The sequence below is a fragment of the Phyllobacterium sp. 1468 genome, from assembly GCF_031455525.1.
Classification (GTDB): Bacteria; Pseudomonadota; Alphaproteobacteria; order Rhizobiales; family Rhizobiaceae; genus Phyllobacterium.
In genome coordinates this window covers 221,118-278,453 of the sequence record NZ_JAVDSX010000002.1, presented here as the reverse complement: position 1 = coordinate 278,453, position 57,336 = coordinate 221,118, and the positions used below count along the sequence as shown (strand labels likewise).

The 57,336-nt window shown below is 54.6% G+C and carries 53 protein-coding genes, 1 tRNA gene and 1 pseudogene (2 of these 55 running past the window's edge); 24 read left to right on the top strand and 31 right to left on the bottom strand.

Features of this window, described 5'->3' with window-relative positions:
- The 5 genes from J2X72_RS06820 to J2X72_RS06800 form a co-directional block, all read left to right on the top strand.
- Positions 1–637: the 3' portion of an FAD binding domain-containing protein gene (locus J2X72_RS06820; protein ID WP_310070012.1), read on the top strand. The gene continues 218 nt to the left of window position 1, outside the view; 637 of the gene's 855 nt are visible here — the last part of the coding sequence; its start codon lies beyond the left edge, outside the window; the stop codon is at positions 635–637.
- Positions 630–1,094, top strand: coding sequence for a 2Fe-2S iron-sulfur cluster-binding protein (locus tag J2X72_RS06815; protein ID WP_310070011.1), 465 nt, complete (start codon positions 630–632; stop codon positions 1,092–1,094). Before J2X72_RS06820 ends, J2X72_RS06815 begins: the two co-directional genes overlap by 8 nt.
- Before the next feature lie 7 nt (positions 1,095–1,101).
- The gene (locus J2X72_RS06810) at positions 1,102–1,896 is read left to right on the top strand and encodes a cyclase family protein (RefSeq protein WP_310070008.1); all 795 of its coding nucleotides are present in this window, start codon (positions 1,102–1,104) and stop codon (positions 1,894–1,896) included.
- Positions 1,897–1,921: 25 nt separating this feature from the next.
- Entirely contained in the window at positions 1,922–3,229 is a 1,308-nt protein-coding gene (locus J2X72_RS06805; protein ID WP_310070004.1) for an MFS transporter, read from the top strand.
- A 132-nt stretch (positions 3,230–3,361) separates the two neighbouring features.
- Positions 3,362–4,018 carry a TetR family transcriptional regulator gene (locus J2X72_RS06800; RefSeq protein WP_310070000.1) on the top strand — a complete coding sequence of 219 codons (657 nt, stop codon included), beginning with the start codon at positions 3,362–3,364 and terminating at the stop codon, positions 4,016–4,018.
- A gap of 112 nt (positions 4,019–4,130) precedes the next feature.
- Here the strand turns inward: J2X72_RS06800 and J2X72_RS06795 are convergent, their stop codons facing one another.
- A complete protein-coding gene (locus J2X72_RS06795) occupies positions 4,131–5,036 on the bottom strand; it encodes a LysR family transcriptional regulator (protein ID WP_310069997.1) in 906 nt (301 codons plus the stop codon).
- A 117-nt stretch (positions 5,037–5,153) separates the two neighbouring features.
- Between J2X72_RS06795 and J2X72_RS06790 the strand changes: the two are divergent.
- Together J2X72_RS06790 and J2X72_RS06785 are read left to right on the top strand one after the other, a co-directional pair.
- Positions 5,154–5,575: pseudogene (locus tag J2X72_RS06790) on the top strand (DoxX family protein).
- A 45-nt stretch (positions 5,576–5,620) separates the two neighbouring features.
- A complete protein-coding gene (locus tag J2X72_RS06785; protein ID WP_310069994.1) occupies positions 5,621–6,493 on the top strand; it encodes an NmrA family NAD(P)-binding protein in 873 nt (290 codons plus the stop codon).
- A 39-nt stretch (positions 6,494–6,532) separates the two neighbouring features.
- Here the strand turns inward: J2X72_RS06785 and J2X72_RS06780 are convergent, their stop codons facing one another.
- Complete coding sequence (locus J2X72_RS06780; RefSeq protein ID WP_310069991.1) at positions 6,533–7,549, bottom strand: fumarylacetoacetate hydrolase family protein; 1,017 nt, start codon at positions 7,547–7,549, stop codon at positions 6,533–6,535.
- Between the two features lie 245 nt (positions 7,550–7,794).
- On the opposite strand from J2X72_RS06780, the gene J2X72_RS06775 reads away from it, so the two are divergent.
- The 5 genes from J2X72_RS06775 to J2X72_RS06755 all read left to right on the top strand — a co-directional run bounded on the left by J2X72_RS06775 (position 7,795) and on the right by J2X72_RS06755 (position 12,130).
- Complete coding sequence (locus J2X72_RS06775) at positions 7,795–8,358, top strand: TetR/AcrR family transcriptional regulator (protein WP_310069989.1); 564 nt, start codon at positions 7,795–7,797, stop codon at positions 8,356–8,358.
- A gap of 242 nt (positions 8,359–8,600) precedes the next feature.
- Positions 8,601–9,278, top strand: a complete 678-nt coding sequence (locus J2X72_RS06770) for a glutathione S-transferase N-terminal domain-containing protein (RefSeq protein ID WP_310069985.1) — start codon at positions 8,601–8,603, stop codon at positions 9,276–9,278.
- A gap of 129 nt (positions 9,279–9,407) precedes the next feature.
- Positions 9,408–10,097, top strand: a complete 690-nt coding sequence (locus tag J2X72_RS06765) for an SDR family NAD(P)-dependent oxidoreductase (RefSeq protein ID WP_310069982.1) — start codon at positions 9,408–9,410, stop codon at positions 10,095–10,097.
- A gap of 182 nt (positions 10,098–10,279) precedes the next feature.
- Positions 10,280–11,269 (top strand): zinc-binding dehydrogenase, encoded by a 990-nt coding sequence (locus tag J2X72_RS06760; protein ID WP_310069979.1) that lies wholly within the window; start codon positions 10,280–10,282, stop codon positions 11,267–11,269.
- 324 nt (positions 11,270–11,593) lie between these two features.
- Entirely contained in the window at positions 11,594–12,130 is a 537-nt protein-coding gene (locus J2X72_RS06755) for a hypothetical protein (protein WP_310069978.1), read from the top strand.
- A gap of 464 nt (positions 12,131–12,594) precedes the next feature.
- Here the strand turns inward: J2X72_RS06755 and J2X72_RS06750 are convergent, their stop codons facing one another.
- The 9 genes from J2X72_RS06750 to J2X72_RS06710 form a co-directional block, all read right to left on the bottom strand.
- Positions 12,595–13,980 carry a c-type cytochrome gene (locus J2X72_RS06750; protein ID WP_310069975.1) on the bottom strand — a complete coding sequence of 462 codons (1,386 nt, stop codon included), beginning with the start codon at positions 13,978–13,980 and terminating at the stop codon, positions 12,595–12,597.
- Positions 13,977–16,217: a xanthine dehydrogenase family protein molybdopterin-binding subunit gene (locus J2X72_RS06745; RefSeq protein WP_310069972.1), complete on the bottom strand. Its 2,241-nt coding sequence runs from the start codon at positions 16,215–16,217 to the stop codon at positions 13,977–13,979. The genes J2X72_RS06750 and J2X72_RS06745 overlap by 4 nt, the downstream gene beginning before the upstream one ends.
- Positions 16,214–16,666, bottom strand: coding sequence for a 2Fe-2S iron-sulfur cluster-binding protein (locus J2X72_RS06740; protein WP_310069970.1), 453 nt, complete (start codon positions 16,664–16,666; stop codon positions 16,214–16,216). Before J2X72_RS06740 ends, J2X72_RS06745 begins: the two co-directional genes overlap by 4 nt.
- A gap of 204 nt (positions 16,667–16,870) precedes the next feature.
- Positions 16,871–17,587: an alpha/beta hydrolase gene (locus J2X72_RS06735; RefSeq protein WP_310069966.1), complete on the bottom strand. Its 717-nt coding sequence runs from the start codon at positions 17,585–17,587 to the stop codon at positions 16,871–16,873.
- 59 nt (positions 17,588–17,646) lie between these two features.
- Positions 17,647–18,471, bottom strand: coding sequence for an enoyl-CoA hydratase/isomerase family protein (locus J2X72_RS06730; RefSeq protein ID WP_310069964.1), 825 nt, complete (start codon positions 18,469–18,471; stop codon positions 17,647–17,649).
- Between the two features lie 34 nt (positions 18,472–18,505).
- Complete coding sequence (locus J2X72_RS06725) at positions 18,506–18,928, bottom strand: OsmC family peroxiredoxin (RefSeq protein WP_310069961.1); 423 nt, start codon at positions 18,926–18,928, stop codon at positions 18,506–18,508.
- 101 nt (positions 18,929–19,029) lie between these two features.
- A complete protein-coding gene (locus J2X72_RS06720; protein ID WP_310069958.1) occupies positions 19,030–19,818 on the bottom strand; it encodes an SDR family oxidoreductase in 789 nt (262 codons plus the stop codon).
- A gap of 105 nt (positions 19,819–19,923) precedes the next feature.
- A complete protein-coding gene (locus J2X72_RS06715) occupies positions 19,924–20,550 on the bottom strand; it encodes an isochorismatase family cysteine hydrolase (RefSeq protein ID WP_310069955.1) in 627 nt (208 codons plus the stop codon).
- A 157-nt stretch (positions 20,551–20,707) separates the two neighbouring features.
- Positions 20,708–21,178, bottom strand: a complete 471-nt coding sequence (locus J2X72_RS06710) for an SRPBCC family protein (protein WP_310069952.1) — start codon at positions 21,176–21,178, stop codon at positions 20,708–20,710.
- Between the two features lie 269 nt (positions 21,179–21,447).
- Between J2X72_RS06710 and J2X72_RS06705 the strand changes: the two genes are divergently transcribed.
- Both J2X72_RS06705 and J2X72_RS06700 read left to right on the top strand, forming a co-directional pair.
- Entirely contained in the window at positions 21,448–22,134 is a 687-nt protein-coding gene (locus J2X72_RS06705; RefSeq protein WP_310069950.1) for a type 1 glutamine amidotransferase domain-containing protein, read from the top strand.
- Positions 22,135–22,335: 201 nt separating this feature from the next.
- Positions 22,336–23,610: an adenylate/guanylate cyclase domain-containing protein gene (locus tag J2X72_RS06700; protein WP_405044659.1), complete on the top strand. Its 1,275-nt coding sequence runs from the start codon at positions 22,336–22,338 to the stop codon at positions 23,608–23,610.
- Positions 23,611–23,685: 75 nt separating this feature from the next.
- Here J2X72_RS06700 and J2X72_RS06695 read toward each other — a convergent pair whose 3' ends face one another.
- Entirely contained in the window at positions 23,686–24,066 is a 381-nt protein-coding gene (locus J2X72_RS06695) for a tautomerase family protein (protein WP_310071002.1), read from the bottom strand.
- Positions 24,067–24,249: 183 nt separating this feature from the next.
- On the opposite strand from J2X72_RS06695, the gene J2X72_RS06690 reads away from it, so the two are divergent.
- On the top strand, positions 24,250–25,284 hold the full coding sequence (locus J2X72_RS06690) for an aldo/keto reductase (RefSeq protein WP_310069943.1): 1,035 nt from the start codon (positions 24,250–24,252) through the stop codon (positions 25,282–25,284).
- On the opposite strand, the gene J2X72_RS06685 is transcribed toward J2X72_RS06690, so the two are convergent.
- Complete coding sequence (locus J2X72_RS06685; RefSeq protein ID WP_310069942.1) at positions 25,281–25,916, bottom strand: TetR/AcrR family transcriptional regulator; 636 nt, start codon at positions 25,914–25,916, stop codon at positions 25,281–25,283. The two genes, J2X72_RS06690 and J2X72_RS06685, sit on opposite strands and share 4 nt — an antisense overlap.
- 156 nt (positions 25,917–26,072) lie before the next feature.
- Between J2X72_RS06685 and J2X72_RS06680 the strand changes: the two genes are divergently transcribed.
- The 4 genes from J2X72_RS06680 (at position 26,073) to J2X72_RS06665 (ending at position 31,045) form a co-directional block, all read left to right on the top strand.
- Positions 26,073–27,374, top strand: coding sequence for an MFS transporter (locus tag J2X72_RS06680; RefSeq protein WP_310069939.1), 1,302 nt, complete (start codon positions 26,073–26,075; stop codon positions 27,372–27,374).
- A gap of 64 nt (positions 27,375–27,438) precedes the next feature.
- A complete protein-coding gene (locus tag J2X72_RS06675; protein WP_310069935.1) occupies positions 27,439–28,743 on the top strand; it encodes an MFS transporter in 1,305 nt (434 codons plus the stop codon).
- Between the two features lie 174 nt (positions 28,744–28,917).
- Positions 28,918–29,358, top strand: a complete 441-nt coding sequence (locus J2X72_RS06670; RefSeq protein ID WP_310069933.1) for a hypothetical protein — start codon at positions 28,918–28,920, stop codon at positions 29,356–29,358.
- A gap of 274 nt (positions 29,359–29,632) precedes the next feature.
- Positions 29,633–31,045: an MFS transporter gene (locus J2X72_RS06665; RefSeq protein WP_310069931.1), complete on the top strand. Its 1,413-nt coding sequence runs from the start codon at positions 29,633–29,635 to the stop codon at positions 31,043–31,045.
- A 299-nt stretch (positions 31,046–31,344) separates the two neighbouring features.
- On the opposite strand, the gene J2X72_RS06660 is transcribed toward J2X72_RS06665, so the two are convergent.
- From J2X72_RS06660 to J2X72_RS06650, 3 genes are all read right to left on the bottom strand, one after another.
- Positions 31,345–32,115 (bottom strand): SH3 domain-containing protein, encoded by a 771-nt coding sequence (locus J2X72_RS06660; RefSeq protein WP_310069929.1) that lies wholly within the window; start codon positions 32,113–32,115, stop codon positions 31,345–31,347.
- Between the two features lie 145 nt (positions 32,116–32,260).
- A complete protein-coding gene (locus tag J2X72_RS06655) occupies positions 32,261–32,527 on the bottom strand; it encodes a hypothetical protein (RefSeq protein ID WP_310069926.1) in 267 nt (88 codons plus the stop codon).
- 207 nt (positions 32,528–32,734) lie between these two features.
- Positions 32,735–33,253: a hypothetical protein gene (locus J2X72_RS06650; protein WP_310069923.1), complete on the bottom strand. Its 519-nt coding sequence runs from the start codon at positions 33,251–33,253 to the stop codon at positions 32,735–32,737.
- A 97-nt stretch (positions 33,254–33,350) separates the two neighbouring features.
- Here J2X72_RS06650 and J2X72_RS06645 point away from each other — a divergent pair, with 97 nt between their 5' ends.
- On the top strand, positions 33,351–33,587 hold the full coding sequence (locus tag J2X72_RS06645; protein ID WP_310069921.1) for a hypothetical protein: 237 nt from the start codon (positions 33,351–33,353) through the stop codon (positions 33,585–33,587).
- Between the two features lie 83 nt (positions 33,588–33,670).
- The gene (locus J2X72_RS06640) at positions 33,671–33,991 is read left to right on the top strand and encodes a hypothetical protein (RefSeq protein ID WP_310069918.1); all 321 of its coding nucleotides are present in this window, start codon (positions 33,671–33,673) and stop codon (positions 33,989–33,991) included.
- Positions 33,992–34,287: 296 nt separating this feature from the next.
- Here J2X72_RS06640 and J2X72_RS06635 read toward each other — a convergent pair whose 3' ends face one another.
- Positions 34,288–36,075, bottom strand: a complete 1,788-nt coding sequence (locus J2X72_RS06635) for an AAA family ATPase (RefSeq protein WP_310069915.1) — start codon at positions 36,073–36,075, stop codon at positions 34,288–34,290.
- A 190-nt stretch (positions 36,076–36,265) separates the two neighbouring features.
- A complete protein-coding gene (locus J2X72_RS06630) occupies positions 36,266–36,865 on the bottom strand; it encodes a hypothetical protein (RefSeq protein ID WP_310069911.1) in 600 nt (199 codons plus the stop codon).
- Between the two features lie 284 nt (positions 36,866–37,149).
- Between J2X72_RS06630 and J2X72_RS06625 the strand changes: the two genes are divergently transcribed.
- Positions 37,150–39,459, top strand: a complete 2,310-nt coding sequence (locus J2X72_RS06625; protein ID WP_310069908.1) for a P-loop NTPase fold protein — start codon at positions 37,150–37,152, stop codon at positions 39,457–39,459.
- A gap of 76 nt (positions 39,460–39,535) precedes the next feature.
- Here the strand turns inward: J2X72_RS06625 and J2X72_RS06620 are convergent, their stop codons facing one another.
- The 6 genes from J2X72_RS06620 to J2X72_RS06600 all read right to left on the bottom strand — a co-directional run bounded on the left by J2X72_RS06620 (position 39,536) and on the right by J2X72_RS06600 (position 49,640).
- Positions 39,536–40,369 (bottom strand): hypothetical protein, encoded by an 834-nt coding sequence (locus J2X72_RS06620; protein WP_310069905.1) that lies wholly within the window; start codon positions 40,367–40,369, stop codon positions 39,536–39,538.
- A gap of 128 nt (positions 40,370–40,497) precedes the next feature.
- A complete protein-coding gene (locus J2X72_RS06615; RefSeq protein WP_310069902.1) occupies positions 40,498–42,405 on the bottom strand; it encodes a hypothetical protein in 1,908 nt (635 codons plus the stop codon).
- Positions 42,402–43,646 carry a metallophosphoesterase gene (locus J2X72_RS06610; RefSeq protein WP_310069899.1) on the bottom strand — a complete coding sequence of 415 codons (1,245 nt, stop codon included), beginning with the start codon at positions 43,644–43,646 and terminating at the stop codon, positions 42,402–42,404. Before J2X72_RS06610 ends, J2X72_RS06615 begins: the two co-directional genes overlap by 4 nt.
- Entirely contained in the window at positions 43,636–44,496 is an 861-nt protein-coding gene (locus J2X72_RS25050) for a DNA adenine methylase (protein WP_405044658.1), read from the bottom strand. The genes J2X72_RS06610 and J2X72_RS25050 overlap by 11 nt, the downstream gene beginning before the upstream one ends.
- 229 nt (positions 44,497–44,725) lie before the next feature.
- Positions 44,726–48,529, bottom strand: a complete 3,804-nt coding sequence (locus J2X72_RS06605; protein WP_310069896.1) for a vitamin B12-dependent ribonucleotide reductase — start codon at positions 48,527–48,529, stop codon at positions 44,726–44,728.
- A gap of 616 nt (positions 48,530–49,145) precedes the next feature.
- Positions 49,146–49,640 (bottom strand): NUDIX hydrolase, encoded by a 495-nt coding sequence (locus J2X72_RS06600; protein WP_210001323.1) that lies wholly within the window; start codon positions 49,638–49,640, stop codon positions 49,146–49,148.
- A 220-nt stretch (positions 49,641–49,860) separates the two neighbouring features.
- Between J2X72_RS06600 and J2X72_RS06595 the strand changes: the two genes are divergently transcribed.
- On the top strand, positions 49,861–50,904 hold the full coding sequence (locus J2X72_RS06595) for a magnesium and cobalt transport protein CorA (RefSeq protein WP_210001325.1): 1,044 nt from the start codon (positions 49,861–49,863) through the stop codon (positions 50,902–50,904).
- A gap of 4 nt (positions 50,905–50,908) precedes the next feature.
- On the opposite strand, the gene gpt is transcribed toward J2X72_RS06595, so the two are convergent.
- The 4 genes from gpt to J2X72_RS06575 form a co-directional block, all read right to left on the bottom strand.
- Entirely contained in the window at positions 50,909–51,406 is a 498-nt protein-coding gene (gene gpt / locus J2X72_RS06590; RefSeq protein WP_310069891.1) for a xanthine phosphoribosyltransferase, read from the bottom strand.
- A gap of 146 nt (positions 51,407–51,552) precedes the next feature.
- Complete coding sequence (locus tag J2X72_RS06585) at positions 51,553–52,395, bottom strand: universal stress protein (protein ID WP_210001330.1); 843 nt, start codon at positions 52,393–52,395, stop codon at positions 51,553–51,555.
- Positions 52,396–52,504: 109 nt separating this feature from the next.
- Entirely contained in the window at positions 52,505–53,254 is a 750-nt protein-coding gene (locus tag J2X72_RS06580; protein ID WP_310069888.1) for a competence/damage-inducible protein A, read from the bottom strand.
- A gap of 111 nt (positions 53,255–53,365) precedes the next feature.
- Positions 53,366–53,451 (bottom strand) — tRNA-Leu (locus J2X72_RS06575).
- A 201-nt stretch (positions 53,452–53,652) separates the two neighbouring features.
- Between J2X72_RS06575 and J2X72_RS06570 the strand changes: the two genes are divergently transcribed.
- Positions 53,653–55,149 carry a glycosyltransferase family 39 protein gene (locus J2X72_RS06570; protein WP_310069885.1) on the top strand — a complete coding sequence of 499 codons (1,497 nt, stop codon included), beginning with the start codon at positions 53,653–53,655 and terminating at the stop codon, positions 55,147–55,149.
- Between the two features lie 20 nt (positions 55,150–55,169).
- Here the strand turns inward: J2X72_RS06570 and J2X72_RS06565 are convergent, their stop codons facing one another.
- The 3 genes from J2X72_RS06565 to J2X72_RS06555 all read right to left on the bottom strand — a co-directional run.
- Positions 55,170–56,672 (bottom strand): tripartite tricarboxylate transporter permease, encoded by a 1,503-nt coding sequence (locus J2X72_RS06565; RefSeq protein WP_210001338.1) that lies wholly within the window; start codon positions 56,670–56,672, stop codon positions 55,170–55,172.
- 9 nt (positions 56,673–56,681) lie between these two features.
- Positions 56,682–57,143, bottom strand: coding sequence for a tripartite tricarboxylate transporter TctB family protein (locus J2X72_RS06560; RefSeq protein WP_210001340.1), 462 nt, complete (start codon positions 57,141–57,143; stop codon positions 56,682–56,684).
- 68 nt (positions 57,144–57,211) lie between these two features.
- Positions 57,212–57,336 carry the 3' end of a tripartite tricarboxylate transporter substrate binding protein BugD gene (locus J2X72_RS06555; protein WP_210001342.1) on the bottom strand. It continues 853 nt past the right edge of the window, so the window shows 125 of its 978 coding nt (coding positions 854–978); its start codon lies beyond the right edge, outside the window; the stop codon is at positions 57,212–57,214.

Sequence of the window (57,336 nt, the reverse complement as noted above, 5' to 3'; positions counted from 1 at the left end):
GCGCACGACATATGATCACATTCTCGCGTCGCCTTTGACGCAGCGCGCCGCGCCAATTCTGGTGTCGATGGCGTCGGGAATTACAGGCGGCAGAAGCATCACCGGGCAGGGCACTCTGGTCGGATCGGCATGCTATGCCAATCCTGCGTCCGATATCCCGGCTTGCCTTGCCGCACTAGACGCACGCGTTTTGCTCGCGAGCGACAGCGGAACACGCGAACTGCCGATACGGGAATTTCTCTTGGGTGGCTTTCGGACAGCCCGCAGGACAGATGAGATTGCAACGGCGCTTGCTATCCCCAAACCCCGCGGCCAATCAGCTTGGGCCTACCGCAAAGTGAAGCTGAGCGAGAGCTCTTGGCCGATTATCACCGTTGCCTGCCTCGTCGCGGAGGGTTCGGAGGGTTCCGCCGATGTTACGATCTGCATCGGGGGCCTCGCAGCGACACCTCTGGTGGGGAAATGCATGGTTGAAACGGAGGGTACGGGGTCGCTGGAGACCATGCTGCGACACGTTACGGAAAAGATTGCCGCGCCTTGGACGGACGAGCTTGCCGACGCCGAATATCGCGCTCTCGCCGCCCCACCCGTCGCGCGCAGGGTCCTGCGGGAAGCCCTGGTGAAATACAATGCGTGAAAACACCCTCACTCTTATCGTCAACGGATCGGAGCGGGAGGTTCCCCGCGACGCCCAGCTTCTGCTCGTCGATGTCCTTCGCGAAGACCTTGGCCTCAAAGCCACTCATATCGGATGCCTCAGCGGCGACTGCGGCGCGTGTTCAGTAATGATCGATGGGGAGGTTCGAAAGTCATGTCTGAACCTCGCCGTCGCAACGGAAGGCCGTGCCGTCGTCACACTCGAAGGCCAAGGCAGCGTGATTATGAGGGCGCTTCAGGCGGCCTTCATCTCGGCGAACGCGTTCCAATGCGGTTTCTGCACCGCCGGAATGTTGATGGCGGCCGCCGATCTTCTCAAAAGAAATCCGGAACCCGGAACGGAAGAAATCCGACAGGCGATCAGCGGAAACCTATGCCGCTGCACTGGCTACGAACCGATCGTTAACGCCATCCAGGAAGTAGCCCAAAGGAAATGACACCCCAATGATGATTGAAACGGTTTTTATCGCTGGCCAAGAACTGCGAGTGTTGGACCTGAGCGACAGGCTTGATAATGCAACAGCAGAGTTCGAGCCGACGCCACATCAAATCCGCTACCTTACGCCTGACAAGTCGCCGGAAGTCATTAAGGAAAAGCGAGGCATCCCGGTAGATGTCTGGCCGAATGGGCTGGGGTGGTCGTCGGAGATTACCACTATGCCAACCCACTCAGGTACGCACGTGGACGCGCCCTCGCATTACGGTCCGCGCATCGACGGGAAACCCGCCCGCACGATCGACCAGGTTCCTCTGCGATGGTGCATGAGCGACGGCGTCGTCCTCAATTTCTCACAGGCCGCGCCGGGCTACGGGATCACGGCCGCAGACGTGGAGAAGAAGCTCCAAGAAATCACCTACACGCTCAAGCCCTTCGATATCGTGCTCATCCGAACCGATGTTTCGAAGCGCTTCAAGGAAGCAGGGTACGAGAACCTGCACCCCGGATTAACCCGGGCGGCGACCGAGTATCTGGTCGACCGCGGAGTCAAGCTCATCGGCATCGATGCATGGGGCCTCGATCGCCCTTTCGATGCCATGCTCGCGGACACGAACCACTCGGAATCTCGGTTCTGGGAAGCGCATCTTCTCGGGCGCGAAAAAGAATATTGCCAGATCGAAAAGCTCTGCAACCTGGCCGACCTCCCTGAATCCAGCGGTTTCACCGTACTCGCACTTCCGGTGAAACTCGCCGATGCGAGCGCAGGCTGGTCGCGGGTGGTCGCCCTCGTGCAAGTCTAGACAAGCTATCTTAGGAGGAGATGAAATGGCAATTCAACATACACCTCAGACAACGACTGCTCGCAAGACGGCGGTCGCCAGTCTCATAGGAACGTGCATCGAGTGGTATGACTTCTACATTTATGGGACGGCTTCGGCACTTGTTTTCAGCACCTTGTTCTTCCCATCCTATGACCCAACGGTCGGCACGATGCTATCGTTCGCCACCTTTGCGATCGGCGCACTGATGCGTCCCCTCGGGGGGCTTATCTGCGGTCACTATGGTGACAAGGTCGGGCGCAAGTCGATGCTCGTCGCCACTCTCCTTGGAATGGGCGTCGTGACGTTCTTAATTGGGCTGCTACCGACATATAGCCAGATCGGCATCCTTGCGCCGATTCTTCTCATTATCCTACGGATGCTTCAGGGGGTGGCGTTCGGTGGCGAATGGGGCGGAGCCGTTCTAATGGCTGTCGAGCACGCTCCCAAGGAAAGGAAGGGTTTCTTCGGCAGCTTCCCGCACATGGGATCGCCGATTGCGCTATTTCTGTCGACCGGAACATTCTCCCTACTGGCGCTCCTCCCTAAGGACGACTTCATGTCGTGGGGCTGGCGCATCCCGTTCCTGCTCAGTGCACTTCTCGTTATCGTCGGTATGGTGCTTCGTCTCCAGTTGTTCGAGTCACCGGACTTCCAGAAGGTGCTCGACAGTCAAAAGGTCGTCGAGCGTCCTGTTGTCGAAGTGTTCCGCCATCATTGGAGGCAAATTCTGGTCGGGGTCTGCGTAGCTATCGGCCCGATTGTTGCTTTCTACGTACAGACACTGTTTGTCGTGTCCTACGCGATGCAGTCCGTGGGAATAGCGCGCGATGTCGTCCTCAACGCGATCTTGATCGGTTCGGCTGTTGAACTGGTTCTCCTCGGCGCGTTCGCTTGGCTCTCTGACATCATCGGCCGAAAGCCAGTGGCCCTTTTCGGAGCTGGGTTTACGGCGATCACCGCGTACCCGTTCTTCCTTTTGGTGGACGGGGGCACCCTTGGTAGCGTGACCGCCGCTGTCTGCATGGCGATGGTGGGGATCAGCGCCATCTACGCGGTACTTCCCGCGTATCTTTCCGATCTTTTCGAGCCCCACGTTCGCTACAGCGGCATTTCCGCTTCGTTCACGTTGGCGTCCGGTATCCTTGGGGGCTTCACGCCCGCGATCGCTACGGGCCTATTCGCCTGGGCTGACTCATCGGTCCCAGTCACCATCTATCTCGCGATCATAAGCCTCATAAGCTTCTTCGCGGTACTCGGGGCCCGCCGTCGGGGCATTGCTCCACAGGCGGCACAACTGCGCAGCGTGAACTGAAGTACTTAACGCCAGGATAGGGACCAGTCGTTCTCGGTCCCTATCCGTTGACGGCGTGCTTTTATTGCAAACACCGAGCGGCTTCTATATTAAAGCGCGCAACGGGCGATAGCCCTCAGGCCAAGAGTCGAGATGGACAACCAGCGGCAGTTCACAACGGGGTCGGAAGTTTCCGAAAGAATACTGGAGACGGCGGAATCCCTCTTTGCGCGCAAGGGGTTCGCGGTATCCCTTCGGGAGATCACGGCGGCTGCCGATGTCAACGTCGCTGCGGTCAACTATTACTTCGGCTCCAAGACGCAGCTCACGGAAGCGGTGTTTGATCGTCTCTCATTACGAGTTAACTCCGAACGCCTCGCGGCGCTCGAAGAGCTCATCTCTTCGGCAAAAAACGGCACACGGAAAGTCGAAGTGAGAGACATTGTTAAGGTGTTTGTCCGACCGTATATCTATCCGGCCGAGAAGGGCCAGTTGTTGGCGAGGCTGATCCTCCAGCACCGTATCGAACGATCCGCCCTTACCAGCACGATAATCCAGCGCCACTTCGACCCCATGGCGGCAAAGTTCATCGAGGCGCTTAGTCATGCAGCCGGAGCGCCGCAGCCGAAGTCCTTCTATTGGCGCTACGTGTTCATGGTTGGGGCGATCGTATTGACGGTCACCGACGTGGGACCAAACAGCCGCCTGGAACGTCTTTCGGATGGCAGCATGGATGCGGGTCTCGACGCCATGGAAAAGGAAATCGTCGATTTTCTAGTAGGCGGGATGACCGCGACGAGTTCTGGATGAACGCGACGTTGTCGGATATTTCTTAAACACACGCCAGGTTCTGCCAGGTCGAAGAGCCTTTCCGTGTGGATAACCACAAGGTGGGCCCACCACGCATTAACAAAGCATTTCGCTATTCCAGATACGGGGTCAGCACATCTTCGATCCATTTCATGAATACGCGGACTCGGCGCGACAGATTGCTCCGATGTGCTACAACGAGGGAAACGGCGATCGCCCGGCGACGAAAATCGGGCATGATCTCCACTAGCGCTCCACTCTCAAAATATTGGCCAATCCCCAAGAGTGGGGCTTGAATCAAGCCAAGGCCGGCGAGGGCAGCGGCGTCGTAGGTCTGTGCGCTGTTGACGTGCAGCGCACCTGGCAACTGAAGCGTCGCGTAGCTGCCGCCGTCCGGATATTCCCATCCATAGGGTCTTGCGCCCAGCATCGTCGAAAAATGAATTGTCCGATGTTCCTGACGCTGGAGATCTTCTAGCGATCGAGGGACGCCAAAGCGCGCCAGATAGGCGGGACTGGCAGCGTTGACCATGCGCAACAAGCCCAGCGGGCGGGCAATCAGCGTCTCATCCCCTATGGGTCCAAGCCGCAATACACAGTCGAACCCCTCTTGAACCAGATCGACTTGTCGATCAGTACTTGACATTTCGAGTTCCAACTCGGGGTGAGCTGCCATGAAGTCCGGCAAGGCCGGCACGATCGTTGTGCGCGCCACCTCGGTCGGAAGATCGACCCGTAAACGTCCGCGAAGTGCCACGCGATCGCCAGCAAACATTGAGTGTAGGTCATCGACTTCAGCAAGCAGATCGCGGGCACGGGCATGAAATGCGCGTCCGTCCTCCGTCAACTGCACGCTGCGCGTCGTCCGATGCAGGAGCCTGACGCCGACATCTTCTTCCAGCTTCCGGACCGCCGTTGAGGCTCTCCCCTTTTGGATGCCCAGGCTGTCGGCAGCGCGGGTGAAGCTCCCCATTTCCGCTACGGTTATGAAAATGAGGATGGGTTGGAGGTTCTGCATTTTCGTACCTCTGTATTGTTCACTCTGAATAGAACAGTGAGTTCCCATTCCTAGTGTTTATCGCACCTGAGAGACCCAGTAATCTTCGAATTAGAAATTCCAATCGGAGAATGACAAGTGTCCGAAACTATGAACCAGCGTCAGGTGCCTGAAACTACGATCTTGCATCGCTCCCTGTGGGCCGGCCGGATAATGAGCGCGCTTGTCATTATCGCTCTGGTGGCAGATGGGACTATTCAGCTTTTCGCGCCGGCACAGATCGCGAGCATGTTGCAGGAAACCGGGTTCGCGATGGACCTGACCCGTATCGTGGGTCCGATCATACTCGCGTGCGCCATCCTATACGCCATCCCGGCCACCGCCGTCCTCGGCGCGATCCTGGTGACGGGCTTTCTGGGAGGCGCGATCTGCGCCCATGTCCGCATCGGTGAGTTGGGATCACCGCCGGAAATCATTTCCCTGCTTCTGGGCGCGATGACTTGGGCGGCCTTTATCTGCGTGACCCTCGAATCCGGGCCATTCTACCGCTCATCCATTGAACCAAGTGGGGCAGTGCTCTGTCCCTCAACATCAGGAGAAAACGCATGTTTTTAGTAATGGGAATCACGGGAAAAGTGGGCGGCGCGACGGCAAGACATTTGCTAGCGCGAGGCAAGAAGGTGCGCGCGCTGGTCCGCGACCGCGAGAAGGCGTTGAGCTGGGCGAACCAGGGCGTGGAACTGGTTGACGGCGATTGGAATGATTCGGCAGCCATCGAGCGGGCGCTCAAAGGCGTCGAAGGCGCGTTCGTCATGTTGCCCCCGATCTGGGCTCCGTCGCCCGATTACAAAGAAGCCAAGGGCGTGATTGCAAACTATGTCGAGGCGCTCACCAGGGCAGCGCCGCCGCGAGTGGTTGCGCTTTCGTCAATGGGCGCGAACAGAACCAGCGGGCACGGGATGATCACGGCCTTGTCGCTTCTGGAGCAAGGTCTTCGCGACCTGATATCGCCAACGGCATTTGTGCGCGCAGGCGGGTTCTTCGAAAATTTTCTTTTCGGCCTGCAGGTCGCGCAGGGCGGAACGCTACCCGCCTTCTACAATCCGACAAACCGGAAATCGACCATGGTCGCGACGGACGACATCGGCGCGCAGATCGCAACCCTTTTGACCGGGCCAGCGTGGTCAGGGCAGCGCATCGTCGAGATTGGTTCGATGGTCGCTGCGGATGAAGTCGCGGCGCAATTGGGCGAAGTCCTGAATCTCGACGTGAAAGCCTTTGCAATCCCGCGTGCAGGGTGGGCGGAAGCGTTACAGCAATTCGGCATCCCGAAAGGCCGCAGCGGACCTGCCGAAGAAATGTACGAGGCCGTGAATGCGGGATGGATGGACCTCGGCGTCGAGGGTACGGAGCATGTACCGGGTACGACGTCGGCACGCGACGTCTTCGCGGCGGCCCAGAAGGCCGTGACGGCGTGAACCGACGTTCAAATCAAAGAAGATCGGGATACACAGTCTTCAGTGAGAAGATCGGACAACCACCCTTTGTTCGATGGCACCGAAGATTGAGAGATGGCCACTATTTACCATCTCGATGCGGACGATATCGCCGTCTTTGAGATATGGGGTTTTTGCCGAGCCCTCAAGTATAGTCTCGACCATCCTGATTTCCGAGATACAGGAGTACCCGGCACCACCATTGGCGATGGATTTCCCCGGCCCACCTTGGCTGTCGCGGTTGGAGACGGTACCCGAGCCGATTATTGTTCCGGCAGCGAGCGCACGGGTCTTGGCCGCGTGCACAATAAGGTCGGGGAAATCGAAAGTCATTTCCAGGCCAGCATTTGGCGCTCCAAATGGAGCACCATTCACGAAGCTGAGCAATGGAAGATGCAGACGGCCACCATCCCAATGATCGCCCAACTCGTCCACGGTTACCGCTATCGGTGAGAAAGAGGAAGCCGGCTTTGATTGAAAAAATCCGAAACCTTTGGCGATTTCGTCCGGAATAAGGTTTCGCAGTGATACGTCGTTGACGAGCATCACCAATTTTATTGCGCTCATCGCTTCGTCGCGCCCCGCGCCCGCTTCGACATCGCCAACGATAACTGCTACTTCGCCCTCGAAATCTATGCCCCATGCTTCATTGGCAGCTTGAATGTCCCCACGCGGTGACAAAAATCCGTCGGAACCGCCCTGGTACATCAAGGGATTGGTCCAGAAGCTGTCCGGCATTTCTGCTCCCCGCGCCTTGCGGACAAGATCGACATGGTTGACGTAGGCCGAGCCGTCTGCCCACTGATATGCGCGGGGCAGCGGGCTCGCGCATGCTTTTTCATCGAAGGAGAAGCGATTCCCGTCGCCAGCATTCAGTCGATCTGCTCTTTCACGCAGCAAGGGCTCCGCGTTTCGCCAATCATCAAAAGCGGACTGTAGGGTAGGTCTGATGTCAGATGCATCTGACGCAAACAAATTATCGGTGCTAACAACGATCAAGCGACCGTCGCGGCCGAAATTTAGACTGGCAACTTTCAAGATATGCTCCTCCTTGTGGTGCTATCGGCAGGAAGCGTGTACTCCTACCTCAGTAGATCAAACATATGTTTCAAACATGTGTTTGAAGTCAAGGCGTTTTGTTAAATGCGCGTAGTTGCTTCCTCCTGTTTGACAGGGCTGGACCCTCGACCACACTGACAATATCGGCTATCTGTTTGATATGCCTAACCTCATAGGTCGGCATCTGTCGGAAGTGAAAACAGAGCAGAGAACAGGAGGCTGGATTGCGCTACCCTGCGTCTGAGACCGCCGAGAAACACGAGCGGATACTGGACCAAGCCTCGCGCCTCTTTCGGGAAAGGGGGCTTAGCGACGTTTCAGTAAATGAGCTCATGAAGGCGGCCCAGCTAACCCACGGCGCGTTCTACAACCATTTCGAGTCTAAGCAGCACCTTGTCACCGAATGCGTCGAGCACGTGCAGGCATCGGCACTGGGACGGATAACCAGCGTCGACCCCTCGAAGGAAGGCTGGGCCGCCTTCTCTTCGATGTATCTCAGTGCGGGAGCACGGGACAACCCGGGTGGGGCCTGCCTCATTTCGTCCCTAGCTCCCGAGATCGCCCGGGACGACACGGCCCGCCCAGCTATGACGAGATATGTCCGTAGCGTTATAGACAAGATCGCCACACACTTCCCCTGGCCCAGAAGCAGCGACCCTCGTCGCAAGGCAATCAGGATGACAGCTTCGCTGGTAGGCGCGATGGTCCTTGCCCGCGCGGTCGATGACGAGATCCTCTCGAGGGAAATCCTCGAAGAAGTCATAGCTCAGGTATCGAGCGATATTTGATAGGGAATCGCACAGGCCACCCGGCGATCCAATCGGCAACGAATCCGATTTCCTTACGCGCAATTTTGTAATTTTTCCGCCATCGTTTTTCGAATTAGGCGAAGCCATCATTTTTTAAGACTTGTAGCTTCAAAAAATGAAGTTATAAAGCTTAACCATCATTCGCGTGCTGTATTGGTGAACCCGGGCCAACGCCGACCGGATCTCTCAACTCAAAATCATGATAAGAAAGATACGATAGAATGTTAAACCTCTACTTCCACGCTACCCCGAACTCGATGAAGGCAGCACTGCTAATTCAAGAACTCGAGCTGCCCGTCGATGTGACACCCATTGACATCTTCAAAGGGGAGCAACACACGTCCGAATTCCGCAAGATCAACCCCAACGCCAAGGTTCCGGCGATTGTTGACGACGGCGTCACCGTTTTCGATTCCCACGCCATCCTGCTTTACCTCGCCGAGAAACATGGCAAATTCCTCCCGACCGATCGGGCGGCAAGAGCAGCGGCTCTCTCGTGGCTTGAATTCGTCGCTTCCGGCCTTTCGCCATTTTCGGGCCAGGCAGTTCACTTTTTGCACTTCGCTCCAGACAACCTCGAGTACGCTACGAATAGGTATTTCAAGGAAGTCGAGCGGCACTACCGCGTTTTGGATGACCGTCTCGGTAAAGCGAAGTTCCTTGCTGGCGACGAATATACCATCGCCGATATGGCCTTGTGGGGTTGGGCTTCGCTCGCAGGCTTCATCTTCGGTGAAAAGGGGCTAACCGACTATCCGAACGTTAAGCGCTTCATGGACGAGATGGCAGCCCGTCCGGCAGTCGCACGTGCGCTCAAGATGAAGGAGCAGCAGGAATTCAAGGCCGAGGTCGATGAGGAAACTCGCCGTGCTCTGTTTCCGCAGAACATAGGGGGCTGAATCGGGGGTCGGATGTGGTGATCACTGACAATGTTTCAGCTAATCTCAGCCGCGGTTCATACTCGCTACCGCCGCGTTTCTGCTTGTCTTCTCGCACCGTGACCAAATCTCAATGAATGGAGATCGAAGATGACCGACTACCGCACCGCATTGATTATCGGAGCAGGACCCGGGATCAGCGCTTCGCTGACCAGAGCTCTCACCGCTTCGGGCGTACGCGTGGCCATGGCGGCGCGCGACACATTCAAGCTATCGGATCTTGCCGCCGAAACTGGCGCACGGGCCTTCTCGATCGTCGATGCCGCGGATCAGTTCTCTATCGAGCAGCTGTTCGAGGAAGTGGACCAGGGAATGGGAACTCCCGATGTAGTAGTCTACAACGCAAGCGCCCGGGCTCATGGACCGATTGCGGAACTCGACCCGAATGAGGTGCAGCGGGCAATCAGCATCACCGCTTTCGGCGGTTTCCTTGCCGTACACCACGCAGCCAAGCGAATGGTTCCCAATGGCCGGGGGGCGATCCTTCTCACGGGAGCCTCGGCAAGCATCAAGGGCTTTCCTCACTCGGCGGCCTTCGCCATGGGCAAGTTTGCGCTGAGGGGGCTCGCACAGAGCGCGGCCCGCGAGCTTGGGCCCAAGGGAATCCATGTCGCCCATTTCATCATTGACGGTAGCGTCAGGAAGGCGGGGAGTTCTGATCCGGCAGACGGGAAGCTGACTCCGGACGCCATCTCACAAAGCTACATGGATGTTCTGAAGCAGCCGCGTGACGCGTGGTCTCATGAGGTCGACCTACGGCCGTGGGCAGAGAAGTTCTAATATTTCAAATAGATGACGACATGCTTTCGCACTGACCAGCGTATCGGGTTCGGAGATTTCGCCGGATAATTGCATGCAGGCCCTGCACGACCTGGCCGTCATTCACATTAAAACATTATGATCATCATGTTTCACTCCAAACCTTACAACTCTCATGTTTGAACTGAAGAAGGAGCATTGCATTGAAAACTGTACGCTTTCACAAGACAGGTGGACCGGAAGTTTTAACATATGAAGACGTGCCCGATCCCCGCCCGCGGCCAGGTCAGGTCCTGATCAAGGTCGAAGCCGTTGGAGTCAATTTCGCAGACGTCCTGAGACGCCGCGGAGATCCTTATCCGATGCCTTCACCGACGCCGTTCACGCTTGGCGGCGAAATTGCTGGTACCGTCGCTGAACTCGGCGAAGGAGTCAGCGGAATTTCTGTTGGATCCTTTGTTTACGTAACATGCCGCGAAGGTGGTTATGCGCAGTACTTGGTGGCCCCGGCCTCGACCGTGGTACCGCTTCCAGCGGGAATCGGGCCGAAAGAGGCGACAACGCTCGTTATTCAGGGGCTTACGGCCGCGCTTGCCATCAAGGATAGCGGTCGGTTGACCAAGGGCGAAATAGTACTGATCGAAGCGGCCGCAGGCGGAGTGGGGTCGTTCGCTGTCCAATTGGCGAAGCTCTACGGCGCAGGGAAGGTTATCGCCGCCGCCAGCACGCCTGAGAAACGCGCTCTGGCCATCGAACTCGGCGCTGATCTCGCGGTAGACTACACGGATCCAAACTGGGCTAGTGCTGTCAAGGAAATGACCGGGGGTCACGGTGCGGATATCGTGCTCGAGATGACGGGCGGGGAAACGCTTCCAAGGGCAGTCGCAGCACTCGCCTCGTTCGGACGCATGATCGTCTACGGGCTGGCGAGCGCCGAGCAGGTGACTGTCGATCCACAGGATCTCGTGACCTCTAACCAGTCGATCACGGGTTTTTACATAGGGGGCTACTTCGCAGAGCGTCCCGAGCTCGTAAAGTCCGAGCTCAGCGAACTTGTACGGTTCGTTGGAGAGGGAAGACTCAAGCTACCTGTTGGGACAGTACTGCCACTGTCCCAAGCCGCGCAAGCGCATCGTCTTCTGGAAGGTCGCAAGACAACCGGGAAAACGATTCTCGAGCCTTGGGCAGCCTAATCGAGTGGGCCGGGAGGGTTTTCTCGGCCCAAAGCCCCTTGCAGTAAATTATTTGCGGATTATCCAAGCGGCTTGCTTTTTGCCGCCAAGAAAACGCAGGATTATTGGGACCAATTCCACGGGGCGATTGGTCGGTCGGTGGTCTGTGGAGGCATGCCGTCAGCGCGTTGCTGGGGTTACTTTCCGTCGCGGATTTTGGCGGCGCGCCGTCCGAAAACGTTTCCTACCGTTCATCAAAAGTGGCCCCAGCGGCTTCACAACGCTCAGGCTGTCTTCGTATAAAGAAAGTGCTTTGATCCAAAAAGGAATCGTTAGGAGGTCGGCATGAAAAGCCGTTGGACCGATGGAATTGCAAAACCCAAGGTATTAAAGTCGCTTTTCGACCAGGGCGTATCTTTTCACAAGGCCGCATTGAAATGTCTGCCATTCAACGGAATGCCCGCCGACCTTTTGGTAGAGCCAGGTGTGGTTAATTTGGCTTTTGCTATTGAATGCTATCTTAAAGGTTTCTCCTTCCATGAAAATGATGAACCCGCGATCGGTCACGAGCTAGACAGTCTATATTTTGCGCTATCGGATGCACTAAGGGGAAAAATACTAAAATGCTATTTGACTGTGCCATTTCTTAACAGCACCGAGTTGGACAAGTGTGTCAAGGCCATGGCCACTGCGTTTGTGGACTGGAGGTACGTTTTCGAAAAGAAGGAACTTTCCGTTTCATTTGGAGAAATGTTCGATTTCGCAAGGGCACTCCACGAGACTGCTGTCGCTGAAGGCATCTTTGCTACATCAGGCTTTTTAGAAGATCTGAAACGGCCTCAGGAGAGGGTGCTCGAAAAAAGCGGCCATCGACTACGCTGACCTAAAAACTGCTTCGGTTGGGGATGTGACAGATTATGCGTTCCAAGCCCGTATCGTCCGGATTGTAACCAGTTCTCGGTGCATTTGATCCTTCGCCGATCGCATGAACTGAAAAGGTCTCATTGAGTGTGAGAAGCTTCCAACCGACGCGTTCACCGCTTTCACTACCTCCGCGAACCTGCCACACCAACATACCGCGTCGCCATTTTTCTTGTACCCGACAGCATGCACTTCGACTACTCGCGAATAGCCGTCATAGCGCAGCTCAATCCGTTTTTTCTCCCTTAGCGCCTGACATGCAACTAACGATACCATGCGCATAACCCTCCTGTTGGCAGTCAATTCCCATTGGTACCGTAAAGGAATACTCCTGAAACCATGGGATTTCAGGATATCAAATGAACTGGCCTGTGTTGGTGGCAATTGCTACCGAATTCCGGAGGTAGCGCTACGCTCTTAAATTCCTAAGATATCTGGTTGGGTCGAGACTTCTCGGGGCGCGCTCGGCGACGGGTCAGAATAACGACGGCGATTATAAGCATGGCGACGACTGCGAACATGAACGCGGCATTGATGTATGGCTCAAGGTTCAGGGCCGCAGGACCGAGGCGGAGTTTCTGGACGTCCTTCGGAGACACCGACGCCTGCTGTCCACCGAACCTATCGACGACATAGTTGGCCACGGCTGCGATTTCGGCGTCGCTAAGCGACTTGCCAAACGCAGGCATGCGCATTTCGCCCGCCGCCGTGTTCGCCGAGGCACCCTTCAGGACGACCTGAACCAAGTTCATCGCCTGGAGGTCGTTAACGGCACCGCTGCCTTTGAGGGCTGCATATGGTGTCTGCATGCCGCTCCCGTCCCAGCCGTGGCAGCTGGCGCAGGCACCCTCGAATACCGCCTGGCCCAGAGATGATTGGGTTCCGGAGGGGACGTATCCGGCCTGCCTCAGTTCGGGCGGGTCGGCGTTGACAACCGGATCGCCCCTGGTGGACTGTGGCGGTAGGGCGCGCAGGTAGACGCCGAGAGCGCGCACGTCCTCCGTGGTGAGATGACTTAGGCTCAGACGGACCACTTCTTCCATCGGGCCAGCAGCCGCACCCCGGCCCTCGGCGTGTCCAGTGCTTAGATAGGCCTCAAGCTGACCATCGCTCCAACTTCCAAGACCATGCTCCTTATCCGAAGTTAGATTATAAGCTCGCCATCCTTCGATCTCTGCGCCAGCGAATGGCCGACTGGAATCCAGTCCGAAAGAGAGCGTCCGCGGCGTATGGCACTCGCCGCAGTGGCCGAGCGCGTTGGCTAGATAGTTGCCCCGGTTCCAGTCGTCCGATTGCTTGGGATCGGACTCGAAGCGCTTGTTCGTGAGGTTTACGACGTTCCAGAACGCCATTCCCCAGCGCTGGTTGAAAGGGAACGACAGTCTGTTTGCTTTGGCAGCATTCTCGATGGGCGGGAGGCTGAACAGGTACGCCTTGATTGCGAGGGCGTCCTCGCGGCTCATGCCAGTGTAGGAAGCATACGGAAAGGCCGGGTAGAGGTGCTCACCGTTTTTTCCGATGCCCTCATGCAGGGCACGTACGAATTCGTCATCGCTCCAGCTTCCGATGCCAGTCTTTTTGTCCGGCGTGATGTTTGGTGAGTAAATCACGCCAAACGGAAGCTCGAACGCCCTTCCGCCAACGTAGGGCTTGTCGCCCGGTACGGTGTGACAAGCTTCGCAGTCAGCCGCGCGTGTAAGGTATTCGCCCCTTTTAGCGAGGTCACCGTCGGATGTATTCTGAGCAAAGGCCATGCCAGAATGGGAAAGCGCTCCTGCAATGATGATAGCGAATGTGGTGAGGCGGCTCATTTGACGTCTCCGCTACGCTTGGTTCCCGCTGCGAGGCCGCTCAAGATTGGTTTATCCGACGATCGGGATATGAGTTGCGTTTGATCGAAGGGTGTCTTGCGCAGTCGAACACCTGTGGCGGCGAACAATGCGTTGCCAAGGGCAGGGAACGCCGATGCGGTTCCGACTTCGCCGATGCCGCCCGGGCTTTCGGCGCTTTGAATATGGTGGACTTCGACTCGGGGAGCCTCGTCAATGCGCATAACCCGGTAGTCATGGAAATTGCTTTGCACGGTCTTCCCGCCTTCGAATTCGATGCCGCTAAAAAGCGCCGCCGACAGACCGAATAGCGTGCCGCCCTCGATCTGAGCGACCATGGTGTCCGGATTTACAGTAAAGCCGCAGTCGATCGCTGCCGTCGCTTTGGTGAGACGGATGATGCCTTCCGGCCAAACCGCGACCTCCACCACAAGGGCGCAAAAGCTACCAAACGCCTGATGCAGGCTTACACCCCGTCCATGTCGCTCCGGTAAAGGCTGCCCCCAACCGGATTGCTCGGCAGCGAGTTTAAGCACCGCGAGAGCGCGGGGATTGTGCTCAAGCATGCGTGCCCTGTATTTGATCGGATCTTCACTCGCTTTGTGGGCAAGTTCGTCAATAAACGTCTCGATGACAAATACATTGTGGGCCGGGCCCACTCCACGCCACCATGAGAACGGAAGGCCCTTTGGGGGATCGTGCCGCACCCATTCGACTTTGCGTTTGGGAATGTCGTATGGGATTTCGACGGAGCCCTCGACCACGTCACTATCCAGGCCGCTCGGCAGCATTGCGCTGGGGGCAAAGCGAGCAAGGACCGATCCACCCGTTGTCCTGTGCCACATGGCGATCGGTAACCCATCTGTTCCCAACGCCGCGGAAAGGCGGTCGTGGTAAGCGGGTCGATAGTAATCTTGTCGAATGTCTTCTTCGCGCGACCAGAATACCTGCAAAGGGTATTCGACCTGGTTGGCAAACGCGGCCGCTTGGGCGATCGAGTCGGCCTCGAGACGGCGGCCGAAGCCACCGCCGATTAGCTGATTATGTAACCGGATTTTCTCGGCCGGCAGCCCGGTTGCCTGGGCTGCCAGGAGAACTGCGGTGGCGGGCACCTGGGTACCGCACCATATATCGCATCCATCTGCTTGAACATGGACGATCGTGTTGATCGGCTCCATCGTCGCGTGAGCAAGGAACGGAAGTTCGTACGTGGCGTCTATTCGGTTGGTGTCCTTCGAAAGGGCATCCATCGCATCACCTTCGTCGAGCGCGACAATCGGCTCCCCGTCTTTCGATGCGGCCGCGAGCTCCCTTCGGATTGAAGCTGTCGTGACGTTCACGTTAGCGCCGTCGTCCCAAACGATTTGCAGTGCCGCTGCCGCGCGCTGCGCTGCCCAGGTATTTTCGGCCACGGCTGCTACGGCGTTCTCGATAGTGATTACCCTGATGAAACCGGGCACCGCCGCCGCCGCGCTGTTGTCCACCGACTTGAGTTTGCCGCCAAAGACGGGAGAGGCGATTACACTTGCGACTTTCATTCCGGGGACGCGGACATCGATGCCGAACACCGCTGTGCCGTCGACCTTCCCTGGCATGTCCACCCGTTTTGCCGAATTGCCGACGAGTTTGAAATCGGCGGGGTTCTTGAGCGGCACATCGGCCGGAACGGCAAGGGTCGAAGCGTCTGCAGCGAGCTCGGTGTAGGCCAGGGAGCGTCCGCTCGCCGGGTGCACGACCGATCCGTCAACGGCCTGACAAGCCTCCGGATTGACCTGCCATCGATTTGCTGCCGCAGTGATGAGAAGCAACCGGGCAGTGGCACCCGCTTTGCGAAGCGGCTCCCACCAGCTCCGGATAGAAGTTGATCCGCCCGTTCCCTGGAAGTGAAGCAATGGCGTCATGTAAATCTCAGCATTCGGCGGGGCTGCTTCGATCCTGATTTGGTTTAGTCCGATCTCGAGTTCTTCGGCAATCAGCATCGCTTCCGCGGTGTAGATGCCTTGGCCCATCTCTACATTCGGGATGATGAATGTAGTTCCGCCTCCATCGATATGGATAAAACCGTTGGGGGCCAGTACCTTCCCAGCGGGGCCAGCAGCAATAGCGCCGGGTGCAAGGTTGGCGGCTCTAAGTCTTTTCGTGACAGGCAGCGCGAAGCCCAGAACGAGCGCGCCCTTCAAAAGCGAGCGGCGAGACATGGCTGTGCGGGGCTTGCTCATAGGATGACAGCCTCTTTGATCGCACGACGAATACGCTCGTAGGTGGCACACCGACAGATGTTTCCGGACATGGCCGCGTCGATCTCGGCGTCGGTTGGGTTGGGGACGTGAGCGATGAGGGCCGCTGCCGACATCAACTGGCCCGATTGGCAATAGCCGCATTGAGCAACTTCTTCCTCAAGCCAAGCCTTTTGGACGCGGCTTCCGGCGTCGCTGTTCTTCAAGGCCTCTATGGTTGTGACCTTTCTTGATCCAACCGCCGAAACTGGCATGACGCATGACCGAACGGCGCGGCCGTCGAGGTGGACCGTGCAGGCACCGCACTGTGCGATGCCGCAGCCGTACTTCGTACCCGTCAGGCCCAACAGATCTCTGATAACCCACAGGAGCGGCATTTCATCTGGGGCATCAACCTCGCGGATTTCTCCGTTGATGGTAATCGATGTCATGGCTTAGCTTTCTTGTCTGGAAGCAGGGCTGGGCTTGGGCAGCACGCCGATATGGTGACTTTAAAAATTGAAGCTACTATAGCATGGTCTCACGAACGCGCAACGGTGAGCGCATAAGAATTCCGGCACGGCAGCCTATTTCTCGGCCCAATCGCCGCGAGCCAGACATGCGCGCTGATTTCCTTTACACGCTCGAACGCCGCCTCAGACGCTAGCAGCGGCCTCTACAATAAGCTTCGCGACTACTGTCGAATTGGAGATCATAACGACGTGGGAACCGCCGCCGACAACAACCGTCTTTTTTGATGCTGCGCGTGCGGCCATCCATCCGAGTCCCTGGGGAGGAAGGCATTTGTCCGCGTCACCATAGATAAAATAAGACGGAATTGTTTTCCAAGACGGTTCGCCGGATGGGTCATTTAGGGCGCTCCCGGAGACGGGTCGCTGGGTCGCGGCCATCAGAGCGGATTCGGCTTCAGGCAGATCGGCCGCAAACTGCTCGTGGAACTTGTCCTGTAGGATTGAAAGATCAACGTCGCCGCCTTCAAGAGGGATCGGTGGGGCGAGAGCTTGCTCCAAGGTGCTTCCTGGAAACTTTGCCGCCAATCCCGCGCCGCTCTCGCCGGCCTCGGGGGCGAACGCCGAAACATAAACAAGTGCTTTCACGTTGCCGTTCGACTTGACGTTGCTGACGACCTGGCCACCGTAGGAATGACCGACCATGACGACAGGCCCGCTGATGCTGGAAACAACCTTTGAAACGCAGGCAGCGTCCGAAGCAACGCCGCGCAGGGGATTGGCAGCGGCGATCACCGTATGACCTGCCTTCTGAAGCTCGGCGATGACGCCGTTCCAGCTGGACGATTCAGCGAACGCACCGTGGACAAGAACGATTGTCGCTTTTTCGGACGTCGGGGCCAAGTGGAAATTCCTTTCACTTATATGAGGGTGGCGGTAGTTTCATCTGGTGAAAGCGCAGGTCAGTCGGAGATTTCCCCGAGCAGCCTGCCGAAGTTTAATTCTGTGTCACCGCGTGTCTGCATCCCACTTTTCGCGATCGCGCTGATGCGTTGCTTGGTTTCGGGGTTTTGAGCGCCTGCTCCGAACAGGTCGGAATCCCGACGGAAATCAGCTTCTGACGCCAGATCGATCGCGCTGACCCGCTCCTTGATAGCCATGATCCCTGCTGGAGGAAAGCGGGCGATGCGTTTCGCAAGCGCGGCGACAAATGGGGCTAGCTCTGATTCCGGAAGGGCGCGGTTGATCCAGCCGTATCGTTCCGCGGTGTCGGCGTCGAAATCGTTCGAGCTCAGCAGGGCCTCCAGTGCTCGGCCACGTCCCATCAGACGCGTCAGGTGCTGGATAGCACCAGCTCCGGGAGACAGCCCAAACCCTGACTCGATCTGACCGAAGATCGCCCGCTCACGCGATGCGAAGCGCATGTCGCAGGCAAGGGCAAATTCGCTCCCGGCTCCGCGCGCCCGTCCGGAAATCTGGGCGATGGTAACCGCCTTGGATAGGCTTAGGCGACGGAAAAGCAGCCCGATGGATGGCTCGCCCACAAGTGTCGCGGCGACCTGACGGTACTCGGCGATCTTTGTCATGTCGACATGGGGTATGAAGAAATCCGGATCGGCGCTGGAAAACACAACGACCCGCGGACCGTCTTCCGCTTCCAGTTTAGGAATAAGCGTTACAATATCCTGGATGAGGGCGGGCCCGATCAGGTTCATCGGCGGGCTATCGATCTCAGCGAAAAGTACACCGCTTTCTGAGTGTGTTCTCAGGGTCTGGTATTCGGTCATTTCTGTCTCCGGAAATGTTGTTGCCACGATGCGCTTAGGGGATGAGCCGGGCGTCGAGCGTGATATCGCATGTGAGGAGTTTGGATATGGAGCAGTTCGTTCTTGACCGCTCCGCGCAGCTATCAAACTGTTCCTTCGTTATCCCGGGCACCGTCGCTTGGGTTTCGATATGAACGCTCCTGATGGTAGGACGGCTTTCCACGAACTGTAGGTCGACCTCGATTGATGTTTCGATCGACGCGGCCTCCAGTCCGATCATGCCAAAATTGTTGGCCATGGCCTGGTTAAAACAGCCGGCATGGGCTGCCGCGAGCAGTTCTTCTGGACTTGCGCCAGCAGCATTTTCGAAACGGCTGGCATACGTGTATGGAACCCGGACCAAGATCCCCCTCTCGGTGGAAATCGTTCCCTTGCCCTGCTTCCACGTGCCCTTCCAGGTCGATGAACCGATCGGCATAACTTTTCCCTTCTGTAGCTGCAATTATTGAAGTTACTAGCTGGATACGACTTGCTCTGCAATCGGGCAAAGGCGATCAAAAGAATTTGATCGCCGCATTGTTAGTGGTATCGGGCTGCGATGCGATCCCGAGAGGTTTGTGCCCCTACCGTCGTTTCAGCTTTGACATACGCTTCCCAATCCTTGATGTTGGGCAGTGACGGAATGCAAACGGATTCTTCTTTTTCGAGGGCTCTCAGAGAGGCTACCACGAGGTCGTCAGGTTTCATGACGCGCTCCGGCGGAAAATTGGCGAGATCTGCGCCAGCAATCTGATGGAAATCCGTCGAAACTACGCCGGGAACCAGAAGCTGGATTCGAACGCCCGTACCTTCGGCCTCGAGGTGCATGTGTCTGGTGAATGCCATAACGTAGTTCTTCGACGCTCCGTACCCAGCGTTTCCTGGGAACTGCATGAAAGCTGTGCCCGACCCAACGTTGATGATGCTACCGCGACCGTTGGCCGCCATGCGTCCCATCGCGGCTATAGAGAGGCGGCTCAGCGCTAATATATTTACGCGTAACATCTGATCGAGAGTATCTGGAGCGAGTTCTGATACTCTTCCGCGCGAGGCATATCCTGCGTTGTTAATCAGCAGATCGATCAACGGGCCACTCACAATACGGTCAGCGACACGTCCCGCGCCTTCCTCCGATGAAAGATCAGCGACAAGGACTTCGACAGCGATGCCGTGCGCATCGCGGAGGCGACTGGCTAGCTCATTCAAGCGATCCTCGCGTCGCGCGACCAGCACCAGGTCGTGCCCCGTCCGGGCCAGGTGTTCGGAGTACCCCTGGCCGATTCCGGCGGAAGCTCCGGTAATGAGGGCGCTTGGTGATTGTCTGGTCATTGACGTTTCCTGGTGATGGAGAGAAGACTCCCTCGCAGCGAGAGGATGCGGGTATACTGCGAAGGAGGATCGGAGCCGCTAAATTTAACGGCTCCGATATCGGTTTTACGCGGGTACTGCTTCAACGGCGGCGAGGAACTCGTCAATGGTCGTCACATTGTGGCCAAAGGTCGGATAACTCAATGTGAGCGCCGCGTTGTGCGCCTCCTCCGTGAATTCCGCGACGGCATCGGTCAGAAAGGTGACATGGTAGCCTTCCTCCAGGGCGTGACGTCCCGCACTTTCGACGCAGGTGTGCGATGTGAGACCCGCGAGGACGACCTTCTGAACCTTGTGCTCCTTGAGCTTCTCGAGCATGTCGGTGTTCACGAAACTGTCGAACGTACGGTGGCGGCTGATGATGACGTCGCCGTCGTGCGGGGCCAGTGGCGGATAGAAGTCCGCGCCCCATTCACCCTTCCAGAAGACCTTGTTTTCTATCGCCCACTGCCAGTTGGGATGGACGTACTTCACGTCATCGAAACTGTGCTCGTGAAGCCCGTGGGGAACATAGAAAATCTTGACGCCGGCGGCTCTGGCTCCTGCAACTAGACGGGAGAGATGCGCGATGACATCGGTCTTCTCCAGCATTGGCCCAATGCGACCAGCCAGTTTACCATTCTCGTCGAGAAAATCGTTGAGAACATCGACCAAAAGCAGTGCTGTTTCGTCGAGCGCGTATTTTTCACTCATCTACGTTCCTTCCGTTTAGTTGAGGAGTTGTGACTAAATTTCGGATGTTGCTGCCGGGCGGGCGTTTATGTTTGGAATGGTGTTAAACGACCGCACGCGTTACTACCGTGCCAGTGCCGGCCTGAACTTTCGAAGTTGTACGCTTGCGGGCCCGTTTTCAGGCAGGGGCAGCTTCCGCGACCTCTTTCATAGCCTCGACCATCCCTTGGAAACGAGCCGTGAGACGGTTGAAATCCTGGTCGCGGCGGACGGCGTCCATCCCTGCGGTGTCATATGAGACGGTATAGATAAGCGTGGAACGATCTGCGCCGGCAGGTTCCAGAGAGACGGAGCCATGGTACGCGGCGGCTGCCATTGGCCCCTTCGTCTGGACGTAGGTATAAGACGTCGGCCCACGTCCAACCATCACCTCCACGATTGTGTCACCGACGAGCCGGACGCTTCCTACGTCGCCGCCACCCGACAACAATCGACTGGCGACTTTTAGAAATTTCCCCGCATCAGCATAGTTACCAATCGTGGACCAAGCCTGTTCTGTGGGCCGCGCGATTCCGATCCTGTGCACGATGACAGCAAAATTGGGGACTTTGATATCCTCGCCCGTGTTCGTATCTGCTTCGGATGACATTTGGGTACCTACAAGGGACGGAACGCGAACAGCGTCCGAAGAATGAATAGTAGCTTCATAAATTGAAGTTATCGCCGTTAATGTCAACCCTGTTTGTAGTGCGCAGCCCGTCTTCTGGGTTCCACATGGCGTTATTCGGGAGCCACTCTTCGATGGAACTCCTTGAAGTTTCGAATGTAACTTCATATTTTGAAGTCACACTTCGGGTGAGGGAAGGATACCTGTGAATTTTCCTAGTCACTCTCAATCATCGGAATCGGAGACCTCAATTGAAGATACTTTTCATCGTTACCAGTGCCGATCTCGGCTACTGGCTCGCCGAACTCACACGTCCCTATTGGCATCTCACTGAGCGGGGACACGAAGTTCATTTAGCAAGTCCCGGTGGCGGCAGGGTGGTTCACGACCGCCTCAGTAATCCGGCGACGAAAGGCTCGTGGGAAGCCAACGATCTAGTAAGCAAAGGCTTCCTTTCCGATGAGGCGCTTGTAGCGCTTCTCGATTCGACGACGGCACTCAATGACGTCACCCCGGAAGATTACGATGGGGTACATGTCGTCGGAGGCACTGGCGCTGCCGTTGATCTCTTTCCGAACGAGCACGTGGAAAGAATACTGGAACATTTCTGGTCAGCCGGGAAAGTTGTCGGCGCGATTTGCCATGGGACGATCGCTCTGGCAAACAACCCTGTCCGAATTTCCGGTCGGAAGGCGACCGGATTCTCGCTCAAGGAAGACCTCGAGGCTGAGAAGCTTTATGGCAAAGGGTTCATCCCGAACTTTCCGCAGCCCGTCCTCGAGAAGGCTGGTATCGATTTCGTGCACGTGGAACCATGGGGCGTCCGGGTGGTGGTGGATGGCAAGCTGATCACGGGTCAGAACCAGCAATCGGCCTCCGAGTATTCAATCGCTTTCAATCACCTTCTAGCCGGCAGCAATCCGGTATTGTCCGCCTAGTTTTCATTCTGACGACAGCGCCGGCGTTGAAAGTCAAACGGGCTTTTGCGCCACGCTTGTCGCTGCCCCATCAAACAGGGGAACGTCCGGCACGCGCACCATCGGCGGATTCCCCGACTCCATGCTTGATCCTGGTCAGGGTGCTTTTCATGATTCAATAACGGCGTGCTAACGTGGATACTGCCGTTCGACAAAGTCAATATGCAACGGAGCGTGCGAATGCATTCAACAGGCCCACATCCATCTGACGGCAAGGGGCATTGGCCATCCCGGCGACACGGCATCCTCGACTGGCTGATGCAAGAAACTCAAAACGAGCGTTTCATCGACAACATATTCGTGGAGATGTGTAAGAGGCTGCGAGCAGAAGGTATCGCAGTGGGAAGGGCGACTTTGCACTTCAGAACACATCATCCGGAGTGGCTTGGAGCCAGGATAGTTTGGCGCACGGGCATGCGGGAGGCAGAGATCGACACATTTGGCTACGATGTCGAAACGACGCCGCAGTTTCTCCTAAGTCCCATAAACGAACTGCTCCGTGGCGCTGACGAAGTCCGGCAACGGCTGGACAGGACCGATGGTGATCGCTCGAAATACCCACTCTACGACGATCTTCGCGAGGAGGGCCTGACCGATTATGTCGCGTGGCCCGTGGTTCACACACTCGGGAAGAAACACATTGTAAGCTACGCATGTGACGCTCCCGGAGGTTTCAGTGAGGGGGACATTCAATTTCTAAGAGATCTCATGCCCGCTCTGACCATGGTTAGCGAGATCAGAATTAAGAACGTACTGGCACGAACGCTGCTCAGGACATACGTCGGCCCTCACGCCAGTGAACAGATCCTTGCTGGTGCCACAACGAGAGGGAGCGGCGCGACGATCGGTGCGGCCATCCTCATCTGCGACCTTCGGGACTTCACTACCATTTCCGACCTATGGCCACGCGACGACGTAATAGAACTGCTCAACGCCTATTTTGACGCAATGTCGGAGCCGATTGAAAGACGCGGAGGTGAGATCCTCAAGTTCATGGGTGACGGACTCTTAGCGGTCTTTAGGCTAACGGACCCTGATGCGTGCGACAATCTCCTCAACGCGATCAAGGAAGCGGAAATCGCTATGAACGCGTTGAACGCTACGAATCTGGCAAACGGACGCCAAGTGCTTCGTTTCGGGATCGGTGTACACGTAGGCGACGTTATGTACGGAAATATCGGCTCTCGCAGCCGCTTGGATTTTACGGTCATTGGACCCGCGGTGAACGTCGCATCGCGACTTGAGAACCTCACGAAGGAGACGAAGCGCCCCGTACTGTTCTCGAAGGCGTTCGTCGAAACGGCAGGATGCGAGAGCGAGATGGAAAATCTCGGCGCTCATCCGCTTCGAGGGCTCGGCGAACCGATCGATGTCTTTGCCTTCGCACTGCGCCAATCCGGTCCCGAGACCCTAGTGGAGAAGCCCAATCGCTATTGATAGTCGAGATGAACGGGGGCTTGCGCCATATCGCATATGACCGCCAACTTGTTTGCAGGACGCTAAGGTGCTTGGTTATGCATACTGCGCCACACCATTTCCAAACGACCAATTTTCTTTCTTTACCTCGATCAAATTAATGAAAACATCCTCGGAGCGAACGCCGGCGCGCTCATGGAGACCGTCGGCAACTGCTTTGTAGAACGCTTTTTTCATGTCGATGGAACGTCCTTCGTTCAGCGTGATCTGAATGATCAGTGCGTCCGGCGATCGTTCGATTCCGAGGTAGGTCGGGTCCATTATCAGTTCCTCTGGACTGTGCTCGGTTATAATCTGGAAGCGGTCGTCCTGCGGTGCCTGAAGCGCGGAGACTAAAGCTTTGTAAACCACATCGCCGACAGTCTGCTTGAATTTTGCTGACTTCCCTGCCGGGAGGTCGATACGTGCCAAGGGCATGTTGTGCCTTTCGAATGTTAATGGCGTGTGTGGGTTCACACCACCGTGAAGCATCTAGTTAGGACGTCATACACCATTGACTTCAAAAACTGAAGTTGCTTTGTAGCGGGTTCGACGCGGCGAGGAGCATGGAGCTCCATTATTCAGACTGCCCAAGCCGAGAAGACAACAAGGAGAATAGAAATGGAATATCGTTATCTCGGCGGATCGGGCTTTAAAGTGCCCGCTCTCAGCTTCGGCACCGCCACATTCGGCGGGAAGGGTGAATTCTTCGGTGCGTGGGGCAACTCCAACGTCATCGAAGCCAAACGCCTCGTGGACGTATGCGTTGACGCGGGACTGAACCTGTTCGATACCGCCGACGTGTATTCGTCAGGCGCGGCGGAGGAAATTCTCGGTGAAGCCCTGAAAGGGAGACGCGACCAGGTATTGATCTCAACAAAAGCTACATTCCGGTCGGGCGAGGGACCAAACGACGTAGGATCGTCGCGTTTCCACCTAATCAAGTCATGCGAACAGGCGCTCAAGCGTCTGAAAACGGACTATATCGATCTCTTCCAGCTTCATGGCTTCGACGCGAAGACGCCGATTGAAGAAACACTCTCCGCGCTCGACGATCTCATCCGTGCCGGAAAGATCCGCTACGTTGGCTGCTCGAACTTCTCGGGCTGGCATCTCATGAAATCGCTCGCGATCGCCGACAAATATAATCTGCCGCGTTACGTGGCCCACCAAGCCTACTACTCGCTGGCCAACCGAGAATACGAATGGGAACTCATGCCCCTCGGCTTGGATCAGACAGTCGGTGCGATGGTATGGAGCCCGTTGGCTTCTGGACGGCTTACCGGGAAAATTCGTCGCGGTCATCCTCTACCAGAGGGGACCCGTCGTCAGACCCGTCCCGAAGACGGTCCGTTCGTGGATACCGATCATCTATATAGTATCGTAGATGCGCTCGACGACGTCGCCGGCGACACCGGAAAGACTGTCACGCAGGTGGCGCTAAACTGGCTGCTGCAGCGCCCGACGGTATCGAGCATCATTATCGGAGCCCGCGATGAAGAGCAGCTCAAGCAGAACCTCGGTGCGGTGGGATGGAGCCTAACAAAGGAGCAGGTTGCCGTTCTCGACAAGGCCAGTGCTCAGACCCCCGTCTATCCATACTGGCATCAAGCTGGGTTCGACGAACGCAACCCCTCGCCAGTTGCCGCGGCCTAAACTGGATTTGCCAACGCTCCAGCGTCTGGGACAATATTCTTCTGCAGGTGGGGTTGCTTTCGACGATCCTGCAGAAGCTTCTGTCGCGCCGCGGATAAGAGCATTTTTGCGAGGTCGGGATCTTCGGTCGCTCTAGCCAGCGTCACAGCACCCATCATGCCCGTGAGCGTTGACAGTGCGTGCTGGTGCCGTTCATCCGCGGTTGTTCCATCCACAATTTCCTCGAGAATTGCCGCCAACTCCTTCAGGCTCGCAGAGAAGGCTTCGCGCATCGCCGGACCCTGCCTACTAACTTCCTGGGTCAATGTTGTGAACACGCAAGGGCCACTTGGCTCATTAAGATTGCGATCGGACAGATAATGATCAAGTAAGGCTTCAAGCGGCGCATCCGGCGAGTTCTTAACGACCGTCTTCCACATATCTTCCGTTTTCGAAAACAGGGCTTTGACGGCTTCGTAAGCGAGGTTGTCCTTGGATTCGAAATGCCTGTAGAACCCGCCATGGGTCAGACCAGCACCCTTCATTACCTCCGCGACACCGATCGCGCTGAAACCCTTGTTTCGTAAAAGATCCCCGGCGACCCCGATAATCTTCTGGCGGTTCTGCGCGAATTTCTCGCGAGTCACTTTCATTGACGTTCTCCGAATTTGCGCTTGACAACATATATGACGCATATCATGTATGCACAAGATACATGATGGTCATCAGGCTTGAATTCAACTGGGTGCCGCGAGAGCTGCTTCACGATCGGATCCCTGTCGACTGAGACCCAACCCAGGATCGGATCTATGGTTTCAACTGCCCTGGCCTCATCGCTCGCTCGGCGTAACATCCATTATGGGTGGGTCGTCGTCGCCGCTACCTTCTTGACCATGCTGGTTACAGCAGGGGCGATGGGAGCGCCTGGCGTGCTCATCAAGCCTCTCCAGGATGAGTTCGGCTGGAGCACCTCTTCGATCTCGTCGGCCCTGGCCGTTCGACTTGTTCTCTTCGGTCTGATGGGACCCTTTGCTGCTGCGTTCATGAATAATTTCGGAGTACGCAAAGTTGTCGTCTTCGCGCTCATCACCATCGGCGTGGGTTTTGTCGGCTCATTATTCATGACGCAACTATGGCAGTTGCTTCTGTTCTGGGGCATCATCGTCGGTTTCGGCACGGGGCTGACGGCAGTGGTACTTGCGGCTACGGTTTCCAACCGCTGGTTCACGAAGCACCGTGGTCTCGTTGTCGGCATGCTATCCGCCAGTTCGGCGACCGGGCAGCTTGTCTTCCTGCCGCTCATGGCGGAATTGACACAGAGTTACGGCTGGCGGGCAACAGTCCTATTCGTCTGCTGCCTGATCGTCGTTGCGGCGATCGGGGTTCTCGCTCTGATGCGGGACCATCCGGCGGACCTCAATCTTCCTCTCGTTGGCGAGATTCACATCACGCCCGCGCAACCCAAGCCAGCAGGCGGATTGGGCACTCTGCTCATGTCACCGCTAATCGTCCTCAAGGAGGTTTCAGGGACCTCGACCTTTTGGATCCTGTTTTCCACCTTCTTTATTTGCGGTCTGAGCACCAACGGCCTCGTGCAGACGCATTTCGTCACTCTTTGCGGCGACTTTGGCATCATGCCCGTTGCGGCGGCAAGCGTGCTGGCCGTCATGGGTATCTTCGACTTTTTCGGCACGATCGGTTCAGGCTGGCTGTCTGACCGCTTCGACAATCGCTGGCTGCTGTTCTGGTACTATGGTCTGCGGGGGCTTTCGTTGCTGTTCCTGCCGTTCACCGACTTCAGTTTTTACGGCCTGTCGCTCTTTGCCATATTCTATGGACTCGACTGGATTGCGACGGTGCCGCCAACAGTCCGGATCGCAGCAGATCGATACGGCCGGGAAAAAGCCGGGCTCGTATTTGGTTGGATATTCGCAGGCCACCAGCTTGGCGCTGCCACCGCCGCCTACGGTGCCGGGGTGACGAGAACGGAACTCCAAAGCTATTTGCCCGCGTTCTTCATTGCTGGCGCTTTTTGCCTGCTCGCGGCAATTCTCGCGATCACCCTGAGTAAGCCGGGTGGGGCGGCCAGGGCGGCCGTAGTGGCCAATTAGGGCATGATGGCGAGGAGTGCTTCGCCGGGGGCCCCGAGAGTCAATCATAATTTGGAAAGTAGATATGGCTGACAGAATTGGCGTCGTAGAGCAGAAGAAGTCGGTGGTTTCAGGGCCTTTGCGACAACGCGCGCCGTCTACCGAAGCACAATTCGCGGATGCCAACATCGGCAGTCCTTCGCTTTCTTCCGATGCCTCACTTTACTGGCTGGCGCTTGGGACGTTCGCGGTCGGTACCGAAGGTCACATGATCGCCGCTATCTTGCCTCGGATTTCCGCCGATCTGGTGGTTTCCGTTGAGACCGCAGGACAGCTGGTCACGATTTTCGCGCTTACCTATGCTCTCTCATCACCCATACTGACCGCGTTCATGGGCCATTTTGACCGCCGCCGCGTGCTGCTCGCTGCAATGGCGGCTTTCGCGGTTACGAATGTCCTCGCCGCGATCGCACCCACGTATGGGTCATTGGCGATCGCACGCGTTCTTCTCGCCATCTCGGCTGGCCTGTATGTTCCGAACGCCAACGCGTTAGGTAGCGCGCTCGTCGCACCAGAGAAGCGGGGCAGCGCGCTTGCGATCGTCAGCGGCGGGTTGGGTGTCGCTGTGGCCATCGGAGTGCCACTCGGATCGCTGATTGGCGATACTTTCGGTTGGCGGGTGGCTTTCGTGGGCGTGGCGGTGCTGGCGGGGATCGCATTCGTCGGCCTCCTGAACGGTCTGCCTGCAAACGTGGGCAAGGGACTTGCGGTCATGACACTGCGGGAGCGACTGTTGGTTGTTCGGCAGCCGGGTGCGCTTGTCACGCTTCTTCAGACCACACTCTTCGCGATCGGCGCTTATGCAGCATATACCTACGTGGCGCTTCTTCTTTCCACAATCGCGGGATTCACTGGTAAGGGGATCAGCATTGCGCTCTTTCTATTTGGCGTATCGGCGTTCTTGGGTATCGTTGTCGGAGGCAATCTGAGTGATCGGATTGGCGGCCGTCGAGTAGCGGCCCTTACTATGCCTTTGCTGGCCGTTGTGTTCATCATGATCTCAACGCTACCGCACTGGCTTCCGGTTTCAGAGGCGGGCGGCTTTATGCTCGCACTGGTGGCCGTTTGGGGCTTTGCCTCTTGGGCGTTCTTTCCGGCACAGCAGGCGCGCTTGATCGCCATTACAGGGGCGAGGGCCGGACCCATTGCACTTTCTTTGAATTCCTCGTGCCTGTACTTGGGATTTTCTATAGGTGCGGCGGCCGGCTCGATGGTGCTGACTTTTGGAAGCGCGCCGGACCTTGGGTGGGCATCGGCACTGTTCGTATTCTTGTCGTTCGCACTGTTCTTCGTGAAGGCTGCTCCGGGCTCCGTCAGATCGACGGCGTAGTCGTTTTGTGACAGGTCGGGGCCGCGTTATCCTACATAGGTGGCGGTCAATTGCCCTAATCCTGCGGCCCATGTTGCCGACTTGACTTCAAATTTTGAAGTTAGTACTTTTCACTGCCGATCCGTTTCGAATCTCGAGCTGGAGTCGTGTTTGACATGTTTGCAGGGGCAACCAATGAAAATTGATACGGGCGGGCCGAACTACTCTGAGTCTCTCTTAGGCATACAAAACAAGGCTAAAACAGGCGGATCGGACTTCGACGCTGTTTTACGTCGAACTTCGATCGGTATGGGGCCAACCAATACCGTTAGTCTACCTGAGGGAGGCCAGGGGAGTGAGTCTGAAGGCGGACTCACACCAAAAATTTCATCGCGCAGCAGCAATGCTGCCCTCCACGAAGAATTTTCGAAGTGGGCCAGAATGTCCCCGACTGAAAGACTCAGAGCTCAATATCTCGAAAGACACGGGATGACCGAGCAGTCTTTGTGTGCGCTGCCTGAAGATGTGCGCAAGGAAATCGAGGATGCGATAAAAGACGACATCAAGATGCAACTCGACGCAGAAGCGAGAAAGAAAAATAATGGAATAAACGGGATGCCTGGCCCGACCTTCTAATGAAGATACTACGAGCGGAGCGAGTACGTCAGGTCGATCAGGACATAAGCAACAATGGCGCTTAGTGCGATATCCGAGAGTGATTGGCCCGTTCCGCCGTCTTGGACAATCGGATGGTTGGCGCGTCGGACCATAATTGCTAGCGCCGAATCGAGGTGCAGCGCTGTGCCGTCGATGTTGTAAACGTTGGCTGTAGTTCGAGGTGCGCCGACCTCCGGCATTAAAAGAATGTTCTAGGTCAAAAGCTGGAAATAGTGACGATTGGATTAAACGCATGACCGACACAGCCTTGACCCAGACAAGATCGCCGAACAACCCTACTTCTATCAATTGGGTTCTTCCGGTCAGTATCTTAGGTAGCAGCCTGGGATTTATCGACAGTTCGGTCGTCAATGTGGCGCTGCCGGCAATCCAGGATGACTTCAATTCCGGATTAGCCACTGTCCAATGGGTGTCGAATGCATACATGTTGACACTCGCCAGCCTAATTTTGTTGGGCGGCGCGTTGGGCGATCGCTACGGGACTCTTCGCGTCTTCAAGATCGGACTGACGATATTCGTCCTCGCATCAATCGGTTGCGGCTTTGCAATATCTGCTCCGTTGCTTATTGCCGCTCGTTTCATACAGGGTGGCAGCGCGGCACTACTTGTTCCTACGAGTCTCGCTCTGATTAGCCAAGCGTATACAGGTGAAGAACGAGGCAAAGCGATAGGAACTTGGGCGGCGGCTGGCGGAGTCCTCCTAGCTCTTGGGCCACCTTTGGGCGGCTGGCTCGTCGACAATGCAGGCTGGCGCTCCATCTTCTTCATCAATGTCCCGATAGCTGGCGCAGCGCTTCTCCTGTCCTCACGGATTGCAATCCAGCCAAGCAGTCGTACTGATGCTTGTCATCTCGACCTAGTTGGCTCGGCACTGGCTGTCCTCACACTTGGAACCTTTACGTACGGAATGGTGGAACTGGGACAGGGGAGTTTTTTGGTCGGAACAACCGCCGTTTTTGTCTCTATCCCGCTGGCACTTGCCTTCATCTTCATCGAGAAACAAACCGCAGCGCCAATAATGCCGTTGCGCCTGTTCAAGAATCGAAATTTTGCTGGGGCGAATGCGCTCACTTTTGTACTTTATGCGGGTCTCAGCGGCGCATTGTTTGTACTGCCATTCGTACTGATAAGGGTTCATCACTATAGTGTGACGCAGGCGGGTGCCGCATTTTTGCCCTTCTCGATCATACTAGGTCTTGGCTCGCGCTTGGCTGGTCGCGTCGCCAGCAAGACGGGGCGGCGTCTACCCTTGATAGTGGGACCCCTTATTACGGCTTCCGGTTTTGCCGCGCTGGCGCTGTCCGGCCGCAATCCCGACTATTTATCGGGGTATATGCCTGGCCTCATCGCTATTGGTATTGGAATGACACTTGCCATTCCGGCGCTGACGATGACTGTATTCGACTCATCTCCCAACAAAGACAGCGGCGCAGCTTCCGGCATCAACAATGCTGCGGCACGTAGTGGGGGCTTAATTGCTGTCGGTGCTCTTGGAATAGCTTTCGGCGGCTCGGACTTTTCTTCGCTTTCGGAGCGCGATATCGCCGCCGCCTACTCAGTCATTATGTGGTCCTCTGCATTAGCTGCTGCGATCAGCGTTGCCTGTGCGACATTTGCAATTACGGCGAATGGAGAAGCTGAGTGAATTGTCGGGAGCACTCGTGTGTGATCGTCCTGGAGGGCTTGCAGCAAATTAGCGGAATTATGTAGCAAAAGCCACAAGCGGTACTCGAGTCGTCTAGCAGACACCCCGCGAGCCGGCTAAACCAGAATATCGACCTGCCCGCCGTTGGTCGTCCTCAGTTTCGTCAACAGCAGCCCACCGATTACGCGCAGTCATTACAGCATGTTAAGGTTGCAATTCGTGGCGTTTGCTACCTAATCCGCAAGATCAAATAGAGACAAACGGCGGTTTGACAGTCAAAGCTTCTGCCGAACGCGAACTCATTCGCAGCAGGCCTTTCCCACGTAAGTGTTGCCGACCGTCATGAACGCATCGTCCGGAATGCTGCCGTTGGCTTTCATTATCTTTAGCGCTTCGCCTGCACCTTTTGCAGGATAACTACCCGATAGGGTCACTGCGAACCAATGGTTTGTCGCGAAATAGGCGGTCAAACGAAGCCACGACTTTTGAATATATGCCTGGGTCTCGGCGAAATTATCAAAACTGGCAACCTGGATGTATCGGTTGTGGAATGGCATAATAAGGAACTGATCCACCTTCACCCAATTGTGGTGCAGATAACCAGCTTTTCCATCAACGCTTACGTGGTACCAGCGGTCACTAACGTCGAGGATTTTGACTGGATCGCCGTTTTTCACTTTGCCAATCTTTTGTGCCGCTTGGGTCGGTCCAGCTCGCAGAAATTCCGAGCCTTCGGGGTGACGTACCTTTCCAGTCTTGGCTATGGGTATGGGAAACCGGGCATCCAAGGCAGGGATTGAATTGTCAGGGAGCGCGCGGGACGTTTCGGGGTGAGGCGACTGAGGTGTAGGTGGAGGAACATTCTGAACAGCAAGCTTTTCATCGTCGGCGGGTAGTGGTGTGGTCACACGATAGGCAACCATTTCGCTTTTTGAAAGAAAGCGAATGTCGTCCTTTTCATATTTGAGCGATAGTTCAAGCAACGCCGGGTCAACGCCCATTTCGACCATGTACGATATCGTTTCGGCGGTCACGTGCTGAACCTGAGATACCGCACTATCAACATTCATGTTGATGCTGTCCGAAAATGACGATTTGTGAACGCCAATTGCACCGGGATCTGCGTGCGAACGACACCGCCTAGAAACGCCAATGCGCAGGCCGATGCACAATCCAAACTTCGAGACTGAAACGTCGCGAGGTTGAGTATGCGGATTAATCGACCAAGCTCCATCGCCTTGATCGGCTGCCGCCGGGAGAATTGAATGAAACGAACGTCGGGTCGGTCTGTTTGACGAGCGTGGTGAACTCAGAAAGGCTGTCGTTGTATCCGAACTCACCTTCAACAGCGATAAATTTCACTCCATTCTGAAGTTGCCCCGAGGAGAAATTCAAAGCAAACGCAGACGATGGCAATGCGATTGCGGTACAGGCAATCAGCGAAATCACCCGCAGGTACTTGCTGAACTCAGGGTAATTCATAATAGACGCCCCATTTCTTCCGGCACGATACTCTTTTGAGGCTTACAGAACACTCAAATCAAACCGTAAGCTTTTAGCATTTCCAGTTACCTGCGGTCCAAGGATTTACTCACACAGTTATAAGCGCACAGACTAGCGTTGGAACACGATTGAATTCTTCGAATTTGCGGGAGACCGCATTTTTGATTACGCTCCAACTACTTCCTGTTAAATCTGTTGTAAAATAGGGATCTCGGAAGAATCGGCGACTGGAATGTGCCAGGTATCAGTCGCGGGATTATAAAGACCTGGCAACGGAAAATGGTTATGAATTATAAGGAAATCCTTGTGATTTCTCGTGACAACAGGCACGTCGTGAAAAATCGCCATTGCGGCGATAGCCAGGTCCTGACCCTGTTTGGGATGCTTGCTTCCAGGGGCGGTGGTCCAGAGAAATCTCAGGGCAGGGGTGAGAGTCATTTTGGCATAGAGATGTGCGGCTCGTACGCTCATGTCAGTTGCAACGAACCGCCCACCACTCATCAGACATTCGAACCACGTTTCGAGTTTTCGGCTTTTTGCCTCATCGATCACTTTGAGGAACTCGATGCCACGATATATCTCGAGAAACACGCTAAAGGGGACAAGCAATGAGTGATCCGGTTGATCTTGGATCCATGCTTTCACACCCCCGTGACAACTGTTTCGGGCCAATTCGCTCAGCACATCTGTATCCAGAATGTACATTCTCAACGTTGCCCGGTTCGCAGGGGATTGATCGATCAGGTGGCTTCGTCGCTGCTTTCATCGCTATCGGCAAAAAATCTAGTCAAAGTTTAGGTAAATGACAACAAAGCCCGCAATGTATTGGACCAAGAAGGAGGCCGCTGCTGATTTCAACGGCCTGCTGAATGATGCCAAGATGCTGGGACCACAAACGATCTTTGACGACGACTGTGTTTTTGAAGTGCGACTGGTCCGGCGTGTAAAGCCAGCTGAGGACGTTCTGTCGGAGCCAGGACCATTAGCAGACGAGGATCACGATGCCGCTTTTGGTTCGGACCGAACAAAAAAAGGCTGAATTACACACGATCGACGTTCGCAATTTCACCGAATTAGGTAGCAAAAACCACCAGACGGCAGCTATGCAGTTGGAGGAATATCATGTTGGGACATCTATCGATCGCGGCAATCAGCGCCCTGATGCTTGCAAGCAGCGAGCAATCCACGCCTGGAGCGTCGGTCGGCGCGGGCAACCCCTATCCCGTCAGCAACTACACGTGCCAGGACGGCACGCATCTGGCAGTGCGTCTCCTCGGCGATCGCGCTTCGGTATCCGTCAACGGCGCGACCGCGGTCGATCTGCCCTCGATGGGGCCAGAAGGAACGACCTTTTCGAATGGTCAGCAGACGCTGACCATCGTGCAGGGGCAGCTATCGTGGGGCGTTGGCCGGGCCGTGCCCTCCGCATGCAGCGGCGGTTGACCTAGTGCTTGCCCGACAACGCTGCGGATCTCGACGACGGCGCGCATGACATCGCCCCAAGCTTGCGGGCGAAACAGTGATGGTAGTTCCGGTGCGCATCCGTCAGACTCGCACAAAAGCCGCTTCAAAATTTGATTTCATAATCCAGTACTGGAGAAATGATGTTCTTGTCTTTGATAACAATCACAGTTCTCTCCACTTGGATAGACTACCCGCATACTGCCGATGCTTTATTCGGAGATGTGATCTAGGTTCGGATCGACAATGACGCGGTCTCAAACTAACCAGGAAGCGCATCAAATCCTCCTACGTTTCTTTAAGATCGACTCCACTTCGTCGCCTGAGAGATGGCCTTTTTCGACTAACGACGCGGCCAACCTCTGGATGGCGATTTTCCGTTTCTCGACGATTTGTTTGGCGCGGACAAATTCGCTTTGAAGCGTTTGCTCAACGCGACAAAGGAGATCCGAATTGCCCTGCAATAGCGCGAGGACGTCTTCTTCAGTATCTGCAGAAAGATATGTGAGCTGCTGCCCTAAGCCGTAGCTCGCTTCCAGACGCGCAGCCAAGAGAGTGGCCGTATGAAGATCAGAGAGAGGCTGACCACCAGCCCCGGCCGCCCGCGACCCAAGAATAACCTGCTCTGCTGCAGTTCCACCGAGCACGCGGGCAATGGTTGCAAAATGTTGATCCCGTCTGCCCTCCCATGTCTGCATTCGCCCAAATTGGGTCATGCCGCCATATTGTGGTTTATCGGTAGAAAGCACGATGTGGCTGACGATCGAAACGGACAGCACATCAAACCCAAGTGCCATGCCCACGATCGCATGGCCGCACTCGTGAACGGCAGACCGATAAAGCTGTTCGGCAGGCAAGGGAAAGCGTTCGGGCAGCCCATCTGTGAGATCGTCGATGGTCAGCTCCCGCTTGAGCCGCCGCGCTTTTCGGCGAGCCTGACGTACGAGTTGTTCAAGGTCAGCACCCGTCCAGCCCTCGGTTCGATTGACTGCGGGTCCCAAATCCTCGCGTAAAAGAGACCCGTTCAGGTGCCACCGCAACATGCCTTCCCGTCCCGCGGAATCCGGAAGCGGAATGCAGAGATGACGATCAAGACGACCGGATCGTTTGAGCGCCGGATCAATCATCTCTGGAAAATTGCATGCGGCGACGACAACGACGCCCTCACGCGATTGCGCCCCGTCGAGACATTCAAGTAATGCCGCGACGACTTCGGTCTGATACTGAGCGTTGTCGCCCGAAAATTTTTCTCGATTGCCGATAGCATCGATCTCGTCGATGAAGAGGATTGATGGCGCTTTCGCGATGGCTTCGGCGAACGCCCCATGCATCGCCTTCAATAGATCTCCCAAATGGCCATTTGCTTGCCAACGAGCGAGCGAATGAAGGAACACAGGAACGCCACAAGTCCGGGCGAGGGCGCTGGCAAAAGTTGTTTTCCCCGTTCCTGGCGCGCCGCTTAACAAGACGCCCCTATCAACATCCGACCAAGAGATGGATTTTGCCTTCCAGTCCGCCAGATCGACGGCCAAATCGCAACCCCAATCTCTAGCTTCCCCGAAGCCATGAAGGTCTTCCAGCAACGGCAATCTAAGTGTCGACGTCGTTGGCTTATTAGCCGCTACGCTTTTGATGCGCTCGATGGACTGTTGGACAGGTCGCCCTTTCCGAAAAGCAGCGGTGATGAGGTCGAGGGGCGCAGCGGCGACATGCACTGCATCATCTGGGTCGATACGTTGGCCATAGCAAAGCCGTGCGGCTGCAATTGCATGGCGTGGATGAAAGCCTCTCACCGTAATTGTCCCGTCAAGTCCAGCCAGGAGTGCATCAGGAAGTGCAACGCATTCGTCTGTCAAAATAATCACGCGACTATAGTTTCCCAGTGCAGCGATCCCCTCCAAGGTCTGCAGTTTTTGTCTTTTCGGATTGTTCTCAATCGTGACAACCTTCAACTCGATACAGTCAGCAGGATAGAGCTGCATCATAAGCTCGCCGTCGAAAACACAGTGAATCGCCCGTTCGAACAGTTCAAGGTTTCCTGGTGGAACCGCGATATGAAGCGCCATCGGGCCAAACGTACGGCGAGGGAGCACGTGTCGGCAGGCTTGTCTCACAGCGCAAAAGGTAAGGAACAAGGGCATCGATTTTGTAAGCTTGCGCCTGAGTTTTTGTGTAATGTTTGACATAGAAATGACCTCGACCGGACGAGCGCAAGCCCTCGGTTTGAAAGATGGATCAGGATGGTTGGTGGAGTGGTCAGTCGCGCCAGAGCGTCACTATCGTATCCGGCGCGATAGGGGCGTTATCGAGTTCAATGTCGATGAAACGATTGAGAACTAGTGAAGCTAATCCAGCTACAGCCAGCGTTTCCTGAAATGCTGACAGACTTTCGGAAATCGTAAGTGAGCCCTGTTCTTCTAACGCTGTCAGAAGCCGAAGTCGGTCGCCGAGAGGGCAAGTCCAGTTTGCATACCTCAACAGATCGCAAGCGTTCTTCAGCGTGAAACCAACATAGACTTTTTCAGGGTGTACGGTCTGGTAGTGGACGCCGGCTTCGGACGCCGCTTCCACAACCCAGGCATTCGCAGCCCCACCTGCTGGTACGACATCGAAGAGGGTAGGGCCATAATGACCTTCCGCCGTGAAATCAGGAATGTGCTTTAAGTCACCACGGACTAGCTCGGTCGTCAAACATGACCAAGAGCGAACATTCTTGTCGACATCCAAGATGCACCCAAAGTCGCGAGCCATTTGGCTACGAAACGTCGGTACACCGCTGCATCGAACCGTTCCTTTCGGGAAATACGGCGAAGTATCAGAAGACTTAGGGATGCTCTTGACAGGGGGAGTAGTCATTCTTTCTCTCCACACAACATACGAGAGTGATCGACAGCCGCATTCTGCGACTAGGCGACGATCAACGTATGAGGTGGGCGAGGTGCTTTTGCATGACGTCGGAACAAATAGTGAACAATCGCAGTGATGTCAAGCACCAGGCGAATTGACGATTCCTAACCACGATTGAGCTGATCGAGAGCGGCCTCCGCGCATGTAAGATTAAAGCGTCGGCCTTTTTTACCCATAGCAGACTCAGTCGTTTTCGTGCGATCGAGAAGCAGGATATTCTGGGTGAGGTGGCAATGTTCTTTTTACGATCGATGAAGCAGTGGTGGTTTGCCGGCACCGTTCCCTTAGCCAAGCCAGTTGAGGCGGAAATTGGATCTGACGTGCCGATACGAACAGCGTCGCAGGATTTATTAAGGCGAGTTCCTTTCGCCGAGCGCGTTTCTGAAATCCTGTGCGAGTTAAATCTCGATGAGGGGCGGGTGTTCGCCCTCCGAGGACCATGGGGAGCGGGCAAGTCCTCACTGAAAAACCTTGTCATTGAGCAACTTAATGTAAGACCCAACGGCGCAAACTGGCTGGAATTCAATCCATGGCAATGGGGAGAAGGAGATGCAATCTCGAAGGCTCTTTTCAAACAGATTGCCGACAAGCTAGGCGGGCCCCTATCATCGGCGGCTGGCAAACGTGCTTCGATTTTCCGGCGCTATGGCACAGTTCTCACTGGCTCGGGTGCATCGTTGAAGAAGGCGGGCGGCAACACTCAGTTGATTGCTACGCTTTTGACCAATGCCTCGGTGCTGGCACTGGTCACATCAATTGGTTTGGAATTGCCAACGGTTGCGACGATCGCCGCGGTATTGGCGGGTGCTAGCATGGTCGTCCCGGTCGTTGGCCAGGTCATGCTTTATTTTGGTCAAGATCGCTGGTCCGAACCTCTCGACAGAATACGAGCGGCACTTGAGAAGAGCCTCAGGGAGCTAGAGAAACCGCTAGTCGTTTTCGTGGACGACATCGACAGACTTGAGCCAGACCAGATCAGGCTACTTTTCCGCCAGATCAAGGTTAACGCCAATCTCCCAAACATTGTGTTTGTGCTGCTGTTCCAAAGCAGCATCGTAGAAGCCGCCCTCGATCCGATTGCCGACAATCAGGGACGCGAATTTCTCAAGAAGATCGTCCAGGCAAACTTCGATCTTCCGGCCGTTTCGAAATCGATGGTTCACGAAGTTATGACTGGTGAACTCAACCGAGTCGCAGGGGCGTATGCCACCCCAGAGAATGGTTTCGAGGGGGTTCGCTGGGGCAACGCGTTGAATGGTGCTATTCAACCGTTCATCTCGAACCTACGTGATGCGCGTCGATACCTGTCATCCGTATCAATCCATATGCCGCTCCACATCGGCAAAAATGTTATGGAAGTTAACGTCATCGATTTTCTGTGCCTAGAGGTGCTGAGGGTATTTGAATCAAGCCTTCACACGACGCTGTTCGCTGAACGAGATCTTTTGCTCCAGGCGGGGCGGTTTAACGGTGACAGAGAGAACGAATCTCACCGCGCCCGGATGGTCCGTCTGATAGAAGGGGCCCTCGAGGACAATCGTCCGGCGGTGGAAGCGGCGATTAGGCTCCTGTTTCCAAGGACAGAATGGGCATTTGGCGGCTCACATTTCGGCGATGATTGGAACAGCTCCTGGAACTCTGCGAAGCGGGTTTGTAGTCCTCGGTTTTTTCCAACATACTTTGAACTTCAGACACCGTCAGGAGAGATTTCGGAAAATGAGTTCAATGATCTGATTGCGGTGTCCGGCGACACTGCAAAGTTACAAATCGCTCTGCAGAGTATTGAGCAGCGGGACTTACTAGCTTCGCTAGCAGGACGTATGGACGACTCAGTCGATCGGCTACCTATCGGCAGTGCGTCAATATTACTTCCGGCTATGTTTACAATTGCGCAAAAGTTGGTTGGCCACCATTCGGAGCAATTCAGTTCTGCGTGGGTCTCGGCTTGGCGTGCTGTCAGCTGGTACATTGACCGATTGCCACAAGGCGATCGAGGCCAGTTAACTCTCGCAGCTCTCAACGAAACGGGCGCTTTGTCCGTCGGGGCAATAATAATTCACCTGAATGACCCGGCTTCGCAAGAAGAAGGATCCCGAATTGATCCCAAACTGGACGAAGTGACGGTCTCAGCACTTAAAGTCGAGTGGCTAAGACAAATCAATGAGATGGCTACCAACTCTTCTAAACTGCTGGATGAATCCGATCTCGGTTCCTGGCTTTATCGGTGGCGTGACTATAGCGGGAGTTTGGATGCCCCGCGATCATGGGTGCAGAGTGTAATTCAGACCGATAAAGGGTTCGCTGACTTGATGACGCAATTAATGACAATTGGCACAAGTCATACGGTGGGCGACTTGGTTTCGTCTCGTGTCGACAGGATCGATGAGAAGACAATAGAAGATTTCGTCGGCATCCGCGACGCGTTGCAACGGTTGTCCTACTTTACACTCACGGAGCTGTCTCCTAAGCAGGAACGCGCGATCAATGCCTTGCGGAAAACCCTACAGGAACAAGATAGTGGGGGAACGCCTTGGAGTTCCTAACGTAGTCTTTTTGGCGCGACAGCATGGCGTTACAACGTTGGTCACTTTCTTCCTCTGTTGTGAACGGCCATGTAATTCAGGACCTCACTTGTCCCAGCATACGAGATTGCTCTTCCGCTCTGTGCTTAAGTGTCGGGATGTCTAAGCGGGCATATACCGCGTTTTTATCGGGCTTAGCGTCTGATGGCTGTATCCTACGTTGCTGGGCCCGCCAGATTGCCAAATCTCCAGGATAAGTTAACGCAAGTAGATAAGCGAGAAATGAGAAAATTTTTGGTCCCATAGGGACTAAAATAACATTGAAGTTCCGAGCTAGCCCGTAGATTAAGCTCTCGATCATTTGAAAAGAACCTTGCGGGTCTGAAACAATGTAGGAAATCGTCCTGGTATTAAAACCTGTGAATTCAAAATCGAAGTTCGCTCGCCTAACCGCTTGATCAAATCTCGAATCAGACCCCGTGCCCCAAAAGCAAAATGATGCACTGGGTTCGAGCTGGCTAATGATTCCCATGGACACGCCGGGCTCAAATCCCAAACCTAAGATCAAACAAAGTGGCTTTGAGGGATCTGCGTTGTAGCCGGAAAACTCTGGTCCGATCGGCCCCAGGCTCTCAATTTGAGGGAAACGCCAATCTGGTTCTGAGAAAGCCGCCGGACAGTAAAGTATCTTGAGTTTGTAATTACTTCGACAAAGTCTAGACAGTTCTGCCAGAACCCGAAACATCATTACTCGATTTATCGAGGATATGTCGAAGTAAATTTTCAGATCATTGGTTTGATGTTCTAACAATATTTCGTTTAGTTCAATTCTTAGAAATCGGTCAAAATCATGTACAATATGGTGACCCAGAAACTCTGCTTCAGAAACATTTTCTATGTATTTGTGGATCCTATATTCGGGCATTTTCAACGCTATAATTCGAGAACTCTTAGCGAAGCGTGATAATGTCAACGACCTCGATTCGAATCCTAAAGCATAGATAAAGATATCGCATTCGAGTTCTGCAGTCGAAATACTGGTAGAGCCTGACGATAGAATCATATTTTCGTTCCAAATAGGTCTAATAGAGTCAGGTTTTCAATTTCTTGACTCCGCCCAAGGATGGTTGACAAACCAATAGTTCTACCGCCGGCAAGTGGAAGCTTAAATCGCGGCGCAAAAATATTTGCCAACCTGACTTTCAGCCCTCCCAACTCACCTACGTGGTAGGCTCCGAGACGCGGCGCTTGGGTCGTGATGAATGCTCCAATATTGATGCCTTTCCCAATCAGCTCTCTAACAGGAGACGGTACTCGTTCATCAACAACAAACGACAAGACAGGATCTGCATTAAATGTTGTCCCTAAGACGCTCCCCTGAAAGTACATTCCAATTTTATCGACGAGGTCGACCAAGGAGTGTATTTTCTGGGCTTCGGAAGAACTTGGAATCGTCGATAAAAGTGCAAAATATGCTGCAGTCATTCTCTCAACTGAATCACGCTGGATGGAACGTTTCACAGACGCATTTCCCGAAGTTGACTGCTGATAGGCATGAACCATTGGTTCTAACAGGCCTAAAATCCAGCGCGGGTTGCCTTCACAAATGGCAAACAGTGCGCCTGCGCCTGTATAAATGTCTGATATAGCGTTTTTTGAACGCAACCGCCTACGAACTTTAGAGGAAGGATGCTGCCGTTCTTGATCAAATAGGAACTCCTCTCGCACTATCACTGGCCAGATGATCTTTCGAATATCAGCGGCGCGCCGTTTTTCCGATCCCGTGGATAGGTCCGTTATGTTGATGCTTTTTCGGTAAACATAATCTCGAAAACTTGGATCTCTTTCAAACAGTGATAGAAATTTTCGGTGGTAATTTCCCGCTGCGGCGTATTTTTTACCTTGTATGGACTCCGGGCCGTCACTAGTTTGCGTGCTATCCGCTGGGGCATCGTCCACAAATGAATTGCCGAGCACATCGTCGACGGAATCTCTAACGCCGTGTTTGTGACAGACCGACGCGAAGAGTGCCTCGCTAAAGCCACGTGTCTCTTTTGCAGAAAAAGAACTTAAGAAAACCAGCTTAAAGTCGTTTTGTTGTGTTGGCATCGCTGGCTGACGAGTACCAGCCGCAACCCCCACGAACGGAGCCGCAGAAAACTTAATCAAAAGACGCTGATCGATTGATCTCGGTGCTTGCAACACCGCTTCCGCTACACGATCAACAGCAATTTCAAGTTCATCGAAGCAAAGTGCAAGTTTAAAGGAAAAACCGTAATTTCGTTCCAGAAAATCACAAAACGCTGATGCATCGTCGAGAAAGTGATTGGCTAGGAAAGGCGCGTCATCCAGTAGATCCGCAGCAGTCGAAACGCCATATGCGCAACGTACCGCCAACCTCTGCATTAGTCGTACGCGATCACGAACAGCTTCCCTGAGACCGTTAACGCTTGATGCACGCAACTCCAATTCCCAAACGCGAGCTAGTTCTCGCGCAAATGCAGGTTCCTTAGCATCCTCTATTGGTAGGTGAAATCTTGAGAGTGCCACGTCGGTCAAGAGTGTCGGATTGGAAGCCTCCATCCAAGTATCGATAAGCGATAGGAGCACGCTATGCCGAAATAAAGAAATTGAAAGCAGGCTTAGCGACTCTTGGTCTTGTTTTGGCGCGTGAAACGAGCGGTACTCAGCGCTCCATGTTATACTTGCTGGGATGTATACGGCCATATAGTCGAGAGATTCGGCAAATCCGACCTTCTTTGGACTGTCCCAGCGCAGCAGGGCCGGCAATGTGAGCATTTTCAGCAACGTAGTTTTTCCGCTTCCCCGAGGACCTAGTATCGCGGCGTTGACAGACGCAGCAGCTTGATCAAGAAACGGAGAAGCCACAAAGTTGGAACCAACTTTTTCGGGCTCCAAGAACCTGGCGTTATAAACGTCAAACAGTGCCGAAGTGTGGTCGATCATTCTCTCCACTCCAAATGTTCGGGCAACTGATGCCGATCAAAATCAACCACGGTACCTGTTTGTTGGACCATGCTTAGTACTTGAGCTAAATCATCAGATGTTAGGAATTGAAGTTTTGGATCCATTGATAGGACGTTGGCCCAACGATGTACTCCCGGCGCTGCTGTTTTCGCTGCAGTTACTAACTTGTTTCGGAGCTCTATCGCGGACGGACGGTAACCAAATCCGCATTTAAAAGGTAGTCCGCCGTCAACGCTTGCTTCGCGCCAGCCTGATCCCACCGCCCAGGTCCATGAGGTAATATTGCCGAGCACTTCCGCACCGCTCGGATCCATATCGTCCAGATGAACGGAAATGTGATGAATTTGATTTCGTGGGTGAACCCCACGAACATCATACGTACGAGCTGCAACGCTACCTGCCGAGAGCACGACAGGTGCAAGCGGGGTTCCATCGGCGTAGGAGAGATGAGGCACATGCTGGTGACCATGGATTACGAGCCATTGCTTTCCAGTCTCCTTTAAATATTCTGAAAGTTTGTCCCCTCCTATGACGAAGCTATCAGAGTCTTCTATCCATGGATGTTTAGAAAGATGATGATGCAAAAGGACAATGTTTAAACGTGTGTTGTGACCTGCCAATTCCTTCTTTATTGCTTCAAGGGTGAGAGGGCTTATTTTTCCTCTTAGATGTTCTCGAGACGGTCCCTTGGTATCAGAAGCATAACCATGAAATGCGGAACTATTTAATACTACCAAAGTGCAGTCATATTCAACAAACGGTATTACCACGAAGTTTCTAGACCAAAAACGGTCGGAATAAACACCATCATTTTCTTCAAACAGACTACACGATACAGGAAACATGGGTTTCAATGCTTGAAGTGCGCTCTTGGGGTCAAATTCTGGAAAATTTCGTCGTGAATCAATGTCGTGATTGCCAGTTGTGCCGATCAGCAGTGTCGCCCCAGTTTGCTGACGTATTTTCTCAAGCTCCTCCCATGCGATTTTTTGAGATGTTGGATCAGCCCTGTCTCCTAGATCTCCTGGTGTTAAGACCCAATCGACGGCTAAACCGTGCTTCTTAATGATTGTTGGTATATCTGTAAGGGGATTGCTGCCGGCATCGGAGAAAAGGCTGTTAGTTGAATAAAATGAGGGTGTCTGACTGCTTCTCGGATCCTGCGAGTGAGCATGGACATCGCTTATTACAAGGACATTCAGTACGTTTTTATCTCGCATAATTTGAAATCAAGAGCTCACATGTGTTTCGGCGCATAACTGGATTTCCAGCAACAGTTCTGCGGACTAAGAGCCGGTGAGTTTCCCAAACCTGAGATAGAGACTTGGTGATTTCTGTCTCTGGAAATGAAAGCAAGAAATGTGCTCCCTTGCGATCAATGCGATCTAGCACATTCTGTAGGCGAGAGAAATCGGCCATGTCGAACGGGCGAACTTGATATTCGTTAAAAACCCGTCCCTCATCGTTGTAGTATGGTGGATCAAGAAAAACGAAATCTCCGGACTCAACGTAGTTATCACAAAATGTCTCGAAGTCGGTGTTCTGGATGTCGGCGCTTTGAATTAGCTCAGTTGCTTGGAGAAATTGCTCCAGGCTCGGATAGGGCGAAACTCGCCGATCGGAATAGGGTACATTGAAATGACCACTCTTGTTAACTCTGTATATTCCGTTGAAGCAGTTTCTATTGAGATAAAAAAACAATACTGAGCGTTCGAAAGATCGTGGAAGAAACTTTATTGCATTTCGAGCGTCATAGTATGTAGACCTTTCTCGGGGTATCGCCGCAAAACGGTCGAAAAATTCCTTTCCCCGCAAGGATGCATATCTGTAGAAATCCGTGACATCAGTATTCAAATCGTTGAGTTTAGATCCTTTGATACCCAGCTGAAACAGGAAAGCAGCTGAACCCGCGAACGGCTCGACATACGAACGAAAAGATCGCGGAAAATGGAGGGAGAACAACGGGAATTGTCGCTTCTTACTGCCTGCCCAACGAAGCAGTGGTCTACACCCATTTAGATGCGGCGGAGAGTACGATTGATAATTCCAATCCGAGTCACGGCTACGCAACTGGGCCCCACTCTTGCGTATGAATCATAACTCGACCTCCTTGAAGTAGATAACTATCTGTTCCGTCAGTTCTGAATGCCATCTCCGGACGCCGAAACGCCCGGAATTACTCGTTTTTCTTTCGATCCGTCAACGTCGAGCCGAACCGATGCCTATTTCAAGCAAATGTTTGGCTAAATCTGCCTAAACATTGCCTTTGCCGATAGCGGGGAAACAACTTATCCGAGGCTCAACTGCACCCGGAGGTGTTGCCACAGGTGTCGCACTTCAGGCACGTCCCATTACGGACCATCGTGAAGTTCGAACATTCCGAGCAACTGTCGCCGGTATAGCCCTGCATCATCGACTTGATGCGGCGATCCGACATTACCTTCTTTGCTTCGGCTTCAGCCTTGGCTTCTTCAGCTGCAGCTTCTGCATCCGTGTCCTCGAACAGGGCAGAAGCCGGAGTTGCTTCTGCCTGATCCTTTGCGCGCTCTTCATAGTCGCGCTTGAAGGCAGTCGATTCCTGGTTGACCACCGCAATCGTCGGTTTTGCAGCGATGGCAGTTACAGTGCGGCTGGCGAGGGTCGTGACATTTGATAACGCAGTTGCCTTGGGCGCATTGACGGCCCCTGTTCCCCCTGCGTTGCTAAAACCCTTGGGGTCAGCTTTGTTTGGCGAGACGACAGTCAGAGAAGCGCCACGTGTCAGGCCCTTCGAGACTGGCTGGGTCTTGCCTTCGGAAATACCGCGGCCAAGCGAGGTATTGGAGAAATCGGACTGGTCGACATGGGCAAGGTCATGGCGGTCAAGATAGGAAACAGCCAGTTCGCGGAACAGGTAGTCAAGGATCGACGTAGCGTTCTTGATTGCATCATTGCCCTGAACCATGCCTGCCGGTTCAAATTTCGTGAAGGTGAAGGCCTCCACATATTCCTCCAGCGGCACGCCGTATTGCAGCCCCAGCGAGATGGCGATGGCGAAGTTGTTCATCATTGCCCGGAATGCGGCGCCTTCCTTGTGCATGTCGATGAAAATTTCGCCGAGACGGCCATCGTCGAACTCACCCGTTCGCAGATAGACCTTGTGACCGCCAACGACTGCCTTTTGGGTGTAACCCTTGCGGCGGTTCGGCAACTTCTCACGATCATGGACATAGCGTTCGACAATACGTTCTACGATCTTTTCGGTGACCTGAACGGCACGGGCAGCTGCTGGCGCTTCGATCAGCGCCTCGATTGTATCGTCTTCCTCCTCGTCGTCATCGGCGAGCAACGAAGAATTGAGCGGCTGTGAAAGCTTGGAGCCATCCCGGTAGAGGGCATTGGCTTTCAGTGCCAGCTTCCAGGAGAGCATATAAGCAGACTTGCAATCCTCGACGGTTGCTTCGTTCGCCATGTTGATGGTCTTGGAGATCGCGCCGGAGATGAAGGGCTGGGCCGCAGCCATCATGCGGATGTGGCTGTCAACGGAAAGATACCGCTTGCCGATCTTGCCGCAAGGATTGGCGCAATCGAAAACCGGATAATGCTCTTCCTTGAGGAAGGGGGCACCTTCAAGCGTCATCGCACCGCAAATGTGGATGTTGGCGGCCTCGATTTCCTTTTTCGAGAATCCGAGTGCCGGCAATATCTCGAAGGAAATATCGTTGAGCTGCTCGTCAGTGAAACCGAGAACATTCTTCGCAAAGTCTTCGCCAATCGTCCACTTATTAACCGCGAATTTGATGTCAAAGGCCGACTTCAAAGCCGTGTTGAGCGTGGCAATGATCTCGTCGGTGAAGCCCTTGGCCTTCAACGAACCTGGGTTGATGCCGGGTGCCTGATTGAGATTGCCATGACCAACAGCGTAAGCTTCGATCTCGGCGATCTGGCTCTCAGAGTAGCCCAGTGTGCGTAGAGCTTCGGGCACGGCGCGATTGATAATCTTGAAGTAGCCACCGCCGGCCAGTTTCTTGAACTTGACCAGCGCAAAGTCCGGCTCGATACCTGTCGTATCGCAGTCCATTACGAGGCCGATGGTACCTGTCGGGGCGATAACTGTAGCTTGCGCGTTACGGTAGCCATGCTTTTCACCAAGCTTCAGTGCCTTGTCCCATGCTGCCTTTGCATGCGTGATAAGATCCTGATCCGGGCAGTCAGCTGCAATCAAAGCGACAGGATTTACAGCAAGGCCTTCATAGCCCTGGTTTTCGCCATGCGCGGCGCGGCGATGGTTGCGGATGACACGCAGCATGTTGGCAGCATTCGGGGCATAGCCATTGAAGGCGCCGAGCTCCTTAGCCATCTCCGCGGATGTCGCATAAGCAGTACCTGTCATGATCGCAGTGAGCGCACCGCCGATCGCGCGGCCTTCGGGGCTGTCATAGGGGATGCCCGAGGTCATCAGCAGGCCACCAATATTGGCGTAACCCAGGCCCAGCGTGCGATACTCATAGGAGAGCGTGGCGATTTCCTTGGAGGGGAATTGCGCCATCATCACCGAAATCTCGAGTACGATCGTCCATAGACGAGCGGAATGCTCAAAACCGGCAACATCGATCTTGCCGTCCTTGCCGCGATAGGTCAGGAGGTTGATCGAGGCCAGATTGCAAGCCGTATCGTCCAGGAACATATATTCCGAGCATGGGTTGGACGCGCGGATCGGACCAGCAGCCGGGCAGGTGTGCCAGTCATTCATCGTGGTATTGAAGTGCAAGCCTGGATCAGCCGATGCCCAAGCAGCATAACCGATCTTTTCCCAAAGATCGCGTGCCTTGAGCGTCTTCATTACCCTGCCATCTTTGCGGGCGGTCAGGTTCCAGTTGCCGTCGTTTTCGACGGCGCGCAGGAATTCGTCCTTGAGAGAAACAGAATTGTTCGAATTCTGACCGGCTACTGTCAGATAAGCTTCTGAATCCCAGTCGGTATCATAGGTCTTGAAGTCAATATCCGTGTAGCCTTGCTTGGCAAACTGGATGACGCGCTGGATATAATTTTCTGGAACCTGATTTTTCTTGGCGGCCTTGATCTCGCGCTTCAGCGCTGGATTTCTGGTTGGCTCGTAGCAGTCGCCATTGTCGGCTTCGCAATTGACGCAAGCCTTCATAATAGCAGCGAGGTGCTGCTTGACGATCTTGGAACCGGTGACGAGAGCTGCAACCTTCTGCTCTTCCTTCACCTTCCAGTCGATATATTCTTCGATATCCGGATGATCGACGTCAACGACCACCATCTTGGCGGCACGGCGGGTCGTGCCGCCCGACTTTATAGCGCCGGCAGCGCGGTCCCCAATCTTCAGGAATGACATCAGACCAGAGGAACGACCGCCACCGGACAGTTTTTCGCCTTCTCCGCGCAGGAAGGAAAAGTTCGAACCTGTGCCGGAACCATATTTGAACAGGCGCGCTTCGCGAACCCAAAGGTCCATGATTCCGCCTTCATTGACCAGATCGTCGGCGACAGATTGGATGAAGCAAGCATGCGGTTGCGGATGTTCGTAAGAAGATTTGGACTTGGTCAGCTTGCCCGTGTCGGGATCGACATAATAGTGGCCCTGACCGGGGCCATCGATGCCATAAGCCCAGTGCAAGCCTGTATTAAACCATTGCGGCGAATTGGGCGCGACGCGCTGGGTGGCAAGCATGTAGGCAAGTTCGTCGCGGAAGGCGAGGGCATCGGCTTCGCTATCGAAATATTTGCCCTTCCAGCCCCAATAGGTCCAGGTGCCCGCAAGACGATCGAAGACCTGGCGCGCGTCCATTTCCGAGCCGTAGCGTTCTTCGGTAGGCAACGCAGCCAAGGCCTCTTCATCGGCAACCGAGCGCCACAACCAGGAAGGAACCGAGTTTTCCTCAATCTTCTTCAGCTTGGCAGGTACACCGGCCTTGCGAAAATACTTCTGTGCAAGAATATCTGCGGCCACCTGACTGAACTGGGCCGGGACATCGATATTCTCCAGACGGAAAACGATTGATCCGTCCGGGTTCTTGATCTCACTCGTCGCTACACGAAATTCGATCTCCGCATAGGCTGATTGATTCTCTTTGGTAAAACGCCGTTCGATCCGCATCTTTCTCGTCCTTGTCTCTATATATAGTATCCATCAGGCGCCATGTGAAGAGTTGTGCGCGATTGGACACAATTCCACCCTGACCGATTCCAACGCCTGAAACCGGCTGCTACACCTTTGCCCTTGATCGACGCGGTTCCCCGCGTCATTTCCGGGCTTGGTGGCCCTAATTCTGACGCCTGTTGTGTGATTCTTGCCCCTTAAGGACTGTCACACTATCTGGTAAATATTCTGCCTGTAAACACTAAATATAGTGTTAATTGGCCATTTACCCAACAAAATAATCGGCTCGAGCGTAGGCCTTTTTTCCGTCCAGACGTGATCCGCGCCTCGCACGCGCGCTGCAGTGCAAGCTCTGGTAAACACTGGATAAACTGGAAAAAGGCCGGTTACAGACGCTCCGGTCACGCCACTAACGCAACGCCGCTGACCATAAAAAATGACTCGCGCGCTAGCGTCAAGTCATAGTTCTTTACATAATTGTGACCGCAATATCTTGTGTGTCACATATGTGGATAACGGGGAGAAACCTGAAGAAGTTTTTGTGAGCTAGCGTGGTGTAAATCTCTGGGAGGACCACCGCACTGATGGCAGTGCAAGGTGAGTGCCGCGGCGCTTAGTGATCGGCTAAAGCACCAAGATCAAAGCTTGCAAGAAGGTTTTTCAAGCCAGGTTCTTCGACGCGCCGGGTGGCCTCGTCGACGCTTACCCAGTCGAGTCGGCGTTCACCACGCTCAGGCCAATTCTTTTCCTGGTGCGAAAAATGCATAGGAAAAACATCAACGATGAAATCGCCGGATTCACCATCACACACATCGTGTTTTTCGTACGTGTATGTACCGATAGAAAAGGGGGCTGTGTCGCCGCGGACGCCGGCTTCTTCATAGGCCTCCCTTTGCGCGGACTGGGCAAACGTCTTGCCGACCTGTGGCCAACCCTTCGGCAGAACCCAGCGGCCAGTTCCTCGGCTCGTAATCAACAAGATCTCAGGTCGATTCTTCTTGAGGCGATAAACGAGTGCAGCGACCTGGCAAATCCTGCCGTCCGGCATTTCAATTCGCTTGTCCGATACGATTTCGTTTAGATAGGTAACGTTCAATGTTCCGCTCATTCCAGCTTGTTTTCAGCAAGTGTGAACCGATTCGAATAATCCGCAATCGTTCTTTGGCTACAGTTTGCTGCTTATATGCGACTTATGACATTTTTTTGAACAGCAGTGCAAAAAAATCGACGGAAATTTCCAGCGTGCGCGGTCAGAGCCCGACTAAGGGATAACTGGAAAGGTTGAACCACAAGGGATAACCTGTGTGAAATCACAAATGGGAGGGACAATGACATCTTCCAGACCGTCGTTCGAAGAGGCTTCGCGACCTTTCGGTGCTACAGATTCACCAGAGGATGACAACGTTAGTGTTGTAGCGTCATGTGTTTACGCCAACGGGCAGCGCATAGCAGACATCTCCATCGATGACGCGGGAAAGTGGACTCAACGGGAAGGACACGTCGTCTGGATCGGATTGTTAGAGCCGGACGGAAAACTTCTGCACCGGGTTCAAAAGCAATTCGGCCTGCACAGCTTGGCTATTGAGGATGCGGAACACGCACACCAGCGTCCAAAGCTCGAGCAATATGGTGACGCAATTTTTATTGTGGCGCGTACGGCCCAACTGATCAACGGCCGTGTAGAATTTGGTGAAACGCATGTTTTCCTTGGTAAAGGATATATCGTCAGCGTTCGCCACGGTGCTTCGACGTCGTATGCGGCCGTGCGACAACATTGGGAGACGTCACCTTATGCGCTGGCAAAAGGCGAAGATTTCATCCTCTACGCAATTCTGGATTTTATCGTCGACAATTACATGCCGGTGCTGGAAGCAATTCATGATGAAGTGGAATCGATTGAGGACCGTGTACTCGCGAAACCCATGACCAGCAGCGATATCGAACGCCTGTACATGCTGCGCCGGGATCTTTTGCGCTTGCGTAACGCGATTGGACCGCTTGTCGACGTGTGTGGACGATTAAGCAACACGGATCTGCCGCAGATACAGACAGCGATGCAGCCCCATTTCAGAGATGTCACTGATCACGTCCGCACCGTTCAGGAGAAAATCGATGGTTTGCGTGAGGTTTTAGCCTTTGCGTTTGAAGCGAGCTTACTCGTTGGCCAAAGTCAGGAAACGGTGATTTCCAAACGCCTAGCCTCTTGGGCGGCGATACTCGCTGTGCCGACAGCTATCGCCGGCATTTACGGCATGAATTTCAAGCACATGCCAGAGCTTGATTCGCCCAATGGGTATTACTGGGTGATGGGAGCGATCGGGCTCGTGTGCCTCACTCTATATTGGCGATTCCGGAAGAGCGGCTGGCTTTAGAGTGTTATCCGCCATGGCCCTTGGTGATCGGTTCCTGGTAGGTCAGGCCCATGTCCCACGGGAAATAGATCCAGGTATCCTGCGAGACTTCCGTCACAAAGGTGTCAATAAGTGGGCGCCCCTTAGGTTTAGCATAGACGGTGGCAAAATGCGCTTTCGGCATCATTTGGCGCACGATGGCAGCGGTCTTGCCCGTATCGGTCAGGTCATCAACGACCAGAATGCCTTCGCCTTCATTCTCGAGAAGCCGTGGATCAACATTCTTCAGGACCTTGAGTTCACCTTGCTCATCGTAGTCGTGGTAGGATGCAATGCACACCGTCTCGATCATACGAATGCCAAGCTCGCGACAGATGATAGCTGCGGGGACCAATCCACCGCGGGTAATCGCGACCATGGCGCGCCATTCGCGCTGCATACCGGCAACACGCCAGGCCAAAGCGCGGGCATCCCTATGGAATTGGTCCCAAGAGACCGGAAAAGCTTTGTCGGGAAGGGACATGGCGCGCACTCCATCAGAAAAATGCAATGTAGCGGAAAATCCGCCAGGAATGCATCCCGCAATAGCGGTAAAAGCAAGCCGCTGGCAAGCCGCTTGCGTTGTCCGCAATCTGTTCTGACGAGAAAAGTGTGATTATCGCGGCCTGTTCAGCGCGACATCAATGTCAGGCATGGCATATCAGCCATTATAGAGCTGGTTACACCACCGAAGACCCATTCCTTTAATCGAGACTGGCTATAAGCTCCCATTACGAACAATGACGCATTGTTTTCCGCAATCCAGCGTCGCAGTACCTTGTCGGCAGATTCGCCGTTCGAATTGATAGTGTGGGGATGTACATTGACACCGTGGCGGCGTAGCGCATCAGAAAGCGGTGTGCCGGGGATATCGACATTCGGATCGTTGGATTTCTTCGGATCAACCCAGACGATATCGACACTTTCAGCCTTGAGTAGCAAGGGGAGTGAATCGAATGCAGCGCGGGATGCTTCGCGCTTGCCATTAAAGGCAACAACGACCCGATCGATCTTTTCCGGCAGTTTGGTTTTGTAAGGGACAAACAGAACAGGCCGGCCGCTTTCCATGACGAGCGGATCGGTGACGTCGTTGACGCTATCCGGATCATCAGGATCAGGTTGACCGGCAATTATAATATCGGCTCGCAGGGCGCTTTGCGTAACACCGGCGGACGGGCTGCTGCTTTCGGATCGCACAATGCGGAACTCATGGGAGATTGTTCCAGTCGACATCTCCGCCCCAAAAAGAGCTGCAATCGCTTCGGAGTTTTCCTTGTGGCGCTGTTCATGGGCTTCGAACAATGTCGTATCGGCAAAACCTGTGGGATCGGCATAAACAATCGGCGAGGGGATCGTATAGAGGCCGATGATGTGCGTGCGTTCGCTGGACGAAGCGATCAACCTTGCGGCACCTATGACCTTCTTTGCCTCACGCTCGCTGCGAATGAAAGCGATGATCGTCCGAAATGCCATGTTGGCCTCCATAGGTTGTTACGTCCTTGAACGCATCAGGCAACATTATACGCCTTCCGCGCAATAGTTGCTTTTGCATTTTGGACAACTTGCGTGGTTCAAAAGCAGTTCATTGTGTGGGTTGAGCGGCGATATTTGCAACCATCTCCTTCACAGCTGATTCAGCCGCAAGAAGCTTTTCTTCGTCGCGCGCCCTGATCACCAGCTCCGTCGAGAATTTGCCGTTTTCGTATTTGGGATAAGAACCGATGATCGTGTCTGGATGAGCGGCCTGGATGTTGCCTAGCGGAACGGCAATAGCACCTTCCCCAAACGGGCAATTCACTGAGCGGGACAACAGCCTCTTTCCCACTCGCAGGGTTGGAATCACATTGTCCAGCATAGCTTGAAAAACCGAAGGGACGCCTGCCATCACGTAGACATTGCCGATATGGAAACCGGGCGCAGTAGAAACTGGATTGGCGATGTGGGCCGAGCCGCGTGGCATGCGCGCCATCCGCTGGCGGCTTTCGGTGAATTCCATCCCGCGCGCTGCATAATTGTCGCCCATGAGTTTCATCGCTGCCGCGTCGTGTTCACAAGGGACATCAAACGCTTTTGCAACTGCATCAGCCGTTATGTCGTCGTGCGTCGGTCCGATCCCGCCGGACGTGAACACGTATTCATAGCGGTGCCGCAAGGCATTCAGCGCTTCGACAATGTGATCCTCTTCATCCGGAACTATGCGGACTTCTTCAAGATCGATACCGACGGCTGTGAGAATATCCGCTAGGTGACCGATGTTCTTGTCCTTTGTCCGACCTGACAGCAACTCATCGCCGATCGCCAGCATGGCTGCGGTCACAACTTCATCAGTCATAAAAAATCTCCTAGCGGGAAAGCGACCGTAATTCTCCAAACGGATCGTCGCAAGCCATTTCGCTCAGGCAAGGCGAAGGAGCAAAGGTCAAAACCAGCGGCACTTGAGCACTGGTGCGGACGGCGGGACTTGAACCCGCATGACCTATGGCCGACAGATTTTAAGTCTGTTGTGTCTACCGATTTCACCACGTCCGCGCATTTATGCTTTTCAACGGTTAAGACGATTCCGTCAACGGTGATTTGCGATATGACGGATGAGCTCGGCCGAAAAGCGGCATTTCAAGCTAACCCTGCCATTGCGGTCAAACCAACACTCTACACCCGGGTCTCAATCTCTGGTGGATTTGAGCTGCAACCTGGACTAGAACGCGAGGTCTTCGAAGCAAAGAAATCGCTATGTCCGCTGTTCCATTTCAATTTCCGCTCGCAAATTTGACGAAAGTAGCGTCACGAAATCCGGCACTCTTGCTGATCCTTCTCTATTTTGCGTTCCAGGTTTTTTTTCTGACGACGATTTCCAATGGCGCGGGAGTTGATGACGCTGAGCAATTAGCCTATGTCGGTGCGCTGCAGTGGGGGTATGGCGGGTCGCAGGCGCCGCTCTATACCTGGATAAACAGCATCGCCGGAAATCTCTTCGGAATCAGCATGTTTACCATCTATCTCGTCAAGTTCGGTATGCTTGCGAGTTCGTTTGTCAGTGTCTATTTCGGCGCACGTCTGCTCGGTCTGTCTAAATCGGTGGCTGCTGCTGGCATGCTAGGCATATTCCTGCTGCCTCAGATCGCGTGGGAATCGCAACGGACGCTAACTCACTCAGTAGGAGGCACCACCGGCTGCGCATGGGCGTTCCTCGCCTTCGCCTGGCACATGAAATCCCGCTCCTGGCATTCTGCTGCGTTGTTAGGGCTTGGCATCGCTTCGGGTCTGCTCGGAAAATTCAACGCCAGTTTCTTCCTCATCGGGCTCGTTCTGGCTGGTTTTTCCATTCCTGAATATCGAGCCGTTCTTTTGACGCGAAAGAGCTTTCTGGTGCTGCTTGTCTTCATTGCAGCCATAGCACCTACAGGCCTGTGGACGCTTTCGCATACAGAGAACCTGTTGGCGCGGTCACATAAATTCGAGATAGGCGAGGGCGGTAATTTCGTTCTCAGTCGTCTTCACGGCGAGTGGAAGCTCTTCCTCAATGGTGTTCTCTTCTCGGGAATAGCGCTGGTTTTCTTCGCAATTGTCTGGTGGCGGAGTCGGGCGGACCAAATCTCTTCGCCACGTCCCTGGAATGACGCGGAGAAATTCGTAGGCCGAACCTTGTTGTTTGCACTGGCGGCTGTTTTTGTTGGAGTCCTCATCAGCGGGGCTGCCGAGGTGAAAGATCGCTGGCTCCAGCCGGTTCTGTTCTTGAGCCCGCTTTATTTGGCAATGGTTTTGGGGCGCAATATCCGAACTGACTTGCCGTTGAAACGCTTCGCGATCGTCGGTGTGATCTGCGGCCTTATCGTAATTCCAGGATTGGCGGTCAATATTCTGTATGCTCGTGACGGTAAGGCGCCTTCTATCGGCCAGCTGGACTACGCGAAGCTTTTCGCCGTGACGCGCGCCGCGGGGACTTACCAGACCGTTGTGTCAAATGGTCCGCAATTACCGGGAAATCTGCGTCTTTTCGACGGTTCGATCATTCCGGTACATCTTGAAATGCCGAATGCAGTGTCACGTATCCGCTTCCCGGCGCTTTTTGTCTGGTTCGGCGACGGGATGAATCCGGCCGTGCTAAGCTTATTGAACGGCGCCGGTGTCGCCGCGCCGCCAGCAGACGTCAAACAGGTAGATCTCACGTATAAATATTATCCCGATCAGTCAGCGCGGGTAAGCTATTTCATCGTTCCAGCAAAGTGAGGACCGCTGGACCCGGTGACCTAGTCTTCGACAAAAACCTCATCCCGCTTCTTGCGGATGCTCGGCAGCAGCACGACCACGAGAACGGCTGCTGCGAGTAACAAGAGCCCAAGACTGATAGGGCGATTGAGGAAGGTCATGGGATCGCCGCGCGACATGATCATTGCCCGACGAAGATGCTCCTCCAGAAGCGGTCCAAGCACAAAGCCGAGCAGCAGGGGTGCCGGTTCGCAGCGGAGTTTGGCCAGCCCGTAACCGATGAGGCCGAAGAAGGCGACAGCATATAGATCGAACACATTGGAATTGACGCTGTAAACGCCGATTGAACAGAAGGCGATGATAGCTGGAAACAACATGTAGTAGGGGATGGTGAGCAGCTTAACCCAAAGTCCGATCAGAGGCAGGTTAAGCAGAATCAACATGAGATTTCCGATCCACATGGAGGCGATGATCCCCCAGAACAAGGCCGGTTGTTCGGTGGCAACGTTGGGACCAGGAACGATACCTTGAATGATCATGGCGCCGATCATCAAGGCCATGACCGGATTGGCCGGTATGCCAAGCGTCAGCATTGGGATGAACGATGTTTGCGCGCCGGCATTGTTGGCCGATTCAGGGCCGGCCACCCCCGCGACAGCGCCCTTGCCAAATTCGCCCGGCGTATTCGAGATGCGTTTTTCCACCGTATAGGATGCGAAAGACGCAAGTATTGCGCCGCCGCCGGGCAAGATGCCGAGGGCGGAGCCAATTACCGTCCCGCGCAAGATCGGTGCGGTCATTTCCTTCCAATCCTGTCGCGTTGGCCACAGATTGGTGACCTTTTTGATCATCACATCGCGGTCGTGCTCGTTTTCAAGGTTACGGAGAATTTCGGCGATGCCGAATACGCCGACTGCAAGCGCAACGAAATTCAACCCATCGGACAATTCGAGAATTCCAAGATTGAATCGGGGGGTACCGGTATAAATATCTGTCCCAACGAGCCCGAGTAGCAGGCCAAGAACCACCATGCCGAGTGCTTTGACGACGGAACCATGGGCGAGAGCGACGGAGGAAACGAGGCCAACGATCATCAGCGAGAAATATTCGGGCGACCCGAATTTCAAAGCGACGGCCGTCAAGGGCGGAGCAAACACAGCAACCAGGATGGTCGACACTGTTCCGGCAAAGAACGAACCTAAAGCCGCGATTGAAAGTGCGGCCCCTGCGCGGCCCTTTCGCGCCATCTGGTATCCATCGATAGCAGTAACTGCCGACGAGGATTCGCCCGGCATGTTGATCAGGATGGCGGTCGTTGAGCCGCCATACTGTGCACCGTAGTAGATGCCCGCCAGCATGATGAGTGACGAGACTGGTTCGAGTTGAAAGGTGATAGGCAAAAGCATGGCGATCGTCGCCGTCGCACCGATCCCGGGAAGTACGCCAATAAGCGTACCGAGGATGACCCCGATAAAGCAGAACAAAAGGTTGTAGGGCGAAGCCGCCGTCGCAAATCCGAGAACGAGATTGTTAAGAAGATCCATTTCGCGGCCTCACTGCCCAAGCCAAGGGCCAAAACGCCGGAAGGGCAGGCCGAGCGCGTAACTGAACACGATTACAGAAAACAATGTCAGACCGCCAACCAGCAAGAGCGCGGTTCCGGGGCGCATCTTCGTACTTGCAAAAGCCGCGACCAGTCCCGTGAGAAAAAGCGATGGCACGAAGCCTAGTCCACGAACGGTGAGGCCAAACAGGATCGGTGCCGGCAAAATAAAGAGCAAACCACGCCATGCAATTGGGCCCATTGGTTCATGCTGTAGCTGAGTGCCTTGAATGATGACGATTATGCCAAGAAGGATAAGGATTCCGGCCAAGACAAACGGAAAATAACCTGGTCCCATGCGGAGTGCTGTGCCCAGTTCAAGGCCATAGGCCTGTATTGCAAAGAAAAGGCCTGTAAATATAAACAGAACGCCGCAGATCAAATCGCGCAAACTAAAACTAAGATCTTTCATAGGTTCCCCGCCGCCGTTTCACTCCATAAAAGGCCGGAAGCTCTCTCCCACTCCCGGCCCATGTTCCATTAGTCAGCGTATTGACCGGCCGCTTCTATGACCGGTTTCCAGCGGGTCACTTCGCTTTCAAGCTTCGACTTCAGCCCTGCAGGCGTTGCCTCCGCATCAGTCGACGGTACCGTGCCCAGTTCAG

Coding starts and splice junctions, on each gene's coding strand:
- J2X72_RS06740 (WP_310069970.1), bottom strand. CDS start 16,666: ATGACATCGATTACCATCAACGGAGAAATCCGCGAGGTTGATGCCCCA.
- J2X72_RS06795 (WP_310069997.1), bottom strand. CDS start 5,036: ATGCAGAACCTCCAACCCATCCTCATTTTCATAACCGTAGCGGAAATG.
- J2X72_RS06755 (WP_310069978.1), top strand. CDS start 11,594: ATGAAAAGCCGTTGGACCGATGGAATTGCAAAACCCAAGGTATTAAAG.
- J2X72_RS06810 (WP_310070008.1), top strand. CDS start 1,102: ATGATGATTGAAACGGTTTTTATCGCTGGCCAAGAACTGCGAGTGTTG.
- J2X72_RS06800 (WP_310070000.1), top strand. CDS start 3,362: ATGGACAACCAGCGGCAGTTCACAACGGGGTCGGAAGTTTCCGAAAGA.
- J2X72_RS06770 (WP_310069985.1), top strand. CDS start 8,601: ATGTTAAACCTCTACTTCCACGCTACCCCGAACTCGATGAAGGCAGCA.
- J2X72_RS06700 (WP_405044659.1), top strand. CDS start 22,336: ATGCAACGGAGCGTGCGAATGCATTCAACAGGCCCACATCCATCTGAC.
- J2X72_RS06680 (WP_310069939.1), top strand. CDS start 26,073: ATGGTTTCAACTGCCCTGGCCTCATCGCTCGCTCGGCGTAACATCCAT.
- J2X72_RS06685 (WP_310069942.1), bottom strand. CDS start 25,916: ATGAAAGTGACTCGCGAGAAATTCGCGCAGAACCGCCAGAAGATTATC.
- J2X72_RS06585 (WP_210001330.1), bottom strand. CDS start 52,395: ATGGCATTTCGGACGATCATCGCTTTCATTCGCAGCGAGCGTGAGGCA.
- J2X72_RS06560 (WP_210001340.1), bottom strand. CDS start 57,143: ATGAAAGATCTTAGTTTTAGTTTGCGCGATTTGATCTGCGGCGTTCTG.
- J2X72_RS06570 (WP_310069885.1), top strand. CDS start 53,653: ATGTCCGCTGTTCCATTTCAATTTCCGCTCGCAAATTTGACGAAAGTA.
- J2X72_RS06605 (WP_310069896.1), bottom strand. CDS start 48,529: ATGCGGATCGAACGGCGTTTTACCAAAGAGAATCAATCAGCCTATGCG.
- J2X72_RS06645 (WP_310069921.1), top strand. CDS start 33,351: ATGACAACAAAGCCCGCAATGTATTGGACCAAGAAGGAGGCCGCTGCT.
- J2X72_RS06750 (WP_310069975.1), bottom strand. CDS start 13,980: ATGAGCCGCCTCACCACATTCGCTATCATCATTGCAGGAGCGCTTTCC.
- J2X72_RS06615 (WP_310069902.1), bottom strand. CDS start 42,405: ATGATCGACCACACTTCGGCACTGTTTGACGTTTATAACGCCAGGTTC.
- J2X72_RS06650 (WP_310069923.1), bottom strand. CDS start 33,253: ATGTACATTCTGGATACAGATGTGCTGAGCGAATTGGCCCGAAACAGT.
- gpt (WP_310069891.1), bottom strand. CDS start 51,406: ATGTCCCTTCCCGACAAAGCTTTTCCGGTCTCTTGGGACCAATTCCAT.
- J2X72_RS06675 (WP_310069935.1), top strand. CDS start 27,439: ATGGCTGACAGAATTGGCGTCGTAGAGCAGAAGAAGTCGGTGGTTTCA.
- J2X72_RS06765 (WP_310069982.1), top strand. CDS start 9,408: ATGACCGACTACCGCACCGCATTGATTATCGGAGCAGGACCCGGGATC.
- J2X72_RS06730 (WP_310069964.1), bottom strand. CDS start 18,471: ATGACCGAATACCAGACCCTGAGAACACACTCAGAAAGCGGTGTACTT.
- J2X72_RS06670 (WP_310069933.1), top strand. CDS start 28,918: ATGAAAATTGATACGGGCGGGCCGAACTACTCTGAGTCTCTCTTAGGC.
- J2X72_RS06655 (WP_310069926.1), bottom strand. CDS start 32,527: ATGAATTACCCTGAGTTCAGCAAGTACCTGCGGGTGATTTCGCTGATT.
- J2X72_RS06630 (WP_310069911.1), bottom strand. CDS start 36,865: ATGACTACTCCCCCTGTCAAGAGCATCCCTAAGTCTTCTGATACTTCG.
- J2X72_RS06690 (WP_310069943.1), top strand. CDS start 24,250: ATGGAATATCGTTATCTCGGCGGATCGGGCTTTAAAGTGCCCGCTCTC.
- J2X72_RS06595 (WP_210001325.1), top strand. CDS start 49,861: ATGACATCTTCCAGACCGTCGTTCGAAGAGGCTTCGCGACCTTTCGGT.
- J2X72_RS06710 (WP_310069952.1), bottom strand. CDS start 21,178: ATGTCATCCGAAGCAGATACGAACACGGGCGAGGATATCAAAGTCCCC.
- J2X72_RS06660 (WP_310069929.1), bottom strand. CDS start 32,115: ATGAATGTTGATAGTGCGGTATCTCAGGTTCAGCACGTGACCGCCGAA.
- J2X72_RS06610 (WP_310069899.1), bottom strand. CDS start 43,646: ATGCGAGATAAAAACGTACTGAATGTCCTTGTAATAAGCGATGTCCAT.
- J2X72_RS06815 (WP_310070011.1), top strand. CDS start 630: ATGCGTGAAAACACCCTCACTCTTATCGTCAACGGATCGGAGCGGGAG.
- J2X72_RS06725 (WP_310069961.1), bottom strand. CDS start 18,928: ATGCCGATCGGTTCATCGACCTGGAAGGGCACGTGGAAGCAGGGCAAG.
- J2X72_RS06665 (WP_310069931.1), top strand. CDS start 29,633: ATGACCGACACAGCCTTGACCCAGACAAGATCGCCGAACAACCCTACT.
- J2X72_RS06695 (WP_310071002.1), bottom strand. CDS start 24,066: ATGCCCTTGGCACGTATCGACCTCCCGGCAGGGAAGTCAGCAAAATTC.
- J2X72_RS06785 (WP_310069994.1), top strand. CDS start 5,621: ATGTTTTTAGTAATGGGAATCACGGGAAAAGTGGGCGGCGCGACGGCA.
- J2X72_RS06635 (WP_310069915.1), bottom strand. CDS start 36,075: ATGGCGCTTCATATCGCGGTTCCACCAGGAAACCTTGAACTGTTCGAA.
- J2X72_RS06565 (WP_210001338.1), bottom strand. CDS start 56,672: ATGGATCTTCTTAACAATCTCGTTCTCGGATTTGCGACGGCGGCTTCG.
- J2X72_RS06600 (WP_210001323.1), bottom strand. CDS start 49,640: ATGAGCGGAACATTGAACGTTACCTATCTAAACGAAATCGTATCGGAC.
- J2X72_RS06640 (WP_310069918.1), top strand. CDS start 33,671: ATGTTGGGACATCTATCGATCGCGGCAATCAGCGCCCTGATGCTTGCA.
- J2X72_RS06715 (WP_310069955.1), bottom strand. CDS start 20,550: ATGAGTGAAAAATACGCGCTCGACGAAACAGCACTGCTTTTGGTCGAT.
- J2X72_RS06745 (WP_310069972.1), bottom strand. CDS start 16,217: ATGAGCAAGCCCCGCACAGCCATGTCTCGCCGCTCGCTTTTGAAGGGC.
- J2X72_RS06625 (WP_310069908.1), top strand. CDS start 37,150: ATGTTCTTTTTACGATCGATGAAGCAGTGGTGGTTTGCCGGCACCGTT.
- J2X72_RS06805 (WP_310070004.1), top strand. CDS start 1,922: ATGGCAATTCAACATACACCTCAGACAACGACTGCTCGCAAGACGGCG.
- J2X72_RS06720 (WP_310069958.1), bottom strand. CDS start 19,818: ATGACCAGACAATCACCAAGCGCCCTCATTACCGGAGCTTCCGCCGGA.
- J2X72_RS06580 (WP_310069888.1), bottom strand. CDS start 53,254: ATGACTGATGAAGTTGTGACCGCAGCCATGCTGGCGATCGGCGATGAG.